Source organism: Stenotrophomonas sp. CFBP8994 (assembly GCF_034044835.1).
GTDB lineage: Bacteria > Pseudomonadota > Gammaproteobacteria > Xanthomonadales > Xanthomonadaceae > Stenotrophomonas > Stenotrophomonas rhizophila_A.
This window is the reverse complement of the sequence record NZ_JAXCWT010000004.1, coordinates 282961-340631: the sequence shown is the minus strand read 5'-3', so window position 1 is coordinate 340631 and position 57671 is coordinate 282961. Positions and strand designations below refer to the sequence as shown.

44 protein-coding genes (1 of these 44 running past the window's edge) are annotated in these 57671 nt (G+C 66.4%); 18 read left to right on the top strand and 26 right to left on the bottom strand.

Features of this window, described 5'->3' with window-relative positions; translation table 11 throughout:
• The 10 genes from SOM39_RS13540 to SOM39_RS13495 form a co-directional block, all read left to right on the top strand.
• A protein-coding gene (locus SOM39_RS13540) for a chemotaxis protein CheA (RefSeq protein ID WP_320458617.1) crosses the window boundary here: on the top strand, positions 1 to 1957 show its 3' portion. It extends 26 nt beyond the left edge of the window; the window shows 1957 of its 1983 coding nt (coding positions 27-1983); its start codon lies off the left edge, out of view; its stop codon occupies positions 1955 to 1957.
• Between the two features lie 588 nt (positions 1958 to 2545).
• Complete coding sequence (locus tag SOM39_RS13535) at positions 2546 to 4780, top strand: methyl-accepting chemotaxis protein (protein ID WP_320458616.1); 2235 nt, start codon at positions 2546 to 2548, stop codon at positions 4778 to 4780.
• A 168-nt stretch (positions 4781 to 4948) separates the two neighbouring features.
• Positions 4949 to 5728 (top strand): flagellar brake protein, encoded by a 780-nt coding sequence (locus SOM39_RS13530; RefSeq protein WP_095363815.1) that lies wholly within the window; start codon positions 4949 to 4951, stop codon positions 5726 to 5728.
• 363 nt (positions 5729 to 6091) lie between these two features.
• The gene (locus SOM39_RS13525; protein ID WP_068851606.1) at positions 6092 to 6583 is read left to right on the top strand and encodes a chemotaxis protein CheW; all 492 of its coding nucleotides are present in this window, start codon (positions 6092 to 6094) and stop codon (positions 6581 to 6583) included.
• 147 nt (positions 6584 to 6730) lie between these two features.
• A complete protein-coding gene (locus SOM39_RS13520) occupies positions 6731 to 7114 on the top strand; it encodes a hypothetical protein (protein WP_068851603.1) in 384 nt (127 codons plus the stop codon).
• 94 nt (positions 7115 to 7208) lie between these two features.
• Entirely contained in the window at positions 7209 to 9575 is a 2367-nt protein-coding gene (locus SOM39_RS13515; RefSeq protein ID WP_320458615.1) for a methyl-accepting chemotaxis protein, read from the top strand.
• 201 nt (positions 9576 to 9776) lie between these two features.
• A complete protein-coding gene (locus tag SOM39_RS13510) occupies positions 9777 to 12044 on the top strand; it encodes a methyl-accepting chemotaxis protein (protein WP_320458614.1) in 2268 nt (755 codons plus the stop codon).
• Positions 12045 to 12097: 53 nt separating this feature from the next.
• A complete protein-coding gene (locus SOM39_RS13505) occupies positions 12098 to 12964 on the top strand; it encodes a CheR family methyltransferase (RefSeq protein ID WP_093536295.1) in 867 nt (288 codons plus the stop codon).
• Entirely contained in the window at positions 12961 to 13557 is a 597-nt protein-coding gene (gene cheD, locus SOM39_RS13500; RefSeq protein ID WP_068851592.1) for a chemoreceptor glutamine deamidase CheD, read from the top strand. The genes SOM39_RS13505 and cheD overlap by 4 nt, the downstream gene beginning before the upstream one ends.
• Positions 13554 to 14621, top strand: coding sequence for a chemotaxis response regulator protein-glutamate methylesterase (locus tag SOM39_RS13495; RefSeq protein ID WP_320458613.1), 1068 nt, complete (start codon positions 13554 to 13556; stop codon positions 14619 to 14621). Before cheD ends, SOM39_RS13495 begins: the two co-directional genes overlap by 4 nt.
• Positions 14622 to 14792: 171 nt before the next feature.
• On the opposite strand, the gene SOM39_RS13490 is transcribed toward SOM39_RS13495, so the two are convergent.
• The 6 genes from SOM39_RS13490 to SOM39_RS13465 all read right to left on the bottom strand — a co-directional run bounded on the left by SOM39_RS13490 (position 14793) and on the right by SOM39_RS13465 (position 21160).
• On the bottom strand, positions 14793 to 15668 hold the full coding sequence (locus tag SOM39_RS13490) for an amidohydrolase family protein (protein WP_320458612.1): 876 nt from the start codon (positions 15666 to 15668) through the stop codon (positions 14793 to 14795).
• Positions 15669 to 15679: 11 nt separating this feature from the next.
• Positions 15680 to 16702 carry an amidohydrolase family protein gene (locus SOM39_RS13485; RefSeq protein ID WP_320458611.1) on the bottom strand — a complete coding sequence of 341 codons (1023 nt, stop codon included), beginning with the start codon at positions 16700 to 16702 and terminating at the stop codon, positions 15680 to 15682.
• A 22-nt stretch (positions 16703 to 16724) separates the two neighbouring features.
• Complete coding sequence (locus tag SOM39_RS13480; RefSeq protein WP_320458610.1) at positions 16725 to 18005, bottom strand: carbohydrate porin; 1281 nt, start codon at positions 18003 to 18005, stop codon at positions 16725 to 16727.
• Positions 18006 to 18084: 79 nt separating this feature from the next.
• Positions 18085 to 19398, bottom strand: a complete 1314-nt coding sequence (gene dctA / locus SOM39_RS13475) for a C4-dicarboxylate transporter DctA (protein ID WP_320458609.1) — start codon at positions 19396 to 19398, stop codon at positions 18085 to 18087.
• A gap of 42 nt (positions 19399 to 19440) precedes the next feature.
• Positions 19441 to 20496: a 4-oxalomesaconate tautomerase gene (locus tag SOM39_RS13470; RefSeq protein WP_320458608.1), complete on the bottom strand. Its 1056-nt coding sequence runs from the start codon at positions 20494 to 20496 to the stop codon at positions 19441 to 19443.
• Positions 20489 to 21160, bottom strand: a complete 672-nt coding sequence (locus SOM39_RS13465) for a 4-carboxy-4-hydroxy-2-oxoadipate aldolase/oxaloacetate decarboxylase (protein WP_320458607.1) — start codon at positions 21158 to 21160, stop codon at positions 20489 to 20491. The genes SOM39_RS13470 and SOM39_RS13465 overlap by 8 nt, the downstream gene beginning before the upstream one ends.
• Positions 21161 to 21261: 101 nt before the next feature.
• Here SOM39_RS13465 and SOM39_RS13460 point away from each other — a divergent pair, with 101 nt between their 5' ends.
• Positions 21262 to 22515 carry a LysR family transcriptional regulator gene (locus SOM39_RS13460; protein ID WP_320458606.1) on the top strand — a complete coding sequence of 418 codons (1254 nt, stop codon included), beginning with the start codon at positions 21262 to 21264 and terminating at the stop codon, positions 22513 to 22515.
• A gap of 441 nt (positions 22516 to 22956) precedes the next feature.
• Here the strand turns inward: SOM39_RS13460 and SOM39_RS13455 are convergent, their stop codons facing one another.
• The 3 genes from SOM39_RS13455 to SOM39_RS13445 all read right to left on the bottom strand — a co-directional run bounded on the left by SOM39_RS13455 (position 22957) and on the right by SOM39_RS13445 (position 24430).
• A complete protein-coding gene (locus tag SOM39_RS13455) occupies positions 22957 to 23490 on the bottom strand; it encodes a hypothetical protein (RefSeq protein ID WP_320458605.1) in 534 nt (177 codons plus the stop codon).
• Positions 23490 to 23849, bottom strand: coding sequence for a hypothetical protein (locus SOM39_RS13450; protein ID WP_320458604.1), 360 nt, complete (start codon positions 23847 to 23849; stop codon positions 23490 to 23492). Before SOM39_RS13450 ends, SOM39_RS13455 begins: the two co-directional genes overlap by 1 nt.
• Before the next feature lie 218 nt (positions 23850 to 24067).
• Positions 24068 to 24430: an energy transducer TonB gene (locus tag SOM39_RS13445; protein ID WP_320458603.1), complete on the bottom strand. Its 363-nt coding sequence runs from the start codon at positions 24428 to 24430 to the stop codon at positions 24068 to 24070.
• Between the two features lie 368 nt (positions 24431 to 24798).
• Between SOM39_RS13445 and SOM39_RS13440 the strand changes: the two genes are divergently transcribed.
• Positions 24799 to 25179, top strand: coding sequence for a hypothetical protein (locus SOM39_RS13440; protein WP_249834223.1), 381 nt, complete (start codon positions 24799 to 24801; stop codon positions 25177 to 25179).
• 209 nt (positions 25180 to 25388) lie between these two features.
• On the opposite strand, the gene acnB is transcribed toward SOM39_RS13440, so the two are convergent.
• From acnB to SOM39_RS13425, 3 genes are all read right to left on the bottom strand, one after another.
• A complete protein-coding gene (gene acnB, locus SOM39_RS13435; protein WP_320458602.1) occupies positions 25389 to 27974 on the bottom strand; it encodes a bifunctional aconitate hydratase 2/2-methylisocitrate dehydratase in 2586 nt (861 codons plus the stop codon).
• A 61-nt stretch (positions 27975 to 28035) separates the two neighbouring features.
• Complete coding sequence (locus tag SOM39_RS13430) at positions 28036 to 28434, bottom strand: type II toxin-antitoxin system VapC family toxin (protein WP_068851562.1); 399 nt, start codon at positions 28432 to 28434, stop codon at positions 28036 to 28038.
• Between the two features lie 7 nt (positions 28435 to 28441).
• Positions 28442 to 28666, bottom strand: a complete 225-nt coding sequence (locus SOM39_RS13425) for an AbrB/MazE/SpoVT family DNA-binding domain-containing protein (protein WP_320458601.1) — start codon at positions 28664 to 28666, stop codon at positions 28442 to 28444.
• A gap of 278 nt (positions 28667 to 28944) precedes the next feature.
• Here SOM39_RS13425 and acnA point away from each other — a divergent pair, with 278 nt between their 5' ends.
• The 5 genes from acnA (at position 28945) to SOM39_RS13400 (ending at position 36369) form a co-directional block, all read left to right on the top strand.
• The gene (gene acnA, locus SOM39_RS13420) at positions 28945 to 31698 is read left to right on the top strand and encodes an aconitate hydratase AcnA (protein ID WP_184123731.1); all 2754 of its coding nucleotides are present in this window, start codon (positions 28945 to 28947) and stop codon (positions 31696 to 31698) included.
• Positions 31699 to 31897: 199 nt separating this feature from the next.
• Positions 31898 to 33574, top strand: coding sequence for a long-chain fatty acid--CoA ligase (locus SOM39_RS13415; protein WP_095363832.1), 1677 nt, complete (start codon positions 31898 to 31900; stop codon positions 33572 to 33574).
• Positions 33575 to 34177: 603 nt separating this feature from the next.
• Positions 34178 to 34666 (top strand): YhfG family protein, encoded by a 489-nt coding sequence (locus tag SOM39_RS13410; protein ID WP_320458600.1) that lies wholly within the window; start codon positions 34178 to 34180, stop codon positions 34664 to 34666.
• A gap of 1 nt (position 34667) precedes the next feature.
• Positions 34668 to 35252: a Fic/DOC family protein gene (locus SOM39_RS13405; RefSeq protein ID WP_320458599.1), complete on the top strand. Its 585-nt coding sequence runs from the start codon at positions 34668 to 34670 to the stop codon at positions 35250 to 35252.
• Between the two features lie 247 nt (positions 35253 to 35499).
• Positions 35500 to 36369 carry a crotonase/enoyl-CoA hydratase family protein gene (locus SOM39_RS13400; protein ID WP_320458598.1) on the top strand — a complete coding sequence of 290 codons (870 nt, stop codon included), beginning with the start codon at positions 35500 to 35502 and terminating at the stop codon, positions 36367 to 36369.
• A 60-nt stretch (positions 36370 to 36429) separates the two neighbouring features.
• Here SOM39_RS13400 and SOM39_RS13395 read toward each other — a convergent pair whose 3' ends face one another.
• The 6 genes from SOM39_RS13395 to SOM39_RS13370 all read right to left on the bottom strand — a co-directional run bounded on the left by SOM39_RS13395 (position 36430) and on the right by SOM39_RS13370 (position 46655).
• Positions 36430 to 38643 carry an ATP-binding protein gene (locus SOM39_RS13395; protein ID WP_320458597.1) on the bottom strand — a complete coding sequence of 738 codons (2214 nt, stop codon included), beginning with the start codon at positions 38641 to 38643 and terminating at the stop codon, positions 36430 to 36432.
• A gap of 1 nt (position 38644) precedes the next feature.
• The gene (locus SOM39_RS13390; protein WP_068851546.1) at positions 38645 to 39784 is read right to left on the bottom strand and encodes a response regulator; all 1140 of its coding nucleotides are present in this window, start codon (positions 39782 to 39784) and stop codon (positions 38645 to 38647) included.
• Between the two features lie 200 nt (positions 39785 to 39984).
• Positions 39985 to 41502 carry a lysine--tRNA ligase gene (gene lysS, locus SOM39_RS13385; protein WP_068851544.1) on the bottom strand — a complete coding sequence of 506 codons (1518 nt, stop codon included), beginning with the start codon at positions 41500 to 41502 and terminating at the stop codon, positions 39985 to 39987.
• A gap of 93 nt (positions 41503 to 41595) precedes the next feature.
• Positions 41596 to 42721 (bottom strand): peptide chain release factor 2 gene (gene prfB, locus SOM39_RS13380; RefSeq protein WP_099047393.1). Its coding sequence is split into 2 segments (ribosomal slippage): positions 41596 to 42645 and positions 42647 to 42721, totalling 1125 coding nucleotides; the frame shifts between segments, so codons are not numbered across the junction.
• Positions 42722 to 42776: 55 nt separating this feature from the next.
• A complete protein-coding gene (locus SOM39_RS13375; RefSeq protein WP_320458596.1) occupies positions 42777 to 43688 on the bottom strand; it encodes a LytTR family DNA-binding domain-containing protein in 912 nt (303 codons plus the stop codon).
• A 45-nt stretch (positions 43689 to 43733) separates the two neighbouring features.
• On the bottom strand, positions 43734 to 46655 hold the full coding sequence (locus tag SOM39_RS13370) for a VIT domain-containing protein (protein ID WP_320458595.1): 2922 nt from the start codon (positions 46653 to 46655) through the stop codon (positions 43734 to 43736).
• Between the two features lie 124 nt (positions 46656 to 46779).
• Here SOM39_RS13370 and SOM39_RS13365 point away from each other — a divergent pair, with 124 nt between their 5' ends.
• On the top strand, positions 46780 to 47829 hold the full coding sequence (locus tag SOM39_RS13365; protein ID WP_320458594.1) for a DUF1176 domain-containing protein: 1050 nt from the start codon (positions 46780 to 46782) through the stop codon (positions 47827 to 47829).
• A gap of 13 nt (positions 47830 to 47842) precedes the next feature.
• Here the strand turns inward: SOM39_RS13365 and SOM39_RS13360 are convergent, their stop codons facing one another.
• From SOM39_RS13360 to dapB, 8 genes are all read right to left on the bottom strand, one after another.
• Positions 47843 to 48151, bottom strand: coding sequence for a hypothetical protein (locus SOM39_RS13360; protein WP_141236255.1), 309 nt, complete (start codon positions 48149 to 48151; stop codon positions 47843 to 47845).
• Positions 48148 to 48696, bottom strand: a complete 549-nt coding sequence (locus SOM39_RS13355; protein ID WP_320458593.1) for a hypothetical protein — start codon at positions 48694 to 48696, stop codon at positions 48148 to 48150. The genes SOM39_RS13360 and SOM39_RS13355 overlap by 4 nt, the downstream gene beginning before the upstream one ends.
• Positions 48697 to 48783: 87 nt before the next feature.
• The gene (gene recJ, locus SOM39_RS13350) at positions 48784 to 50517 is read right to left on the bottom strand and encodes a single-stranded-DNA-specific exonuclease RecJ (protein ID WP_320458592.1); all 1734 of its coding nucleotides are present in this window, start codon (positions 50515 to 50517) and stop codon (positions 48784 to 48786) included.
• An 84-nt stretch (positions 50518 to 50601) separates the two neighbouring features.
• Positions 50602 to 51522 carry a phosphoglycerate mutase gene (locus SOM39_RS13345; RefSeq protein ID WP_217538276.1) on the bottom strand — a complete coding sequence of 307 codons (921 nt, stop codon included), beginning with the start codon at positions 51520 to 51522 and terminating at the stop codon, positions 50602 to 50604.
• A 7-nt stretch (positions 51523 to 51529) separates the two neighbouring features.
• Positions 51530 to 52006, bottom strand: a complete 477-nt coding sequence (gene greA / locus SOM39_RS13340; protein WP_068851523.1) for a transcription elongation factor GreA — start codon at positions 52004 to 52006, stop codon at positions 51530 to 51532.
• Positions 52003 to 55245: a carbamoyl-phosphate synthase large subunit gene (carB, locus tag SOM39_RS13335; RefSeq protein ID WP_320458591.1), complete on the bottom strand. Its 3243-nt coding sequence runs from the start codon at positions 55243 to 55245 to the stop codon at positions 52003 to 52005. Before carB ends, greA begins: the two co-directional genes overlap by 4 nt.
• 68 nt (positions 55246 to 55313) lie before the next feature.
• Positions 55314 to 56444, bottom strand: a complete 1131-nt coding sequence (carA, locus tag SOM39_RS13330) for a glutamine-hydrolyzing carbamoyl-phosphate synthase small subunit (RefSeq protein ID WP_320458590.1) — start codon at positions 56442 to 56444, stop codon at positions 55314 to 55316.
• 226 nt (positions 56445 to 56670) lie between these two features.
• A complete protein-coding gene (gene dapB / locus SOM39_RS13325) occupies positions 56671 to 57399 on the bottom strand; it encodes a 4-hydroxy-tetrahydrodipicolinate reductase (protein ID WP_093536245.1) in 729 nt (242 codons plus the stop codon).
• Between the last annotated feature and the right edge of the window lie 272 nt (positions 57400 to 57671).

Below are 57671 nucleotides of genomic sequence, written 5' to 3'. Positions count from 1 at the left end.
CGCCACCTTCTTCGAGGAAAGCCGCGAGGGCCTGGACGCGATGGAAGCGGGCCTGCTGGCACTGGAATCGGGCCAGCAGGATCCGGAAATCATCAACTCGGTGTTCCGCGCCGCGCACTCCATCAAGGGCGGCGCCGGCACCTTCGGCTTCGACGCCATCGCCGCGCTGACCCACGTGCTGGAAACGCTGCTGGACGAACTGCGCGCCGGCAAGCGCGCGCTGGAAGCGGCGGCCGTGGATGCCATGCTGTCGTCGGTGGACGTGCTGCGCGCCCTGCTGCGCGAAGCCGAACACGGCCAGCCGGCCGATCCGCAGGCGGTGGCCGCCGTCAAGGCACGCCTGGAAGCGGTGCTGTCCGGCCAGGCGCCGAGCGCGGCCGCGCCGGCTGCCGCCAAGGTCGATGACACTCCTGAAGCGTGGCAGATCGGTTTCGTGCCGGCGCCGTCGCTGTTCATGAGCGGCAACGATCCGCTGCGCATCATCCGCGAACTGGAACACCTGGGCTCGCTGCAGGTCGCCGCGCGACTGGAACGCCTGCCCGGCTTCGACCAGCTCGACCCGCTCGAGGCCCACCTGGCATGGGACCTGGGCCTGGTTGGCAAAGTGCCGCGCAGCAAGATCGAAGACACCTTCGCCTGGGTCGTCGACGACTGCGAACTGGACATCCGTCCGGCCGCACCGCCGAGCCTGGCCACCAGCGCCCCCGCCGCCGCGCCAGCTGCCCCCGTGGCCGCCCCGGCAGCGCCTGCCGCCGCAGCCGCGGCCGCACCGGCTGCCACCAGCGAAGCGGAAACCTCCATCCGCGTCGCCGTGGAAAAGGTCGACGCACTCATCAACCTGGTCGGCGAACTGGTCATCACCCAGGCCATGCTCAAGCAGGTCTCGCACGCCCTGGACCCGGTGCATGCCGAGCAGCTGTTCGCCGGCCTGGACCTGCTGGAACGCAACACCCGCGACCTGCAGGAAGCGGTGATCGGGGTGCGCATGCTGCCGGTGGATGCGGTGTTCCGCCGTTTCCCGCGCCTGGTCCGCGACCTCTCCTCGCGCCTGGGCAAGCACGTGCGCCTGCGCACCATTGGCGAAGGCACCGAGCTGGACAAGGGCCTGATCGAAAAGATCGCCGATCCGCTGGTGCACCTGGTGCGCAACTCGATCGACCACGGCCTGGAAATGCCCGACGTCCGCCGCGACGCCGGCAAGGACGAAACCGGCACCATTACCCTGGCGGCATCACACCAGGGCGGTCACATCGTCATCGAAGTCAGCGATGACGGCCGTGGCCTGAACCGCGACAAGATCCTGGCCAAGGCGCTCGAACGCGGCCTGGCCGTGCCGGACAACCCCACCGATGCGCAGGTCTGGGACCTGATCTTCCAGCCTGGCTTCTCCACCGCCGATGCCGTCACGGATCTGTCCGGTCGTGGCGTGGGCATGGACGTGGTCCGCCGCAACATCCAGGCGCTGGGTGGCGAAGTGCAGCTGGAAAGCAGGGCCGGCAATGGCACCCGCGTGCTGATCCGCCTGCCGCTCACCCTGGCCATCCTCGACGGCATGACCGTGGCGGTGGCGGGCGAAACCGTGATCCTGCCGCTGGCGTACGTGCTCGAAGCGCTGCAGCCGCAGCCGGAAGACGTGCGTTCGATGGCCGGCGAAGGCCGTGTGCTGCGCGTGCGTGGCGAGTACCTGCCGATCCTGTCGCTGAGCGAGTATTACGGCTTCGGCCGCCGCACCACCGATGATTCGCTGGTGGTGGTGGTGGAAGGCGATGGCCAGAAGATCGCGCTGGAAGTGGACGAACTGGTCGGCCAGCAGCAGGTGGTGGTCAAGAACATCGAGAACAACTACCGGCGTATCAGCGGTGTGTCCGGTGCGACCATTCTCGGCGACGGCCGCGTTGCGCTGATCGTGGATATCGGTGGCCTGGTGCGCTCGCTGCGGGTGCCGCAGGCGGCGTAAGCGTCCCTGGCTCTGCCGGCTCGAAACGCCCCCGTTTGGTGACGGGGGCGTTTTTCGTTCTGGACGCCTGATGGGTGGCTTCGGTTTGCTCTAAACGTTGGACCCACGACGGCAACCGTTCGGACGTGGGCTTCGGATGCTTGGGCCGCGCTGCGCGCGGTGTCCGGCCGACGGCCGGGGCTACGAATTGTTACGGGCCCATCCAGATCATGATCAATCAACCAGAAGCGGTAGCCCCGGCCGTTGGCCGGATGCTCTTCATTCCGGCGGCATGAACGTTTGATGGAAAACCGTGATGTCGGTCGGACGCGATACGGCTGCGTATCGGTGACCCATTCGCCACCGCATGGCAAACCCATTGGTATCGCTTGCTTTCGCAACCATCGACCGCAACCCGCGCTACTGCGTGGACCGCGAAAAAATGTGACATCGCGCACTCAAGAAACCGCCCCGCGCCGCCGTTATCCGCAATAGCGATGACACATTCATCGCCAGCCTGACGCCCTACCGCTTCGCCGCCTTCGCCCCTTGCCCTTCCGCCCAGCGTTCCCACGGCTGTGCGCCCCTGCCCTGCCCGGAGTTTCCCGCATGAAGTGGTTCCATGATCTGCCCATCAGCCGCAAACTCGCGGTCGGGTTCGCCCTCACCACCCTGATGACGATCGCGCTGGGCGTCTTCGCCCTGGTGCGCCTGAACAGCCTCAACGCCGAACTCGCCGCGATGGCGAGCAACGACATTCCGTCCGTGCAGCACCTGGGCGAAGTCCGCGCGCAGCTGGGTGAGTTCCGCACCTTTGAACTGGCCCAGCTGAGCATGCTGGACCAGCCGGACAAGGTCGCCGACTACAACAAGCGCATGGATGCCACCGCCAAGACCGTGCGCGACGAGCTGGGCGCCTACGCCGCCCTGCCGGCCGGCGAAAAAGAGAAGGGCCTCTACAGCAAGGTTGCCGCCGACCTCGAGGCCTACTTCGCCGCCAACGCCGAGATGCGCGCGGCCGTCGCCGCCGCTGATGGGGTGCTGGCCCAGCAGATCTCCGATGAGAAGTCGCGGCCGGCGCGCCGCAAGATGTTCGACGACCTCAAGGAGCTCGGCGCCTTCAGCAGCGGCCTGATGCAGGCGAAGATCGCCGACGCCAACGCCACCCACCACAGCAGCGTGGTGGCCATCATCACCAGCATCGTGCTGCTGTCGCTGCTCGCCGTGGCGATGGGCGTGGTGATCTCGCGCGCGGTGACCCGGCCCATCCGCCAGGCCATGCAGGCCATCCAGGCGGTCGCCCGTGGCGACCTGACGGTGAACATCGCCTCCAGCACCACCGCCGACGAAGCCGGCCGTATGCTGGCGGCCACCCGCGACATGACCCTGATGCTGCGCCGCTACTCCAGCGAAACCCAGCAGATGGTCGAAATGCATGCCGGCCCGGACATCAGCCACCGCATTCCGGAAGACTTCCCGGGCGTGTACGGCCAGCTGGCCGTGGGCGTGAACACCGTGATCTTCGAGCACCTGGATTCGATCAAGGACGCCATCAACGTGCTCAATCAGTACGCGGCCGGCGACCTGTCGCAGAACGCGCGCCGCCTGCCGGGCACCCGCGCGATCCTGCATGAATCGATGGACGCGGCCAAGGCCAGCCTGCTGGCGATCAACACCCAGATCCAGACCCTGGCCCAGGCTGCGGCCGCCGGCGACTTCAGCCAGCGCGGCGATGCGCTGCGCTTCGACCACGACTTCCGGGTCATGATCGAGCACCTCAACACCATGATGGAAGTCGCCGACGGCAACCTGTCGCAGCTGTCCCACCTGCTGCAGGCCATCGCCAACGGCGATCTCACCGCACGCATGCATGGCCAGTTCCACGGCGTGTTCGCAACCATGCGCGACGATGCCAACACCACCGTGGCGCAGCTGACCCAGATCGTCAGCCGCATCCAGCACGCCTCGGGCAGCATCAGCACCGCCGCCGGCGAAATCGCCTCGGGCAACAACGACCTGTCGCGCCGTACCGAACAGCAGGCCGCCAACCTGGAAGAAACCGCCGCCTCGATGGAGGAACTGACCTCCACCGTGCGCCAGAACGCCGAACACGCCCGCCAGGCCAACCAGCTCGCCATCGGCGCGCACTCGGTGGCCTCGCAGGGCGGCGAAGTGGTCGGCAAGGTGGTCAGCACCATGCACGAGATCGACGCCTCCTCGCGCCGCATCGCCGACATCATCACCGTCATCGACGGCATCGCGTTCCAGACCAACATCCTGGCCCTGAACGCGGCGGTCGAAGCGGCGCGTGCCGGCGAACAGGGCCGCGGCTTCGCCGTGGTCGCCTCCGAAGTGCGCACCCTGGCCCAGCGCTCGGCCAGCGCGGCCAAGGAAATCAAGGGCCTGATCGACGAGTCGGTCGGCAAGGTCGCCGAAGGCTCGGCCCTGGTCAACCAGGCCGGTGCCACCATGGGCGAGATCGTGGCCTCGGTGCAGCGCGTGACCGACATCATGGCCGAGATCTCGGCCGCCTCGCAGGAACAGTCGGCCGGCATCGAGCAGGTCAACCAGACCGTGATGCAGATGGACGAAACCACCCAGCAGAACGCGGCGCTGGTCGAAGAAGCCACCGCCGCCGCCCGCTCGATGGAAGAACAGGCCGGCCACCTCACCGATGCGGTGTCGCTGTTCAAGCTCGAGGGCCAGGCGGCCCCGGTCGTCGCCGCTGCACCGGCCACGCGCCACGCCGCCCCGGCTCGCCCGCGTGCCCCGGCCGCGCCGGTCCGCCGCGCGGCGGTGCGCGAACCCGTACTGGCCAACGAAGGCGACTGGCAGGAGTTCTGATCGTCGCCGCTGCACGCCCCTGACACCACCCCGCTGCGGCGGGGTGGTGCTTTTTGGCCGAACGTACCGCTACACACATTGGCCCTACATTATTGTGAACTGCTGCCGATAAACGGACAGAGACCTGATATCGCACGATATCCGTACCCGCCCAACGCAGCAGAGTCCATGTCCGAAGGCAGCCTTGACCCCCATGACGCATCCCATGCCGCCCATGATGACGGCACGGACGATCGTTACCTGGTCCGCAACCCCCGGCAGATCCGGCAGCTGCTGCAGGCGCTGATCGACCAGCGCTCGCTGATCAACGCGCACCTGGGCGGTCGCGACCAGTCCTTCCCGACCGCGATCCTGGAACTGGACGAAGACGACGACTGGCTGCTGCTCGATGGCAGCCCGTCTGAGCCGGCCAACCGCGCCGCCGAAGACGCCGGCCACCTGCTCTGCTTCGCGCAGCTGGACCGTGTCATGGTCCGCTTCCGGCTGGACCACCTGGAACGCACCGGCGGCCACCGCCACGTCGCCTTCCGCGTACCCTTCCCCACCGAGCTGGTGCACCTGCAGCGCCGCGAACTCTATCGGCTGGAAACCCCGTTCACCGACTCCCCGCACCTGCTGTTCCCGATCAACGAGGACCGCAGCGAAGCCCTGCACCTGCGCGTGGTGGACATCAGCGGCGGCGGCCTGGCCGTGACCGTGCCGGTGGACTGCAACGTCTTCAGCATCCAGAAGCGTTACGACGCCCGCCTGGACATGCCCGAAAGCGGCCCGCTGCAGATCTCGCTGATCGTCTGCAACCAGCTGGCGGTCAAGCTGCCCAGCGGCGTGGAAATGAAGCGCATCGGCATGCGTTTCGATGGCCTCCCGCGCGGCGGCGACAGCGCCATCCAGCGCTACATCTTCCGCATCGACCGCCAGCGCAGCGCCCGCAAGAACGGCGAGAGCTGAAAGCGGCGGCAGGTTCGTCGCGGCTACGGGCCGGCGCCTCATTGAAGGCAAAAGCGGTACCGACCAACGGTCGGTACCTACCGCTTTTTGCTGGCGCACCGACACGGCGTCAAAGGGTTGGCGGGGTGGGTTGGCGGGACCGTAGAGCGCCATGGATGGCGCGAACGAGCCTACACGGACGTACTTGCGGCGTGTCCCGCCAACCCACCCCCGCCAGCCCAAGCCAGGGAAGCCCACAGACCCGACGCTGTTGCTGTTGCTGTTGCTGTTGGCCTTGTGTCTCTAAAGTCGCGACATCCCAGGCCGATATCCAGCGTGACGCCCCGGTTTTCCGACCGCCACGCCCGACCCAGGATTCCTTCCATGAACGACAGCAACCCCAACGCCGCCAGCAGCGGTGGCGAGTACCTCAGCTTCACCCTCGGCGCCGAGCACTACGGCGTGGACATCCTCAAGGTGCAGGAAATCCGCGGCTACGACTCCGTCACCCGCGTGCCCGATGCCCCCGATTACATCAAGGGCGTGATCAACCTGCGCGGCACCATCGTTCCCGTCATCGACCTGCGCCTCAAGCTGCGCCTGGACGAAGCACGCTACGACGCCTTCACCGTCATGATCGTCCTCAACGTCGACAACCGCGTGGTCGGCATCGTCGTGGACAGCGTCTCCGACGTGATCCCGCTCAACGCCGACCAGATCCGCCCCACCCCCGAGTTCGGCGCCGCCGTCGATACCCGCTTCATCTCCGGCATCGGCACCCAGGACGATCGCATGCTGATCCTGCTCGACATCGAAACCCTGCTCGACAGCGCCGACATGGGCCAGCCGGCCGTTGTCGAAGACGCTGCCGCCTGATCCGGCCGCTGCGACAGATCGGAACGACTTTCGTTCAACAAAGTCCTTAAGTTGTGTCGCAACTGGCCGATAGCTGGATTCAGGAACCGGACGCGCGGCTTCGCCACGCCCCGGACCACTTATCCATATCCCCCGGAGAATCTCCCGATGAAGTCCCTGCTTGCTCTGCTTTCGGTCGCTGTCCTCGCCTCGTCCGCCTCGTCCGCTTTCGCCCAGTCGGCTGAAATGATCCCGCCGGAGCTGGCCGCGCGCGCCGTTGGCAAGGATGGCATGGTCTGCGGCAAGGTCGAAAAGGCCCGTTACGCCGAAGGTTCCGAAGGCCAGCCGACCTTCCTGTACATGGGCGGCGCCTTCCCGCGCCACACCTTCTCGGCCCGCATCGCCGGTGAGAACCGCGGCAAGTTCAGCTTCCCGCTGGAAACCCTGGAAGGCAAGACCGTCTGCGTGATCGGCAAGATCGCCCGCGACGCTTCGCGCGCTGAAATCGAAGTCAGCTCGCCGGCCGGCCTGAAGCTCGCCAACATCAAGTAATCGCCACACGCCCTGCCACGCCGGCCCAGGCCGGCGTGGCCGCTGCAACCGGGCGCCACGCCCGGACGCGTCTGCCACCGGAGAGTGCACCACCATGCAATGGATCAACAACCTCAAACTGATGCCGAAGTTGATGCTGACTTTCGGTGTAATCCTGCTGGTGATGCTGCTGCAGGGCGTGGTCGCCTATCGTGGCCTGCACTCCCTCAACAACGTGACCACCGAACTGGCCGGCAACCGGATGGAAAGCATCCGCATGGCCGGCGAAATGCGTGGCATGCTCGGTGAATACCGCAACTCTGCCTACCAGGGCCTGATCCGCGCCAGCGACGACGTCAAGGCCGAAGCCAAGACCCGCGCCGCCGACCTGCGCACCAAGATCGATGCTTCGATCAAGAAGTACCCCGCCCTGATCGACAGCCCGCAGCAGAAGAAGCTGTTCGACGCCTTCGCCAAGGACTGGACCGATTCGCTGGCCTCCTACGATGCCGTCTCCGAAATGCTGGAGCTGGACCTGCCGGACGATGCCGTCGATACCTTCGTCGGCGAAACCCGCGCCAAGCACCTCAAGGCCGCAGCCGCGCTTGAAACGCTGATCGCCGAAGACAACCGCCTTGCCCGCGCCTCGCGCGAAGAGGCCGAAAGCACCTACGCCACCTCTGCCACCCTGACCATCATCGCCCTGCTCGGCGGTGCCGCCATGGGCCTGGTGCTGGTGTACCTGTTTGCCCGCTCGCTGGTCGGCAGCGTCCGTGGCGCCGTCTCGGTCGCCAACGAAGTGGCCGGTGGCAAGCTCGACGGCCATATCGACGTCACCCGCAAGGACGAAGTCGGCGACCTCATGCAGGCCATGCAGCGCATGCAGCGCGACCTGCGCGACCGCACCGAAACCGAACAGGCCGTGGCCCGCGAGAACCTGCGCATCCGTACCGCGCTGGATTACAGCTCCACTGGCGTGTACCTGACCGACAACAACCTCAACATCGTCTACGCCAACCGTGCGCTGGAGCAGACCCTGTCCCAGTACCAGGACGACCTGCGCCGCAACCTGCCGGACTTCGACGCCTCCGTTTCGCTGGTCGGCCGCCCGCTGACCGTGCTCGAACACCGCGGCGAAATGGACGCCAGCCTGCTGGCCAACCTCAAGCAGCACGGCGTGGCGCGCCGCGCCATGCAGTTCGGCGATGCCCAGTTCGCCCAGGTCGTGTCCACCATCCGCAACGAAGACGGCGAGAGCGTCGGCCACGTGGTCGAATGGCGTGACCGCACCCCCGAAGCGCTGGTGGAAGCCGAAGTGGCGCGCGTCATCGCCCAAGCGGCCGCCGGCGACCTGTCGGGCCGCATCAGCGCCGAAGGCAAGGATGGCTTCTTCCTGCAGCTGGCCCAGCAGATCAACGGCCTGCTCGACGCCAACGCCTCCAGCATCGAACAGATCTCCGGCCTGCTCACCGCGCTGTCGCAGGGCGATCTGACCGTGCGCATGCACGGCGACTTCGAAGGCGTGTTCGCCACCATGCGCGATGACGCCAACGCCACCGCCGAACAGCTCAGCGGTATCGTCACCCGCATCAAGCAGTCCAGCCAGGCCATCAGCTCGGCCGCCAGCGAAATCGCCACCGGCAACAGCGACCTGTCGCGCCGTACCGAACAGCAGGCCGCCAACCTGGAAGAAACCGCCGCCTCGATGGAGGAACTGACCTCCACCGTGCGCCAGAACGCCGAGCACGCCCGCCAGGCCAACCAGCTCGCCATCGGCGCACACACCGTCGCCTCGCAGGGCGGTGAAGTGGTGGGCCAGGTAGTGACCACCATGAGCGCGATCCAGACCTCGTCCAAGAAGATCGCCGAGATCATCTCGGTCATCGACGGCATCGCCTTCCAGACCAACATCCTGGCGCTGAACGCCGCGGTCGAAGCGGCCCGTGCCGGCGAACAGGGCCGCGGCTTCGCCGTGGTGGCCTCCGAAGTGCGCACCCTGGCCCAGCGTTCGGCCGGTGCGGCCAAGGAGATCAAGGGCCTGATCGACGACTCGGTCGGCAAGGTCAACGACGGTTCGGCCCTGGTGCACAAGGCCGGCGCCACCATGGGCGAAATCGTCGCCTCGGTGCAGCGCGTGACCGACATCATGGCCGAGATTTCCGCTGCCTCGCAGGAACAGTCTGCCGGCATCGAACAGGTCAACCAGACCGTGGTGCAGATGGACGAAACCACCCAGCAGAATGCCGCGCTGGTGGAAGAAGCCACGGCCGCTGCCCGCTCGATGGAAGAACAGGCCGGCCAGCTCAGCGACGCCGTGTCGATCTTCCGTCTCGACGAGCAGGACGTGGTGGCTGCCGCACCGGTGTTCGCACCGGCACCGCGCGCCGTGAGCCGCCCGGCCACCGCCCCGACACCGTCGCGCAAGCCGGCCAGCCGCGCGGTAGCCGCCGAGCTCGCCGAAGGCGACTGGCAGGAGTTCTAAGCCGCACCGCGCAGCAGCGCAGCGCTGGAAAACGCAGGCCCCGATGCCCCGGCATCGGGGCCTTTCCATGTCTGAAGCTGAATGCGCTCAGCTCACGCACCTCAATAGCTGCGGTTTTCTGCCGATAACAGCATTGCCACGACACGTTCGTCGATGTCGGCCCCCACGCAGTACGCCCCCGTTCGAAAAGACCCCACGCCCATGAATCTTTCCAGCCGCTTCTCCAACCTGTCCGTCCGGGGCAAGTTGAACCTGCTCACCGCCCTGATCGCCGTCGGCGTAATCGCCCTGGCCATCATTGCCGCGCGTATGCAGTACCTCGATCTGGCCGAGACGCGCAAAGAAGGCCTGAAGACCCAGGTCGAACTGACCTACGGCATTTTTGACCACTACAAGCGCCTGGCCGGCACCGGCGAGCTGACCGAAGAAGCGGCCAAGGCGGCCGCGCTGCAGGCACTGAACAGCATGCGCGCCGACGGCGACAGCGCGTACTACAACGTCCTGGCGACCGATTACACCCTGCTCATGCACCCCTTCGCCCCGGCGCGGGTCGGCAAGGTGCAGAAGGACTACACCTCCAAGGATGGCGTGCCGATCTACCTGCAGCAGGTGGACATGGCCAAGACCGGCGGTGGCTTCACCTACTATTCCACCACCAAGCCGGGCGCCGGCGACGACCTGATTGAAAAGGCCACGTACGCCGGCATGTACGCGCCGTGGCAGTGGGTGGTCACCAGTGGCGTCTACATGGACGACGTGCAGACCGATGCGCTGGCATTCACCGGCGTCATGGCCGCCACCGGTGGCGCGCTGGTGCTGATCGTGCTGGCCCTGAGCTGGCTGATCGGTAATCGCATCACCGGTCCGCTGCGCCAGGCCACCGGCGTGGCCGAGAGCATCGCCGGCGGCAAGCTCGACAGCCGCATCGGCCCGCAGGCCCAGGACGAACCGGGCCGCCTGCTGGAAAGCATGGGCCGCATGCAGCAGCAGCTGCACGCCGTGATCGGCGCGCAGCGCGAAATGGCCAGCCAGCACGACGCCGGCCAGACCGGCTACCGCATGGACGAAACCGCCTTCCCGGGTGAGTACGGCCGGATGGTGCACGAAACCAACACCCTGGTCGGCGCCCACGTGCAGACCATGCAGGATGTGCTGGCCGTGATGCAGCGTTACGCCGTGGGCGACCTGAGCGCCGACATCGTCCGCTACCCGGGCGAAAAGGCCGCCATCAGCACCACCGTGGACACCGTCAAGCACAACCTGGCCAGCATCAACGCCGAGATCAAGCGCCTGGGCGCTGCCGCGGCCGCGGGTGACTTCAGCCAGCGTGGCGATGCCGCCCGCTTCGACCACGATTTCGGCCAGATGATCGCCAGCCTCAACGCGATGATGCAGGTCAGCGACGACAACCTCGGCAAGCTCTCGCAGCTGCTGTCGGCCATCGCCGAAGGCGACCTCACCGCACGCATGCAGGGCGAATTCCAGGGCGTGTTCGCAACCATGCGCGACGATGCCAATGCCACCGTGGCCCAGCTGACCCAGATCGTCGGCCAGATCCAGGAAGCGGCGGGCAACATCAACCTGGCCGCAGGCGAAATCGCCACCGGCAACAGCGACCTGTCGCGCCGTACCGAACAGCAGGCCGCCAACCTGGAAGAAACCGCCGCCTCGATGGAGGAACTGACCTCCACCGTGCGCCAGAACGCCGAACACGCCCGCCAGGCCAACCAGCTGGCGATCGGTGCGCACAGCGTGGCCTCGCAGGGCGGCGACGTGGTCGGCCAGGTGGTCACCACCATGAGCGCGATCGAAGCCAGCTCCAAGCGCATTGCCGAAATCATCTCGGTCATCGACGGCATCGCCTTCCAGACCAACATCCTGGCATTGAACGCCGCCGTGGAAGCGGCCCGTGCCGGCGAACAGGGCCGCGGTTTCGCCGTGGTCGCCTCCGAAGTGCGCACCCTGGCCCAGCGCTCGGCCGGTGCAGCCAAGGAGATCAAGGGGTTGATCGACGAATCCGTGTCCAGCGTGGCCGACGGTTCGGCACTGGTGCACAAGGCCGGCAGCACCATGGGCGAGATCGTCGCCTCGGTGCAGCGCGTCACCGACATCATGGCCGAAATCTCGGCCGCCTCGCAGGAGCAGTCTGCCGGCATCGAGCAGGTCAACCAGACCGTCGTGCAGATGGACGAAACCACCCAGCAGAACGCTGCACTGGTGGAAGAAGCCACTGCGGCTGCCCGCGCGATGGAAGAACAGGCCACCCAGCTGGCCGACGCGGTGTCGATCTTCCGCCTCGACAACCAGGTGGCGGCGGCCGTCAGCGCGGTGACCGCCCGCATCGCCGCACCGGCCCCGCTGCGCAGCGTGAAGCCGGCTTCACCGGCCAAGCCCAGCCCGGTGAAGCCGGCCCCGGCCGCGCGTGCACCGCGCACCACCGCCGATGACGGCAACTGGCAAGAGTTCTGAGCGCCGGCGGCGGCCGCGCGGCCGCCGCCTCCCTCCTTCGATCGAGTTCGCCCGTGACCACGCCTACCGCACCTGCTTCCGCTGCCTCCTCGACCGGACGCGAATTCGAGTTCGCCGACCGCGACTTCCGCCGCATCTGCGACCTGATCTACCAGCGCGTCGGCATCTCGCTGGCGCCGGCCAAGCGTGACATGGTGTACGGCCGGCTGTCCCGGCGGCTGCGTGCGCTCGGCCTGCGCAGCTTCCAGGAGTACCTGGACCAGCTGGAGAACCAGGGGGGCGATGAGTGGCAGGCGTTCACCAACGCGCTGACCACCAACCTCACTGCGTTCTTCCGTGAGCCGCACCACTTCGAGAAGCTCGACACCGAACTGCGCGCACGGGCTGGAAATGGCACCCTGCAGCTGTGGTCGTGCGCCGCCTCCACCGGCGAAGAGCCCTACTCCATGGCCATCACCGCCTGCGAGGCGTTCGGCACGCTGAAGCCGCCGGTGCGCATCCTGGCGACCGATGTGGACACCCAGGTGCTGGCCACCGCCAGTCGCGGCGTGTACGCCATCGATCGCGTGTCCGGTCTGGATCCGGCCATCAAGAAGCGCTACTTCCAGCGCGGCAGCGGCCCCAATGAAGGCCAGTGCCGCGTGCATCCGGCGCTGCGCGAGCTGATCGACTTCCGCCCACTCAACCTGCTGGCTCCGCGTTACGACGTCGGCGGCCCGTTCGACGCCCTGTTCTGCCGGAACGTCATGATCTATTTCGACAAGCCCACCCAGCGCGGCATCCTGTCACGGCTGATCCAGCACATGGGCGACGATGGCCTGCTCTACACCGGCCACTCGGAGAACTACCTGCACGCCGCCGACCTGATCCAGCCGTGCGGGCGCACCCTGTACAAGCGCGCGCCCGGAGCCCCGGCATGAACCTGGCCGCCCGTCCTGATGACGTGATGCGCTACTTCGACAGCCGCTTCAAGGTCACCGCCGCCAAGCTGCTGCCGACCCAGTACCTGGTGGTCGACGACGAGACCGCGCTGACCACCACGCTGGGTTCCTGCGTGGCCGCGTGCCTGCGCGACCCGGTGTTGAAGATCGGTGGCATGAACCACTTCCTGCTGCCCGAAGGCAATGTCGGCGATGGTGCTCCGGCGCGCTACGGAAGCTATGCCATGGAACTGCTGATCAACGACCTGCTCAAGCGCGGCGCGCACCGCAAGCGCCTGGAAGCCAAGGTGTTCGGCGGCGCCAACGTGCTCAAGGGCTTCACCAGCAACCCGGTGGGCACCCGCAACGCCGAATTCGTGCGCCAGTACCTGCAGGCCGAACATATCCCGGTGCTCGCCGAGGACCTGTGCGGCATCCACCCGCGCAAGGTGTGGTTCTTCGCCGACACCGGCCGCGTGGTGGTGCAGCGCCTGCCGCACGCGCACGAGGCCGAAGTGGCCGCGACCGAATCGGCCGTGCGTGCCCGCCTGTCCAAGGCCCCGGTCACCGGTGGCGTGGAGCTGTTCGAATGATCAACGGTTCACCCTGCAGGGTTCTGATCGTCGACGATTCGGCGGTGGTGCGGCAGATGCTGAGCGAGATCCTCGCCAGCGACCCGGCCATCGAAGTGGTCGGCACGGCGGCCGATCCGTTGCTGGCCCGCGAGAAGATCAAGCGCCTGGCCCCGGACGTGATCACGCTGGATGTGGAAATGCCGCGCATGGATGGGCTGGCGTTCCTGGAAAACCTGATGCGCCTGCACCCGTTGCCGGTGGTGATGATCTCCTCGCTCACCGAGCGCGGCGCCGACACCACCCTGCAGGCGCTGGCGCTGGGCGCGGTGGATTTCATCTCCAAGCCCAAGTTCGACGTGGCGCGTGGCCTGCAGGGCTATGCCGAAGAGATCATCGGCAAGGTCAAGATGGCGGCGCGCTCGCGCGTGCGCACCCTGGCCCGCCCGAGCACCCCGCGCATCACCCTGGACGCCGTGCCGCCCTCGCCCGCACGTTCGATCCAGTTCCGTACCACCGACCGGCTGATCGCCATCGGCGCCTCGGCCGGCGGTACCGAAGCGCTGCGGGTGGTGCTCGAAGGCCTGCCGGCCGATGCCCCGGCGGTGGTGCTCACCCAGCACCTGCCCGCCACCTTCAGCACCGCCTTTGCCGAACGCCTGGACCGCCATTCGGCGATGTCCGTACGCGAAGCCAGCGATGGCGAGGCCGTGCTGCCGGGCCATGCTTACCTGCCGCCCGGCGGCAAGCACCTGCGGGTGATCCGTGACGGTGCGCGCTGGCGCTGCCGGGTGGATGACGGCCCGGCGGTAAACCGGCACAAGCCGGCGGTGGACGTGCTGTTCCGTTCGGTGGCAGAAAGCGCCGGTGCCAACGCCATCGGCGCGATCCTCACCGGCATGGGCGACGACGGCGCGCGTGGGCTGCTGGAACTGAAGAACGCCGGTGCGCCCACCCTGGTGCAGGACGAAGCCACCAGCGTGGTCTGGGGCATGCCCGGCGCCGCCTTCAAGCTCGGTGCCACCGAGGAGCAGGTCCCGCTGGAGCGGATCGCTGAACGCCTGATGGCGCTGGCGCGGGGATAACACCCTTACGCTGGGCGTCGCCGCACGACCAACGGTCGTGCGCTACCTGCCTCGACCTGGCCGCACGACCAACGGTCGTGCGCTACCGGGTCCGACCTGGCCGCACGACCAACGGTCGCTGCCGAACCCGACCTGGTAGGTCACGACCGTTGGTCGTGACGCTCTCAACCGTCACGCCCAATACAACCGCATCGGATTGTCCACCAGCAGCTTCTGCTGCTGGTCGGCGCTGACCGCAATCCGTGGAATGAAATCCACCAGCTTGCCGTCATCGGGCATGTGCGATTTCAGGTTCGGGTGCGGCCAGTCCGTGCCCCACAACACCCGGTCCGGGAACTGCTCCACCAGGTGCCGTGCGAACGGCACCACATCGTCATACGTGGGCGGCCCGGACCGCGACAGCCGCTCCGGGCAGCTCACCTTGCTCCACACATTCGGGTGCTCGCGCATCAACCGCACGAAACGCTGGAACTCCGGCCCGTCCACCGCCTGGGTCACGTCCGGCCGGCCCATGTGGTCCACCACCACCGTGGTCGGCAGCGAGGTGAAGAAATTCCAGCGCTCGGCCAGGTCGGAGGCCTCGAAGTACACGACAACATGCCAACCCAGCGGCGCGATCCGTTCAATGATGGCGTGGTAGTACGCATCCGGCTTCGGATCCACCAGCCGCTTCACGAAATTGAAGCGCACCCCGCGCACACCCGCCTCATGCAGCTCGCGCAGTTCCTCATCGGTGACCGTATCGCGCACCGTGGCCACGCCGCGCGCGCGGCCGTCGGCACTGCGCAGCGCATCCACCAGTGCCCGGTTGTCGGCACCGTGGCAGGTTGCCTGCACGATCACGTTGCGCTCGAAGCCCAGGTGATCTCGCAGCGCGAACAGCTGCGCCTTACCCGCATCGCAGGGCGTGTACTTGCGCTCGGGCGCATACGGGAACTGGTCCCCCGGGCCGAACACGTGGCAATGCGCATCCACCGCGCCGGGCGGCGGCACGAACACCGGCCGGCTCGGGTCCGGACAGAAATCCAGCCAATCGGGATCCTTCACGAAATCCGCCATTACAGCCCCCTCGCCTTCAGCTGCGCGTCCAGCCGCGGGTACACCCGACGCGCGTTGCCCGACAGCACCTTGCTGCGGTCCGCTGCCGACAGCCCCAGCGCTTCCACATAGCGCAGGGTGTCGTCGAAGTACTGCCCGGTTTCCGGATCGATGCCGCGCACCGCGCCGACCATTTCCGAGCCGAACAGGAGGTTGTCGATGTCGATCACCTTGAACAGCAGGTCAATACCCGGCTGATGGTAAACGCAGGTGTCGAAGAACACATTCTTCATCACATGCTCGTTCAGCGGCGGCTTGCCCAGCATGTCGGCCAGCCCGCGGAAACGACCCCAGTGGTAGGGCACCGCGCCGCCGCCGTGCGGAATGATGAAGCGTAGTTCCGGGAAGTCACGGAACAGGTCGCCCTGCAGGAACTGCATGAACGCGGTGGTGTCGGCATTGAGGTAGTGCGCGCCGGTGGCGTGGAAATTGGCATTGCAGCTGCCCGACACATGCACCATGGCCGGCACGTCCAGCTCCACCATCTTCTCGAAGAACGGGTACCAGGCCCGGTCGGTCAGTGGCAGCCCGTTCCAGTGGCCCCCGGAAGGGTCCGGATTGAGGTTGCAGCCGACAAAGCCCAGCTCGTTGACGCACCGCTCCAGCTCGGCGATCGAGTTGGCGATGGGCACGCCGGGCGACTGCGGCAGCTGGCACACGCCGATGAAGGTCTCCGGGTACAGCGCCACCACCCGCGCGATCAGGTCGTTGCAGCGCCGGGTCCATTCCGCGCTCACCGCCTCGTCGCCGATGTGGTGGGCCATGGTGCTGGCACGCGGCGAGAAGATCGTCATGTCCGCGCCGCGCTCGCGCAGCAGGCGCAGCTGGTTGCCTTCCACGCTCTCGCGCAGTTCGTCGTCGCTGATCACCGGGTACACCGGCGCCGGCAGCGTGGGGTCGTTGAAGTGGGCCACCTGCGCCTTGCGGAACGCATCGTGGCTGGCGGGAGCGGTCGTGTAGTGACCGTGGCAATCGATGATCATGTGGGGCCTCGTGGGGGAGGAATCACCAGCCGAACAGCTGGGCGAAGTGGATATCCACGCGCAGCCCGACGATCAGCGCGTCGGGAATGTCGGTGGTGCGGGTCGGCGCGTAGATCGGGTCCGGGTTGATCACGTACTGCAGGTTGGGCATCAGCCGGATGCCCTTGTGCACCGCCCAGCCATAGCTCAGCTCGGCGATGATCTCGTCGGCATTGGGCGCACCGCTGCCGCCGTTGCGTGCGCGGCGGTCGCGCAGGAACGCGATCTGCTCATCGCTGAAGTGGGTGTTGGACACGAACATCGCCAGGGTGTCCTGGTCGCGTCCGGCGAAGGTGCCGGTCTTGACGAAGCCGACGGCGGCGAACTCGTCCACTGGCGCTTCATTGCCGGTGTTGACGTAGGCGCGGGCGAACAGCGCCAGGTTGCGCTTGCCCTCCCCGCGCCACACGGTCTGGTCGGCCATCGCGTACCAACCCGCGCGTGCGCCCTCCTGCATCGCCGTCGGCTTGCCGGTCAGCGCGGCGGAGTCGCCGTTGGCGTCGAAATAGGAGCTCTTGCCGCCATCGGTGTTGCGGTACATGCCCACTCGGTAGGTGCGCGGCAGCCGGTCATTGGCGAAGCTGGTCTGGTAGCCGGCCTCATAGGCCGTGATGGTGCCGGTGCCCTCGCCCACCGAGAAGTCCAGGCCGTTCTTGCCGGCCTTGTTCAGCTCGTTGTTGTAGTCGAATGCGCCGCCCTGCACGTACCAGCGATCATTCACGTCGTAGCGCAGGATGCCGGCCCACGACGAATTCGGGAAGGCGGTAATGCCCAGGTCGGTGATCGCACCATAGGGGGTGAGGCACATCGCGTTGCTCATGAACACGCAGTTGAGCGAGGAGTTGTTGAAGTAGCTGTTCACCGGCGCGCGGCCGGCGGTGATGCTCAGCCCGTTGTCGAAGCGGTGGCGCACGGTCAGCCGGGTCAGGCGGCCCCCGGCGACCGGCCGCCAGGTCTGCTGCGCGCTGATCGAGTTGCCGATCTTCTCGCGCGCCAGGTTGCGCCCGGCGAACCAGGCCCACTGCGCGTCCACATCGGTGTTGTGCATGCCGAACAGTTCGTCCAGATCGAACTTCGACTGGGCCATGATCCAGTACGAGCCTTCGGTGCCCTGCTCCACCCCGCCCACGGGGTTGGAGGCAACGTTGCCGACGAAATCCAGGGTCAGGTCGACGCCCTTGGGCACGGTGCCCTCGGCGGCGGCCGGTGCGGCCAGCGCAGCGCTCAGCAGCAGCGCCAGCGGAGTGTGACGGAGGATGGACATGAAATCTCCCTCCCCGCTGCCGTGGGCAGCGGGTTCAATGCATTCGGGGGGGCGCCGCGGGCAGCCCGCGGCGCGTCGGTCAGGCTTCGCGCACGCCGAGATGGCGCAGGCGGGCGCGGCGGGTGCCGATCTGTTCGGCCATCACCTTCTCGTCCAGCTTGCCTTCCCACTTGGCGATCACCAGCACCGCGATCGCGTTGCCGACCAGGTTCACGAAGGTCAGGCCTTCGGCCAGGATGCGGTGGATGCCCAGGATCAGCGCGATGCTGGCCACCGGAATCGTCCCGGTGGTGCCCAGTGTCGCCGCCAGCACCACGAACGCCGCACCGGCCACGCCGGCGGCGCCCTTGGAAGTCAGCAGGAGTACCGCAATCAGCCCCAGCTGGTGCCACACGGTCAACTCGGTGTTGGTCGCCTGGGCCAGGAACAGCGCCACCGTGGTCAGGTACAGACAGGTGCCATCGAGGTTGAACGAGTAGCCGGCCGGAATCACGAAACCCACCACGCCCTCCTCGCAACCCAGCTTCTTCATCTTCTCGATCAGGCGCGGCAGCACCGTTTCGGTGGAGGTGGTGGCCGCCACGATCACGATTTCATCGCGCAGATACGCCAGCAGCCGCCACAGGCTCGCGCCGGTCCACCAGCACACCGCGCCGAGCACGAACACCGTGAATGCCGCGCAGACCACGAAGAACTCGATGATCAGCTCACCCAGCGACAGCAGCGACCCCGCGCCGAACTGGCCCACGGTGAAGGCGATGGCACCGAACGCACCGATCGGAGCGAAATACATGACGTAGCCGATGATCTTGAACAGCACCGACGACGTGCCTTCGATGACCTTCATCACCGGCGCGCCGCGCTCACCGACCGAGGCCAGCGCCACGCCGAACAGCACCGCCACGAACAGCACCTGCAGCACGTGCGCCTCGGTGAACGCGCTCACAAGCGTATTCGGGATGATCGCCATGATGTAGGACACGATCGAGTGGTCGTGCGCGGTATGCACATACCCCTGGATGCTGGCCATGTCGATGGTGGCCGGGTCGATGTTCATGCCGGCGCCGGGCTGCCAGAGATCCACCGCGACCAGCCCGACGATCAGCGCCAGGATGGTGATCACCTCGAAATAGATCAGCGATTTCAGCGCGAGCCGGCCCACGCTGCGCATGTCGCGCATGCCGGCGATACCGTGCACCACCGTCACGAAGATGATCGGGCCGATCATCATGCGGATCAGCTTGATGAAGGCATCGCCGAACGGCTTCATCGCCGAACCCCAGTCCGGCTGCAGCCAACCCAGCACGACGCCGATGATGGTGCCGGCCAGCACCTGGAACCACAACTGGCCAAAGACGCCGAAGCGGCCCTGCCGCTTCTCAACAACAGTCATAACAACCCTCCCAGGTCATAAGAATAGAGACGTCGTGCGTATTCAGTCGAACAGCACGCCGTCGAACAGCTTTCGGGCTGTGCGCAGGATGGCCGCCGCGGCCACCTGCCCGTCTGCATCGCGTTCCAGCACGCAGCCGGTGCTGCCGCTGGGGTGTTCGATGTCCAGCTGCTGGCGGCTGCCGTCGGGTACCACCGCCAAGGCGCTCGCAGGGGAACCTGGCAGCAGGCAGGCCGTGGCCACGGTGACCGCGCCCAACACCCCGATGGAGGCGTGGCAGCGGTGAGGTATGAACGAACGCACGCAGATCGCGCCACCGTCGCGCGGGGCAGCCACCAACATCATCTTGGGCACCGACTGCGCGCTGACATCGCCCAGGTTCATCAACGGCCCGGCCTGCAGGCGGATCGCCTCCAGCCGCGCCTTCAACGTGTCGTCGGCATCCAGCGTGGCGCGGTCTTCGTACCCGCTCACGCCCACATCGCTGGCGCGCAGCACCACGCACGGCATGCCGTTGTCGATCAGGGTGAGCTCCACCCCGTCGATCACATCCACCGCGTTGCCGGTCGGCAGCAACGCGCCGCAGCTGGAACCGGCGATGTCGGCGAAGGTCAGCGGAATTGGCGCCGCCGTGCCCGGCACACCGTCAATCCGCGCCGTGCCGTCGTAGCGCACCTGGCCGCCGGGGGTCTGTACCTTGGCGATGGCTACCTTGCCGGTGTTCACCATGAAGATGCGCACGTCGGTGTTCTCGCCAGCAGGCTGCACCAGCCCGCGTTCAAGGGCAAACGGCCCGACCCCGGCGAGCAGGTTGCCGCAGTTCTGTGCATCGCTCACCACGGCCTGGTCGACGAACACCTGCAGGAACAGGTAGTCCACGTCCGCGCCGGGGTGGCGCGAGGGCGACACCACCGCGACCTTGGAGGTCAGCGGATCGGCGCCGCCCATGCCATCGATCTGGCGTGGGTCCGGCGAGCCGTACGCGCGCAGCAGGAACGCGTCGCGCGCGGCCGCATCGGCCGGCAGGTCGGTGGCCAGGAAGTAGCCGCCCTTGGAGGTGCCACCGCGCATCCACATCGCCGGCACGCCGTTACTCATAGCGCAGGCCCTTGGCCGCCAGGCGTTCGCGCATCGCGTAGATGTCCAGACCCAGCTCGCCCTTGGCCAGGCGTTCGCGCTTCTCCGCCTCGCGCGCCTCGCGCGCCTGCGATTCGGCGGCGACACGTGCCGCGTCGGCACGCGGCACCATACACACGCCGTCATCGTCGGCGATCACCACGTCGCCGGGGTGGACCAGCGCGCCGCCGCACACCACCGGCACGTTGACCGATCCCAGCGTCTCCTTGACCGTACCCTGCGCGTGGATCGCCCGGCTCCAGACCGGGAAGCCCATTGCGGTCAGGTCGCGCACATCGCGTACGCCGGCATCAATCACCAGCCCGCGGCAGCCACGCACCTGCGCCGAGGTGGCCAGCAGGTCGCCGAAGTAGCCGTCGGTACAGTCGCTGGTCGGCGCCACCACCAGCACATCGCCTTCGCGCAGCTGCTCGATGGCCACATGCATCATCCAGTTGTCGCCGGGGGGCACCGACACGGTGATGGCGCTGCCGGCAATGCGGGCGCCGCTGAAGATCGGGCGCAGCCGCGGGTGCAGCAGGCCACTGCGGCCCTGCGCCTCATGTGCGGTGGCCACGCCTGCCTGGGCCAGGGCCTGGAGTGCGCCGGCAGCGGCGCGTTCGACACGGGTGACGACGCGGAACATCCATCCATCCTTCTATGACGATGATGAAGTCTTGTCCGCCAGCGCCCACCCACTCAAGATCGATTTCCGCAACAGCCATTGGGTTTGGTTATAGTTGATCCATGAACCGGCCCTTTGAGCTGAACCTGAAGCATCTGCATGCACTGGTCGCCGTGCACCACCACGGCGGCATCAGCGCCGCTGCGCCGCACGTGAATCTCTCCCAGCCGGCGTTGACCCAGGCCATTGCCCGTCTGGAAACCCAGCTGGATGCAACCCTGTTCGACCGCCAGCCGGGTGGGATGGCGCCCACCGAAGCGGCAGAGCTGCTGGTGCCCCGCATCGAGCGCGCACTGGGGTACATCGCCGACGGCGTGCGGGTGGCTCGGCGTGCACAGCGCCTGCCTGCGTTGCCTGCCGTTGAGCGACGCGTCACGCTCGGCCAATTGCGCGCACTCGTGGCGGTGGATGACGCCGGCAGCTTCACCCTGGCCGCAGCGCGTGCCGGCATCTCACAGCCAGCGATCTACCGCGCCGTGCATGAGCTGGGTACCGCCATCGAAACCCCGCTGACCGAACGCCACGGCAAGACCGTGCAGACCACTCCGGCCGCTACCCGCATGCTGCGGCTGGTGCGGCTGGCGCTGTCCGAACTGGCAGCGGGCCTGGACGAAGTGGCCCTGCTGCGCTCCGAACAGGGCGGCAAGGTAACGCTCGGGGTGATGCCGCTGGCCCGCGCGATCCTGCTGCCGCAGGTGCTGGCGCGCTTTGCCCGCGCCCACCCGGGTGCATCGGTCAATGTGATCGAAGGGCCTTATGCGGAACTGCTGGGCGATCTACGCGCCGGCAGCCTGGACCTGTTGATCGGCGCGATGCGTGACTCCCTGCCCGTACGCGACGTCGCGCAGGAGGGCCTGTTCGACGATGACCCGGTAATCGTCGCGCGCAGCGGGCACCCGCTGGCCGGCAGCGACCCGCTCGACTTCGACCGGCTGCTGGCGTTCCCGTGGGTGATCGCCGCCACCGGCGCGCCGGTGCGCGCCCGTTGGGAACGCATGTTCCGCCAGCATGGCCATGAACCGCCGCGCCTGCGCATCGAATGCGGCTCGGTGCTGATCACCCGCGGCCTGCTGCTGGAAGACGACTGGCTCACCCTGATGTCACGCGACCAGTTCGTGATCGAACGCCGCGCGGGGCTGCTCAGCGAAATCGGCAGCGCCGGCGACGACCTGCGCCGCCGCATCGGCCTCACCACCCGCGCCGACTGGCACCCCACCCGCCTGCAGCAGGCGTTCGTTGAAACCTTCCGCGCCGTCTGCGCCGAACGCAGCAACGACGGCGACAACGCGTGGCCGTTCCGCTATCCGACACCCTGAAGACTGCCCCGGCGGTAGGGTCGGTTCCCAAACGACCGCCAATAACGGCTCAACGCCCGGTAACGCATGACCTAAGAACGAAAACGGCTCTCCGTTCCGACGCCATGAACACCGACCCGACGGCTTCGGACACATGTCAGCACCGGTGATCTCATCCCCGCCGCATTTCCGTGGCTTCGGATGCTTGCGCCGCGCTTCGCGCGGTCGCCGACCAACGGTCGGCGCTACGAATTGCTGGCGAACGCGATAAGACACGGATACATCACCAACGGGCAACCAAGCATCAGCCTGGGCTGGCGGCGATTCGTCCCGGCAAACAAAAACCCCCGGTTCTCACCGGGGGTTTTCGTTCAACACATCAGCCGATCAGCCAAATGCACCAACCGCCTTGGCCGCGTCTGGGCGTTGTTCGATCTGGTCGACCGTCGGACGCAACACAACTCAGTCTTCGGGAAGACGGGGAGGATTGCCTGGCACCTCCTGCTCCCAATAATGCCTGCCCACTACCTCGATCGTTCCAAGCGCTTTGAATCCACCTTTACCGCTTGAGTATCGCCCGGCAACGGTCACAGGCAATCCTCGCGAAGCCACTCTGTCAAAGCGCTCCTTCTCCGAGGGAGGCAGCCTCAACCAGATCCCGCCTCTTCCACCGGAATACAGATACATATCCTTTGAGGCAAAGAGATAAGGCATCTCCTCAAGATAAGCAACGTATCCTGTGATCTGGACATAACTCCCCGTCAATTTCTCCGCGTCCTGCGACCACAGCCGCTGAAAAAGCACCTCGCATACGCGAATGACAGACCCGTCATCCGAGCGCTCGACGATAGCCGAGCATCTGGAATCCGCCTGAGGATAGGCTGTCGAGGGGACGAACTGAGCCGCAAGCAAGACGAAGATCGAGCTCAAAGCTGCGCAACGGAACTGACCTCGGCTATTGGCTTCACTTTGTTCCAGGCCAAGCAACCAGCCCATCAGTCGTCCTCCAGGACCTTGGAAATTCTGGAGATGTACACATCCGAGAACGAGCCCACGCAAGCACCATTCACCGCGCCCTCCGTGTACTTACCTTGAATCATCACAAAGTAAACACCGGCAGCCAGGCCGGCGGTCGAATCTTCATAGGTAGCACCACGACGGTCAACGTCGACACATCCTATGAAATCGATGCGACGCAGCGCATCCACTGCAGGGCCGATGACATCTCTGGGCCCACCTTCATGGAGAAGATATCCAAAGGTTGCCACTGCCTTGCCATCGTAGGACGCCGAATTTGCCAGCAAGGCGTGGATGGGTACTTGACAGTACTGCACACCCTTGTAAGCACCGCTCATCGCCTGGCATCTACCGCCTTGACGCTCGGCCGCGCTGGTCGAGATGGAGCACGTCAGCCCCACAGCGGCAAGGATCGCAAGACTAAATGTCCTTCTCATACAATCCAAGTGACAGCTCCATGGGCACATGAATCGATCAACCCCCAGCAGTTGTTGGGATGAGACCCTACCGTTTTGTGGCGGCAGGATTTGACACGGCAGACCGCAGCACCTGCGCGCTACGGCGATTCAGATGAGGGGGAAACGAAAACAAGCGCGAACGGTGTTGCAGCTTCGTTAGAAGGAACCTCGAATCTGTACTTCTTCAAGGTTTCCCTTGCTGCAACATCCAGCGACCTGTTTTCGGAGCTTCTATCAATTCTGACATCTATGGGGCGCCCGCTCCCATCGATCTGGAATCCAATCCTGACACAGGCGTCGGGGTACTTTGAGCCAAGAGGATCCCTTGGCACCTTGAACGGCTGCTGGTAGACAACAAGCGCCTCTGTGTTCTCTACAACCTTGTCCCAGCCCCCCGACCTGCAATCGCACCCAGATGCCGCGGCAGTCGCCATCATCAAGTAGGCAGTAATGTCGATCATCTTGATTCCCTCCAACCAGGGGGTCTGGCACCGGAAGTCCAGAGTAATGGGTTCTCAGTGGCATTCCCAAGTATCGCTTGCGGTAGGGTTGGTTCCCAAACGACCGCCGATAACGGCTCAACGCTCGGTAACGCATGACCTTAAACGAACTCGGCTTCGGCACATTCGCTCCGTTACAGGTCCACGCCCCAATGAACCGATCCCCACCCCGGCGGTCGATCAGGATGCGACCCTACCGGCGGGTTCCAGTGTCGGTTGCGTCGTCGGCTGTCTGGTATCCCGCTTCCTGGGACATCTGTGATCACCGTTGCTGCCTGCCGCCCCTCCCTGTGCTGAGATGCACGTTCAATGCTAAGGAAGGAAATGCCATGGAAAGGCGCTTGCCATCGACCTTGAAGCTCCTGTTGTCCACACTTCTTTGCTGCCTGCCCTGCAGCATCAACGCTAGCGGCAGCCTCTTCTACTTCGAGGCCTCTCAGGGGGCATTCCATTTCTCGCTGGAGATGACCGGCCGGGAGGACGTCGGCTACATCCAGATCAGCTCCAGTGACTTCAGGGGCTACATGCCCCATCGCAAGTACTACGTGGAGTTCAACCGCGCGCAGAAGCGGGCCTACGTGCGACCGCGCAAGCGAGATGGGCTGCCGTGGTTCGAGGTAGATGTAGTGGGCAACAAGGGAATGCTGCTCTACGAGGGCAGGCGCGCTGAGGGTACCGCCAACTGGACGCCCGAGGCGTGGGACAACTGAAACGATCGCTTCGCGTCGCTGATTTCTTCGGGGCCACGTTATCGCGGTGCCAGATGCTTGAGCCGCGCGTTGCGCGGTTGCCACGCACGGCGTAGCAATACGAATCGCTGGCTGACGGTATGAGACCCGGATACATCACCCACGGGCGACCAAACAAAAACCCCCGGCTCTCACCGGGGGTTTTCCTTCAACACATCAGCCGATCAGGCTCAGGCGGCAACCGTCTTGGCCACGTCCTGGTAGTCCTCGATCTGGTCGAAGTTCATGTAGCGGTAGATGTCCTTGCTGCTGGCATCCAGCACGCCGATGTCGGCCATGTACTCTTCCTTGGTCGGGATGCGACCCAGACGCGAGCAGATCGCGGCCAGTTCGGCCGAACCCAGGTACACGTTGGAGTTGCGGCCCAGGCGGTTCGGGAAGTTGCGGGTCGAGGTCGAGAACACCGTCGCGCCCTCACGCACCTGTGCCTGGTTGCCCATGCACAGCGAGCAGCCCGGCATTTCCATGCGTGCGCCGGCGGTGCCGAAGGTGCCGTAGTGGCCTTCCTTGGTCAGCTCCGAGGCATCCATCTTGGTCGGCGGAGCGACCCACAGCTTGGTCGGAATGTCGCGCTTGCCTTCCAGCAGCTTGGCGGCCGCACGGAAGTGACCGATATTGGTCATGCACGAACCGATGAACACTTCATCGATGGCCGCACCTGCCACGTCCGACAGCGTCTTGACGTCGTCCGGATCGTTCGGGCACGCCACGATCGGCTCGTGGATGTCGGCCAGGTCGATCTCGATGACGGCGGCGTACTCGGCGTCGGAATCCGGCTCGAGCAACTCCGGGTTGGCCAGCCACGCTTCCATCTTCTCGATGCGGCGCGCCAGCGAACGGGCGTCCTGGTAACCCTCGGCGATCATCCACTTCAGCAGCGTGATGTTGCTGGTGAGGTATTCGATGATCGGCTCCTTGCTCAGGTGCACCGAGCAGCCTGCAGCCGAACGTTCGGCCGAGGCATCGGACAGTTCGAACGCCTGTTCGACCTTCAGGTCCGGCAGCCCTTCGATTTCCAGGATGCGGCCGGAGAAGATGTTCTTCTTGCCCGCCTTGGCGACGGTCAGCAGGCCCGACTTGATCGCGTACAGCGGAATCGCGTTGACCAGGTCACGCAGGGTCACGCCCGGCTGCATCTTGCCCTTGAAGCGCACCAGCACCGATTCGGGCATGTCCAGCGGCATCACGCCGGTTGCCGCGGCAAAGGCGACCAGGCCCGAGCCGGCCGGGAACGAGATGCCCACCGGGAAACGGGTGTGCGAATCGCCACCGGTGCCGACGGTGTCGGGCAGCAGCATGCGGTTGAGCCAGCTGTGGATCACGCCGTCGCCCGGGCGCAGCGAGATGCCGCCACGGGTGGAGATGAACTCCGGCAGCGTGTGGTGGGTCTTGACGTCCACCGGCTTCGGGTACGCGGCGGTGTGGCAGAACGACTGCATCACCAGGTCGGCCGAGAAGCCCAGGCAGGCCAGGTCCTTCAGCTCGTCACGGGTCATCGGGCCGGTGGTGTCCTGCGAGCCCACCGAGGTCATCTTCGGTTCGCAGTAGGTGCCCGGGCGCATGCCCTGGCCTTCCGGCAGGCCACAGGCGCGGCCGACCATCTTCTGTGCCAGCGAGAAGCCCTTGCCGGTGTCCGGCGGGTCCATCGGCAGGCGGAACAGGTCGGTCGGAGCCAGGCCCAGCGCTTCGCGCGCCTTGGCGGTCAGGCCACGACCGATGATCAGCGGAATGCGGCCACCGGCGCGCACTTCGTCGAACAGCACGTCGGACTTCACCTGGAACTCGGCGATGACCTGGCCGTCCTTCAGCGCCTTGCCGTCGTAGGGACGCAGCTCGACCACGTCGCCCATGTTCATCTGCGACACGTCCAGCTCGATCGGCAGCGCGCCGGCGTCTTCCATGGTGTTGTAGAAGATCGGGGCGATCTTCGAACCCAGGCACACGCCGCCGAAACGCTTGTTCGGAATGAACGGAATGTCCTCACCGGTGAACCACAGCACCGAGTTGGTGGCCGACTTGCGGCTCGAACCGGTACCGACCACGTCGCCCACGTAGGCCACCAGGTGGCCCTTGTCCTTCAGCGATTCGATGAACTTGACCGGGCCGCGCTTGCCGTCTTCTTCCGGCTCGATGCCATCGCGCTTGTTCTTCAGCATCGCCAGGGCGTGCAGCGGGATGTCCGGGCGGGTGGTCGCGTCGGGGGCCGGCGACAGGTCGTCAGTGTTGGTTTCGCCGGTCACCTTGAGCACGGTGATGGTCAGGCTCTGCGGCACTTCCGGGCGGCTGGTGAACCACTCGGCATCGGCCCAGCTCTGCAGCACGCCCTGGGCGTTCGCGTTGCCGGCCTTGGCCTTTTCCTGCACGTCGTGGAAGGCATCGAACACCAACAGGGTGTTCTTCAGCGCGGTGGCGGCGATCGCGCCGACCACGGCGTCGTCCAGCAGCTGCACCAGCGGCGCGACGTTGTAGCCGCCCAGCATGGTGCCCAGCAGTTCGGTGGCGCGCTCGCGCGAAATCAGCGCGTTGGTTTCGCTGCCGAAGGCGATGGCGGCCAGGTACGAGGCCTTGACCTTGGCGGCGTCATCGACGCCGGCCGGCACGCGGTGGGTGAGCAGGTCGAGCAGGAACTCGGCCTCGCCCGCCGGCGGGTTCTTCAGCAGCTCGATGACGTCGGCCGTCTGCTGGGCGCTCAGCGGCAGCGGCGGGATGCCAAGCGCGGCGCGCTCGGCTACGTGGTGGCGGTAGGCTTCCAACATGACAACTCCCGGGAAATTCTTTGAAAAGACTTCGGTTGAATACGGCGGTTGAGTTACGGGCTCAGGCTTGCGGCACGATCAGCTTCAGGCCCTTGAAGTAGTCGCGGTAAAATTTGTCGTTCCAGGTGATCAGGCCGTCGCACTGCAGCAGTGCGTGCGCGCCGACCATGAAATCGTCGATGCCACGCCTGCCGGTACCGCGCTGGCGGTGGCGGCGGTGCATCTCGCCGGCGCGCAGCGCCGACTTGGCTTCCAGCGGGCTGAAGTGGATGCCCATCTCTTCCAGCGCTTCCTGCACTTCGGCACCGCCGCGCAGCGCGGCGCAGATCTCGGCCAGCACCACCCCGCAGATCACCACGCGCCCGCCGACCAGGCTCTGGCGCAGGCAGGCTTCCACCGCATCTGCCTGGGGGCCGTTGCTGAGCAGTTCGATCAGGACCGGAGAATCGACGGCAATCATGCGCGGCTCATGCTTCGTCGCGCACCACACGCACGGCCGACTCGGCCGACTCGAAGCCATCCAGCGCGAACTTGCCGCGGGCACGGGAAATGGCGTCATCCACGCTCTTGCGCAGGATGATGCGGCTGCCATCGAGCTCCACCTTCAACTGGGTGCCCTTGGTCAGGCCGAGCGCATCGCGGACCGCCTTGGGCAAGGTGATCTGTCCGCGTTCTGCAACGGTGGCTTCCATCGGTAGGACCTCCAAAGTATGCACAAATTATACATACTTACCTGGGCATACTTCCACTGCGGCGCGGTTCAGCCAGCCAAGTCCCTTGCCGCGCAAAGGATCCGCCTTATCGATGACATCGGCGATACATATTTCTATGTAGCCTGAGACACCTGCCACCGACCATGCCCGACTGAATCGTTCATACTCAGTCCGACGGCCGGGCCATCGGAACACCGGCAACCGCAAGCAGGCCCCCACGGGCCACTGCAAGCCATCCGCAAGAGGAGTCACCCCGCATGAGCGATTCGTTCTCCACCCGCAGCCAACTGGACGTCGGCGGCACCACCTACGACTACTTCAGCCTGCCCAAGCTCGGACAGCAGTTCGACATTTCCCACCTGCCCTATTCGATGAAGATCCTGCTGGAGAACCTGCTCCGGCATGAGGACGGCGGGGTCACCGTCGGCAAGGACCACATCGAAGCGGTGGCGCGCTGGGATCCCAAGGCCGAGCCGGACATCGAAATCGCCTTCATGCCCGCCCGCGTGGTCCTGCAGGACTTCACCGGCGTGCCCTGCGTGGTCGACCTTGCCGCGATGCGCGATGCGGTGGTCAAGCTGGGCGGCCGCCCGGAGCAGATCAACCCGCAGATCCCCTCCGAACTGGTCATCGACCACTCGGTGCAGGTCGACGTGTTCGGCACCCCCGATGCGCTGGATCTCAACGGCAAGATCGAATTCCAGCGCAACCAGGAGCGCTACGGCTTCCTGCGCTGGGGCCAGAAGGCGTTCGACAACTTCAAGGTGGTGCCGCCCAACACCGGCATCGTCCACCAGGTGAACCTGGAAAACCTCGCCCGCGTCGTGATGACCGCCGACAAGGGCGGCAAGCAGGTGGCCTATCCGGACACCGTCTTCGGCACCGACAGCCACACCACCATGATCAATGGCATCGGCGTGCTGGGCTGGGGCGTGGGCGGCATCGAGGCCGAGGCGGCCATGCTCGGCCAGCCCTCCTCCATGCTGATCCCGCAGGTCGTCGGCTTCAAGCTCACCGGGCGCCTGCCCGAAGGCGCCACCGCCACCGACCTGGTGCTCACCGTCACCCAGATGCTGCGCAAGCACGGCGTGGTGGGCAAGTTCGTCGAGTTCTTCGGCGAAGGCCTGCAGCACCTGCCGCTGGCCGACCGCGCCACCATCGGCAACATGGCGCCGGAGTACGGCGCCACCTGCGGCATCTTCCCGATCGACAACGAATCGCTGACCTACCTGCGCCTGTCCGGCCGCAGCGAGGAACAGATCGCGCTGGTGGAAGCTTATGCCAAGGCCCAGGGCCTCTGGCACGACGCCAACACCGCCCACGCCAGCTACAGCGCCACGCTGGAACTGGACATGGGCGAGGTCAAGCCGTCGTTGGCCGGCCCCAAGCGCCCGCAGGACCGCGTGCTGCTGGAAGACGTCAAGCAGAACTACCGCGATAACCTGGGCGGGCTGACCACCAACCGCGACAAGCGCAACGAAGAGATCTCCACGTTCGTCAACGAAGGCGGCGGCGCCGCGGTCGGCAACGAGCAGCTGGCCAAGGGCTATGCCGATGTCGAGCATGACGGCACCCGCTACCGGCTCAAGGACGGCGCGGTGGTCATCGCCGCCATCACCTCCTGCACCAACACCTCCAACCCGGCGGTGATGATCGGCGCCGGCCTGCTGGCCCGCAACGCGGCCGCCAGGGGACTGGACCGCAAGCCGTGGGTGAAGACCTCGCTCGGCCCAGGCTCGCGCGTGGTCACCGACTACCTTGAGAAGGCCGGCGTGCTTACCGAGCTGGAAAAGGTCGGCTTCTACGTGGTCGGCTACGGCTGCACCACCTGCATCGGCAATTCCGGCCCGCTGCCCACCGAAGTCAGTGCCGCCATCGCCAGCGGCGACCTGGTGGTCACCTCGGTGCTGTCGGGCAACCGCAACTTCGAGGGCCGCGTGCACCCCGAAGTGAAGATGAACTACCTGGCCAGCCCGCCGCTGGTGGTGGCCTACGCCATTGCCGGCACCACCGACATCGACCTCACCACCGAACCGCTGGGCACCGGCAGCGATGGCCAGCCGGTGTACCTGCGCGACATCTGGCCGAGCAACAAGGAAATCGGTGATGTCATCGCCGCCACCATCGGCCCGGAGATGTTCAAGCAGAACTATGCCGACGTGTTCAAGGGCGACAGCCGCTGGAACACCATCCAGTCGCCCGATGGCGACCTGTACGAATGGGACGGCGGCTCCACCTACATCAAGAACCCGCCCTACTTCGACGGCATGACCATGCAGGTCGGCCACATCGAGGACGTGCACGGGGCGCGGGTGATGGGCCTGTTCGGCGATTCGATCACCACCGACCACATCTCCCCGGCCGGCAACATCAAGAAGGATTCGCCCGCAGGCCGCTTCCTGCAGGAGCGCGGCGTGCAGCCGGCCGACTTCAACAGCTATGGCAGCCGCCGCGGCAACGACGATGTGATGGTGCGCGGTACCTTCGCCAACATCCGCATCAAGAACCTGATGTTCGGCGGCGAGGAAGGCGGCAACACCCTGTACTTCCCCAAGGCGGGCGGCGAGCCGCAGAAGCTGGCCATCTATGACGCGGCCATGAAGTACAAGGCCGAGGGCGTGCCGCTGGTGGTCTTCGCCGGCAAGGAGTACGGCACTGGCTCCTCGCGCGACTGGGCTGCCAAGGGCACCAACCTGCTGGGCGTGAAGGCGGTGATCGCAGAAAGCTTCGAGCGCATCCACCGCTCCAACCTGGTCGGCATGGGCGTGCTGCCGCTGCAGTTCCAGGCCGGCGAGAACGCCCAGAGCCTGGGCCTGGACGGCTCGGAAACGGTCGACATCACCGGCCTGGCCGATGGGGCCAGCAAGACCGCCACCGTGACCGCCACCAAGGCCGACGGCACCGCCAAGACCTTCCAGGCCCACGTGATGCTGCTGACTCCCAAGGAAGTGGAGTACTTCAAGCACGGCGGCCTGCTGCAGTACGTGCTGCGCCAGCTCGCAGCCGCCTGACCCCAGCCTGCTCCCCGAGGCGCCGGCCCCTGGCCGGCCCTCCCCGGAACCCCGCGCCACGCGGGGCTTCCGGCGGCCGCCACGGCCGATTTTCACGAATCCTTCGCGTTTTCCATTCGGCCCGGTATGCTGCCGGGGACCGAATCGACGGATACTCTCCGTCAGCATCACACCATCAACGTTTCCTGGAGGGGGAATAATGAGTCTGGAACGTCCCTGGCTGCAGAGCTATCCCAACGGCGTACCCGCCGAAATCGACGTCAACGAGTTCCATTCGGTGTCGGCCGTGTTCGATGCGTCGGTGGCCAAGTTCCGCGACCGTCCCGCCTACTCCAGCTTCGGCAAGGTCCTCACCTACGGTGAAACCGACGCCCTGGTCGAGCAGTTCGCCGCCTACCTGCTGGGCGAGCTGAAGCTCAAGAAGGGCGACCGCGTCGCCCTGATGATGCCCAACTGCCTGCAGTACCCGGTGGCCACCTTCGGCGTGCTGCGCGCCGGCCTGACCGTGGTCAACGTCAACCCGCTGTACACCGCCCGCGAGCTCAAGCACCAGCTGGTCGATTCCGGCGCCGCCGTTTTGGTGGTGGTGGACAACTTCGGCGACACGGTGCAGCAGGTCATCGCCGATACGCCGATCAAGCAGGTCATCACCACCGGCCTGGGCGACATGCTCGGCCTGAAGGGCGTGGTGGTGAACTTCGTGCTGAAGTACATCAAGAAGATGGTGCCCAACTACACCCTGCGCGGCGCGATCCGCTTCAACCAGGCGCTGAAGCTGGGCAGCGGCCACACCCTGCCGAAGGTGGAGCTGGACCACGACGACGTGGCCTTCCTGCAGTACACCGGCGGCACCACCGGCGTGGCCAAGGGCGCCATGCTGACCAACCGCAACCTGGTGGCCAACATGCAGCAGGCCTCGGCGTGGATCTCCGCGTCGGGCATCGAAATGGGCAAGGAGTGGATCATCACCGCCCTGCCGCTGTACCACATCTTCGCGTTGACGGCGAACGGCCTGGTCTTCATGAAGTTCGGCGGCTGCAACCACCTGATCACCAACCCGCGCGACATGAAGGGCTTCGTCAAGGAGCTCAAGGCCACCCGCTTCACCGCCATCACCGGCGTCAACACTCTGTTCAACGGCCTGCTCAACACCCCCGGCTTCGACGAGGTGGATTTCTCCTCGCTGAAGGTCACCCTGGGTGGCGGCATGGCGGTGCAGCGTGCCGTGGCCGAGCGCTGGAAGAAGGTCACCGGCGTGACCCTGGTCGAGGCCTACGGCCTGACCGAGACCTCGCCGGCGGCCTGCATCAACCCGCTGAACCTGGCCGAGTACAACGGCGCGATCGGCCTGCCGATCCCGTCCACCGACGCCTGCGTGAAGGACGACAACGGCGTCACCCTCGCTCCGGGCGACGTCGGCGAGCTGTGCATCCGTGGCCCGCAGGTAATGAAGGGTTACTGGCAGCGCCCGGAAGAAACCGCCAAGGCGATCGACGCCGACGGCTGGCTGCACACCGGCGACATGGCGCGCATGGACGAGCACGGTTTCTTCTACATCGTGGACCGCAAGAAGGACATGATCCTGGTGTCCGGCTTCAACGTGTACCCGAACGAAGTCGAAGACGTCATCGCGATGATGCCCGGCGTGCTGGAAGTCGCCGCAGTCGGCGTGCCGGATGAAAAGTCCGGCGAGATCGTCAAGGTGGTCATCGTCAAGAAGGACCCGAACCTGACTGCCGAAATGGTCAAGGAACACGCCCGCGCCAACCTGACCGGCTACAAGCACCCGCGCATCGTCGAGTTCCGCAAGGAACTGCCGAAAACCAACGTCGGCAAGATCCTGCGCCGCGAACTGCGCGACGCACCTGCCGCGTAACTGCCGACATCAAGCAATTCCGGAACGCCCGCCTAGCGGGCGTTCTGCTTTCTTCCTACCGCGCTCACTGATACCCCAACTCACCCGTCACCCGCGTGCAAGCAGGGTCCGTATCCACATGGAACGACTCGGCGCCACCTGCAGGCCGCTGGGCGCTCCTCTCCGCCAGCAAACGGACAGAGAAGCCGCGCCCCGAACCTCCAACGTCTTCAGCATCAATCGCGTATACGGTGGCATCCCACCCGCGTGTTCGCTTCACGTAATCACGAACAGTCTCCAGGCACTGCTCCGGTATCGCTGGCGTCGCCCGCACCCCGTCACCCCCGGCAAGCGCTTGCGCCACCGGCAGGTTGAGCAACACCATTACAATCATCCACCTCAGTGCGCTCATCGCATCCTCCAACCATTGGAGCCAGGGCCGCTCGTCCCGACTTGAGCGCTGACCGGCGTCGCTTGGGGGATCCTAGCATCGCCCGCTGGAGTGCCAATGGAAAGCGTCGACCGGGGCCTGGCGGTATAATTGGATTCGTGAACGCACCCAGCCGGCAGCCTACTGCTGGCTGCGGCTGAAAAAGCTGCCACTTCCGAGCAGGACCCGCGCAGATGCATCGAACTGCTTCCACATCTCTCACCATCGCAGACATCCTGTCAGTCGCGACCCCGTCAGAGTTGAGAATGCTTGGGCACTTCAATGTGCTGAAAACGTCACTCAGCGCATTGCTTGGCCTGACAATCGCGCCGCGCAGCTGGCAGACGCTCTACCGCTTCGTTGGAGAGCTCCAGGCGGTCATTCAAAGTGATCCGTCCATTTGCTCCCCTGGTCCGCATCCCGTCTCCGAGGCGGCAAGAACCAAGCTGTCGACCGTCCTGATGAGCGTAACGTCGGTCCGGATCCCCGCCGCGGATCCGGAGGCAGCCCTGTCGCACGCTGTTGCAACGCTTGTGGCTGCCGCCCGCGACCCTGCCGCTATGTACCAGGCCACGCGCACACGCAACTTTCATCACAGCTCCCGGCTCGAGGGCATAGACATGCGCAGGTCGAAGCCGGCGGAATCCCTGCAGACTGTCCTCAACAGGTATCGAAAGCGCTGAGATGGACCTGTATGACGATGTGGACGACAAGTACTGCATTGGCGACTCAGGCGTCTTGAAGAACAAGCTGGGCATTACCCGGATGGACATTCTGGAAGCGGCCGAGCGCGACATCACGGCCGTCACGCATAGAAGCATCCAATACTCGCCCCCGCCGTACAGCCTGCAGTCTCTTCAGGACATTCATCGAGCGCTGTTCGCCGACCTGTATGACTGGGCCGGCGAAGTAAGGAATGTCGATATTTCCAAGGGCAGCACGCGCTTCTGTACCCATGGCCGGATCGGAGCCGAGGCGCGACGTTGCTTTGATGCCATGGCCGAGGACGGATGGCTGCGGGGACTTGGTCGCGATGCCCTCTGCAGCAAACTGGCCGAGCATTATTGCGAACTCAATATGATTCACCCATTTCGCGAAGGAAACGGGCGCGTCCAACGCATTCTGTTCGAGCAGCTGGCGCTGAGTGCGGGTCATTCGCTGGATTGGTCGACCATAGACCCTGGGGAATGGATCCAGGCGAATCTGGACGGCGTTCGAGTCGATTACCGGGCCATGCAGGCGATCTTCGAGCAGATCATCCCCGGATAACAGTTTCATCAAATTCCTATGCTGACCCGTCAGCGTGCCCCCCTTCCGCGCGGCGCGATGTGAATCGCCCGATTCCCTTGCGGCATAAGGCTGAACGAGATTCTGGACGGTATTCCGGAAGCCGCTGGACATTATGCAGGGCGTTTGCATTCCGGCCCGGGTTGGCGGTGTAGGATCGCGGCGTGTGGACCCGTCCGGCCTGCCGCCCACCGTCCTCCCTGCAGGCCAACCCGCCGAGGTAATCCCCATGCAATCCATCGAAAAGCTTCCGTATTCCCGCGGCTATGCGACCATCCGCACCGAATCGACCCCCGACAACGCCGCCCACTGGCTCTTCATGCACGCCGATGCCGCCACCGGCATCCGTCCCTGCTGCCGCAAGGACATGCTGGACGAGATGTGGAGCGTGATGAGCCAGATCACCCTGTCTCCTGCTGAGCGCAACAGCGGCAAGCTGCGCCACTTCGTGCTCGCCTCCGACGCCACCGCCTACAACCTGGGCGGCGACCTGGCCCTGTTCGCCCAGCTGATCCGCGAAGGCAACCGCGACCGCCTGCTGGCCTATGCCCAGCGTTGCGTTGAAGGTGTGCACCACCTGCATACCGGCTTCGGCGGTGACGTGCGTTCCATCGCCGTGATCCAGGGCGATGCACTCGGTGGCGGGCTGGAAATGGCGCTGGCCTGCCACACCATCATCGCCGAGGAAGGCTGCGGCATGGGGCTGCCCGAAGTACTGTTCGGGCTGTTCCCGGGCATGGGCGCGTACTCGTTCCTGTGCCGCCGCTTGGCCCCGCAGCTGGCCGAGAAGATCATCCTCGAAGGCCGCGTCTACTCGTCCGAAGAAATGTACGCCATGGGCGTGGTCGACGTGCTGGTGCCCAAGGGACAGGGCATCAAGGCCGCCGAAGACCTGATCCGCCAGCAGCAGCGCACCCCGCGCACCTACCTGGCGATGAACGCTGCACGCAACCTGGCCCAGGCGGTGGGCTATGACGAACTGCTGGAAATCACCAAGATCTGGGTGGATTCGGCACTGGCCCTGGAAGACAAGTCGCTGCGCACCATGGATCGGTTGATCAAGGCGCAGACCCGTCGTGCCCAGTCCGATGCCGCGTAACTGCGCCATCGCAAGCAGGGGGTTCCAGTAAAAAAGCCCGGTTGGAGCCGGGCTTTTTTTTCAACGCATGTCGATGCCACCGTCGTCCGTGGACGAGGCACCCGGACGCCTGCGCTCTTCCAGCGCCTGTTTGCCTTCCTTCACCGCCGTGCGGATCAGCTTCATCCGCTCGCGCCATTCGCTCTTGAGCTGCCAGTCGGCCATGTGCATCACCTCGCCGGCACGGTAAGCCACCCGCACCAGGCCCAGGTTGCTGGCCACGCCCTTGATGGCGTGCGCCTGCTCGCGCAGGTGTACCCAGTCGCCCCGCTCGCCCGCTTCCATGGCCACGCCCACGCACTGCGTGGCGTCGGCCAGGCACTGGCGGATGAACTCCTGCTCGAAGCCATCGCCCATGCCCAGCGCGGCCAGTTCATCGAGCACGCCGGTATCGAGCACGCCCACGGCCACCGGCGTGGACGGCACCACGGCGGTGCGGGCTTTCAGCCCATCGTTGGCGGCGATCTCGGCCAGGGTGTCCAGCAGCTTCACCGGCACCACCGGCTTGCCGAAGAAGGTGTGCGCGCCGGCCTGGGTGCACTGCTGGATCGACTCGGGGGTGACGTCGGCGCTGAGCACCAGCACCGGCGTGCGCGGGGCGCCACCGGCCTGCAGCACGCGCAGCTCCTTGAGCATGTCCAGCCCGCTCATGCCTGGCATGTGCAGGTCGACGATGGCTACGTCGTAATCGCTTTCGGCCATCGCATCGAGCACCGCTTCGCCGCCATTGACGCACACCACCTTGTGCCCGGCCTTCTGCAGCAGCCGCTGCAGCACCAGCCGGTTGGCCTGGTGGTCGTCGGCCACCAGCACCTTCATGCTGCGCACGCGAGCGCGGTGGCGCAGGAACGGGTCGGCGAAAGCGATTACATTGTCCTGCGCGCTCTGCAGGCCATTGCCGAGCACGGCCGGGGTGAACTCGCCGGCCACCACCGGTGGCAATGCGAACGGCAGTTCGAACCAGAAGCAGCTGCCCTGCGGCGGGTTCTCGGCATAGCCGATCCGTCCCCCCATGGCTTCCACCAGCCCACGCGAGATCGAGGTACCCAGCCCGCTGCCTTCGTGGCGGCGGCCCAGGCTGACATCGGCCTGCTCGAAGGCCTGGAACAGGCGCGAACGCATTTCCGGGCCCACGCCAATGCCGGTGTCGAGGATGTCGAAGCGCAACCGGACCTGGCCGTGGCCCTCCTCGCCTACCTGCGACACCCGGATCTCGATCCTGCCGTGCTCGGTGAACTTCACCGCATTGCCGGCCAGGTTGAGCAGGATCTGGCGCAGGTGACCGAGGTCGCCGCGCAGCAGGCGCGGCACGCCAGCGGCGACCTTGACCTGGTAATCCAGGTGCTTCAAACGCGCCTGCGGCATCAGGATCAGGCCGATCGACTGCACCACGTCGTCCAGCGAGAAGTCCTCGGCCACCACCCGCAGCTTGCCCGCTTCGATGGCCGAGATGTCCAGCACCTCCTCCACCAGCGCCAGCAGGCTGCGCGAGGACGCCTGGATGGTATTGACGCACTCACGCTGCTCTTCATCCAGCGTCGTGGTCGCCAGCACCTCGGTCATGCCTGACAGGCCATTGAGCGGCGTGCGGAACTCGTGGCTCATGTTGGCCAGGAAACGGCTCTTGGCCTCGCTGGCGCGGCGCGCTTCGTCCATCGCATGGGTCAACTGGCGCAGCAGGCTGGCGAAGTACAGCGGCACTGCCGCCAGGCCCAGCCACAGGCCGAAGCCCAGCCGCGCATTGGCCTGCCAGTAGCCGGTGGCGAGCACGGTCACCCCGAAACTGACCAGCGCCATGCCCACGGCGGCGTACAGGTACTTGTTGCCGTAGCGCATGCCGTTGCCCACCGTGACCCACATCACCACGATGTAGACCCACGACAGCGGCTCGCCCATCTGCACCATGCCGGCAGCAATCAGCCCGTAATCGGCCAGCATGCCGGCCACCCGGCGCGGGTCCGAACGACCGGGTCGCGCCAGCAGCCACGAAAACAGCAGAACCGACAGGGTCAGCCCGGTCAGCACGATGCCCAGCACCACCTGGTACTGGTGGTGCGGCAGGTCATTGCGCACCCCCGGCATCAGCACGTAGCCCAGGATCAGCACGATCAGGACGATGCGTACGATCGCCTGGCCATGCTCGCTGTCAGGGCGGTTGCCCAGCTGGTGCCTGAGGAGCGCCAGGCCAGGGAGCGCGCCAAGCCGCTGCTTCAACACCTGGAACAGACCGGCCATGTCACATCCCCGGGCGGGAGGACGCAACAGAATGCTGCGCGCAGATGTCGTCCAGCTGCACGCGGCCGCGCAGCAGTGCGTCCACGCAGCGCGGGTCGAACAGGCGCCCGCGTTGTGCGTACAGATAGGCCAGGGTGGCTTCCATCGTCCATGCTTCCTTGTATGGGCGCGGCGAGATCAGGGCATCGAAGACATCGGCAACGGCCACGATCCGCGCTTCCAGCGGGATGGCTTCACCGACCAGACCGTCGGGATACCCGCTGCCGTCGTAACGTTCGTGGTGGCGCAGCGCGATCAACGCGCCGACCTGGATGAACCGGTTCTGGCTGCCACTGAGCAGCTCGTAACCGATACGCGGGTGCCGGCGCATGATGGCCAGCTCCTCGTCGTTGAGTTTGCCCTGCTTGAGCAGCACGGCATCGGGAATGGCGATCTTGCCCATGTCGTGCAGGGGCGCGGCCATCTCGATCAGTTTGACTTCTTCTTCCGGCAGCCCGAGCTGCTCTGCGATCAGCCCGGCCACGTGCGCCATACGCTCGAGGTAGGCACTGGTGCCGGCATCACGGAACTCGATCGCGCGGGCCAGCCGCGACAGCGTCTCGCGCTCGCGTTCCTCGACCTCGTGCATGCTGGCCAGCAGCCGCTGTTCCAGCGACAGCGCGCGTTGCTTCACGTTTTCCGACTGCTGCCGCAGCTGCAGCAGGTTGTAGCAGCGCGCGCGCAGCTCGCGCGGGCGGATCGGCTTGACCAGGAAGTCGATGACCCCCGCTTCCAGCGCGGCCTGGCGGATCGGCTCATCGCCGACCACGGTGATCAGGATCACCGGAATGTCGCGGTGCTTGGGCAGGCGGCGGAAACGCCGGGCGAATTCCAGCCCGTCCATTTCCGGCATGCGATAGTCGAGCAGCAGCAGGTCCACCCCGTGCGATTCACACCAGGCAAGCGCCGTCAGCGGGTCGCCGAAATCATGCACGCTCAGTTCCGGCGCGATGTCCTCGATGACATGCCGCAGCATCGTGCGCGCGGACGTCTGATCGTCAACGATGACAATATTCAAGGCTGTTTCCGTCGTCTTCCTGGACCACACTGGCACATGCTGCGGTAAGGATACCCCGCCGCTCTGCATACCGGCACCTTGCATGGAACCACCTCCGGTCACGATTCCCCAGTTCATGATCGTGGTCACAGTGTGATGCGCGTGTCACGCATGCCCCGTCCCACCTCATGCTCCATGGCCGGCGCGGATTGCGCCATCTAGGGCCACGGGGAAACCATACGCGTCCGGCCACCGCAGCGGAAGCCCGACGGGACGGCCCCTGCGGGGCCATCCGGACCTACGTCTCAGTTTTCGGGACGCATGTAGGGGAACAGCAGCACGTCGCGGATCGAGCTGCTGCCGGTCAGCAGCATCACCAGGCGGTCGATGCCGATGCCCAGACCGCCGGTCGGGGCCATACCGTACTCCAGCGCACGGATGTAATCGGCGTCGTAATGCATTGCCTCGTCATCGCCGCCTTCCTTGGCCGTCACCTGGGCCTGGAAGCGGGCCGCTTGGTCTTCCGGGTCGTTCAGCTCGGAGAAGCCGTTGGCCAGTTCCTTGCCGTTGATGAACAGCTCGAAGCGGTCGGTGTAGCCGGGCTGGTCGTCGTTGGCGCGGGCCAGCGGCGAGACCTCGACCGGGTGGTCGGTGATGAAGGTCGGCTGCACCAGGGTGTGCTCGACCGTGGCTTCGAAGATCTCCAGCAGCAGCTTGCCCCAGCCGTAGGACGGCTTGACCCGGATCTTCAGGCGCTCGCAATGGCGCAGCAGTGCCTCGCGGTCGGTGCAGTCGGCCAGGCTGATTTCCGGGTTGTGGTGGCGCACCGCCTCGTCCATCCGCCAGCGGCGGAACGCCGGGGCCAGGTCGATGGTGGCGCCGTCCCACTCTACCGTGGTGGTGCCCAGCACCTTGCTGGCCACGTCACGGATCACGCCTTCGGTCAGGTCCATCACTTCGTTGTACGTGGCGTAGGCCTCGTACAGCTCCATCATGGTGAATTCCGGGTTGTGCCGGGTGCTGACGCCTTCGTTGCGGAAGTTGCGGTTGATCTCGTACACGCGCTCCAGGCCGCCCACGACCAGGCGCTTGAGGTACAGCTCCGGGGCCACGCGCAGGTACAGGTCCAGGTCCAGCGCGTTGTGGTGGGTGGTGAACGGCTTGGCCGTGGCGCCGCCGGGGATGTAATGCATCATCGGCGTTTCGACTTCCAGGAAGTCGCGGTTGTCCAACCACGCGCGCATGGCGCGGATGATCCGCGAGCGCTTGATGAACACCTCGCGCGACTCCGGGGTCACGATCAGGTCCACGTAGCGCTGGCGGTAGCGCTGCTCGACGTCGGCCAGGCCGTGCCACTTGTCCGGCAACGGGCGCAGCGACTTGGTCAGCAGGCGGATGCTGGTGGCCTTCACCGACAGCTCACCGGTCTTGGTCCGGGTCAGCCCGCCTTCCACGGCAATGATGTCGCCCACATCCCAGCCCTTGAAGGCGGTGTAGGCATCGCCCAGCGTGCTGCCCTGCAGGAACAGCTGGATGCGGCCGGATTCGTCCTGGATCTGGGCGAAGCTGGCCTTGCCCATGACCCGCTTGGCCATCAGCCGGCCGGCCATCTTCACCGTGCGGTCGGTGGCTTCCAGCGCTTCGGCGGTCCACTGCTCGGCATCGGCGAACTCGCCCTGCAGGGTGCCGGCGAAATCCTCACGGCGGAAATCGTTCGGGTAGGCGATGCCCTGCCCGCGCAGCGCGGTCAGTTTCGCGCGGCGCTCGGCGATGAGGCTGTTCTCGTCGACGGGGGGCTGCGGCGCGGGGATCTGATCGTTCATGGCGTGGGTCTATGTCTGGGGGATATGGACGGGAAATACGAAACCCGGGGTGCCGGGATGGAGCGGATCGGGCCGCACGTGGCGGCCCGACCGTCAGGCGTCGAGGCGTTTGGAACCGACTTCCAGGCCCGACTTCAGGCTGGCTTCGACGAATTCGTCGAGGTCGCCATCGAGCACCTTCTGCGTGTCCGAACGTTCGATGCCGGTACGCAGGTCCTTGATGCGGCTCTGGTCCAGCACGTAGTTGCGGATCTGGCTGCCCCAGCCGATGTCCGACTTGGTCGCTTCCACCGCATCGCGCTCGGCGTTGCGCTTCTGGATTTCCAGCTCGTACAGCTTGGCGGCCAGCATCTTCATCGCGTTGTCGCGGTTCTGGTGCTGGCTGCGGCCGGTCTGGCAGGCCACGACCGTATTGGTCGGGATGTGCGTGATGCGCACCGCCGATTCGGTCTTGTTGACGTGCTGGCCACCGGCGCCGGACGAACGGTACACGTCGGTACGCAGGTCGGCCGGGTTGATGTCGATTTCAATGTTGTTGTCGACTTCCGGCGACACGAACACCGAGGTGAAGCTGGTGTGGCGGCGGTTGTCCGAATCGAACGGCGACTTGCGCACCAGGCGGTGCACGCCGGTTTCGGTCTTCAGCCAGCCGTAGGCATAGTCGCCTTCCACGCGCAGCGTGGCCGACTTGATGCCGGCAACATCGCCACCGGACACTTCCATCAGTTCGGTCTTCCAGCCGCGCGATTCGCACCAGCGCAGGTACATGCGCAGCAGGATTTCGGCCCAGTCCTGGGCTTCGGTACCACCGGCACCGGCCTGGATGTCGACGAAGGCCGGGGCGTTGTCCATCTTGCCGGAGAACATGCGCTGGAATTCCAGCTGTTCCACGTGCTTCTGGTACTTGTCCAGGTCGGCGACCACGGCCAGGGCGGTGTCTTCGTCCTGTTCGCTTTCAGCCAGCTCCAGCAGTTCGCCGGATTCGGTCAGGCCATCAAGGATGGTGGCGATGCCGCCCACGGTCTTTTCCAGGCTGGAGCGCTCGCGGCCCAGGGTCTGGGCATATTCGGCGTTGTTCCAGATATCGGGGTTTTCCAGTTCCCGGGTTACTTCTTCCAGACGCTCTTTCTTGGCGTCGTAGTCAAAGATACCCCCTGAGCGAGAGCACGCGATCGGTGAGATCGGTGATTCGCTGGCGCACGGGATTGAGCTCGATCATATCGGCGGTAATGAAGGCTTGGGACAAGACCGGAATTGTAGCCCAGAGCGCTTGTTCATGTTGCTGTCGGCGTCGCTGCAGGGTCGGCCGGCGCGGGCCCCTGCCCCAGCGCGGCGCGCAGCACCGGCAGCTGGCGGCGGCTGCACGGCAGCGTGCTGCCATCTTTCAGGTGGGCCCGGGCCTCCCCGCTGTCCAGCGGCTCGATCGAGACCAGGAAGCCCAGGTTGAGCACGTAGCTGCGGTGGATGCGCACGAACCGGGCCGGGTCGAGCTGCGCCTCCAGCGCCGCCATCGTGCTGCGCAGCGGGTACTCATGGCCGCGCACGTGCAGGTTCATGTAGTTGCCGGCGGCCTGGGCGTACTCGATGTCGGCGGTGGCCACCAGGAAATCCCGGCCCAGTTTGCGCACCAGGAAACGCTGGGGCCGCTCTACCGGCTCTTCCGGCGGGGCATCATCGGGCGCGGCCAGCAGGTGCGCCTCGCCCTGCCGGCGGCGGCCGAACCAGCTGAAGAAGTGCTCCAGCGCCACGAAACTGAAGAAGGCGCGCACGTCCTTGAGATACTCATACAGGAGCCGGGTCGGCCAGGCCGAGCCGTCGACGTAGTGCTCGCCCACGCTGGCATAGGCCAGGTGGCGCAGCAGCATCATCCCGGCCACGTGCAGCAGCGACCAGCCCACGCTGGCCAGCAGGTACAGCGGCAGCCGCCGCTTCCAGGTATCGGCATGCAGCGGCCAGCGCTGGCAGCCCCACCACAGCAGCGGCAGGGTCAGCAGGATCATGCCGGCGCTGCTCAACTCCCAGGTCATCGGCTCCCACAGCGCCAGCACTTCGCCCCGGCGCTGGGCGTCCATCACCTCGACCACGGCATTGGCCACGCCGCTGCCGAGCAGGATGGCGGCCCAGACCAGCAGGCGGCTGGTGGGCCGCCAGCGCGGGGAACTTCGGTGTGGCACGTTCGGGTCCATGCAGCGGGCGCCGGGGAATCAGCGCCCGATTCTACGGGCTGCGGCTCAGCGCACGTCGAACTCGCCCACCAGCACGGTGTCGGCACTGTCCTTCAGGCGCAGGGTCACCTGCTGGTCCTGTTGGCGGCGGCTGCCCCAGTGCGTGCTCAGGCGCAGGGTCAGCGTGGTGGCCCCGGTAACCAGCTGCTCGCGGCTGCCGAAGTAGTTCGCCTCCACCTTGTAGCGGCCGGGCTTGGCCTGGCGCAGCGAGAACTGTTCCGGACCGTAGCCGCCGGTGAAGTCGCGCGACATCTGTCCGCCCTGGAAGGTCAGCCGGTTGCCGTAGTACGCGCGCTCGCCATTGGGGTCGGTCACCCACAGGTCCATGTCGCTGTTGTCGCTGTCCCAGCTGAGCACCACGCGCAGATCCAGCGGCATCGGGCGGCGCAGGCGCGGGTCCACTGCGCGTGCATCCACCCCGGTGCGCGCCACCAGCGTGGTCAGCTCGTCCAGCGCGATCAGCGAGATGCCGTCGAAGCGCTCGTCCCACGGACGCACCACCACCTCATTGAACGCGGCCAGCGCCGCCTGCGGCTGGTTGTCGGCTTCCAGCGCCAAGGCCAGGTCCCGGAAGCTCTGCGGCTCTTCCTCGCCCAGCGCCAGCACGTCACGGAACACCGGTACCGCCAGCGCCGGTGCCTTGGCCTGCATCAACCGGTAGCCCAGCACGCGCAACACGTGGCGGTTCTCCAGCTGCATCTCGGCCAGGTTGGACAGCACCCGCAGCGCCAGGTCGCGCTGGCCGTGGGCGAACAGCATGTCGGCCACGTCCAGATAGAAGGCACTGCTGTCAGCGTGCTGTTCGCGTTCCTGCAGGTACAGCGCGTACACCGCCTCCGGGCGTGCCGCGCGCAACCGGCGTGCGTAGGCCGAGTCCGGTGCCCAGGCGGCGACCGTGATGCGCAGGCCGCCCTGGTTTGCCCGGTCATCGGCATCGCCTTCCACCGCCATATCGGCTGCAGCATCGGCCTGCGTGCGCCGGGCGGCGGTGAGCTCCACGCGATCCAGCGTAGTGGACGCGGCCTCCGCCCGCTCGCGCTGCGCGCTTTCGGCCGCCACCATCATGGCCGGGGCGGGCGGTGCCGGCGCGGCAGCCGGCATCGGCGCCATCAACTGCTTGCTCGACGCCGCCGCCGGAGGTGCGCCTTTCGGCCAGGCCCGGTTCCACCATTGCTCGCGTTCGGCGAACTGCCGGGCCAGCGTGTCCAGGCGCGCGCGGCGGGCGCTGGCCTCGTCATCCAGCTTCACCGCGTGCAGCCGGTCGTAGTCCCGCTGCAACGGTGCAGCCGGCCGGATGCCGTAGCGCAGGTAGTCGTCCAGCGTTTCCAGCACCAGCAGCGAGGTATCGGCGCCCACCAGCCCGAAGCGCTGCGACAGTGCCTGGATGGCGGCACGGTTGCCTGCGGGGTCTGCGGCCAGCTCGCGACGGCGCGCGTCCGCCCAGGCATGGGCGACCAGTGCACCTCCAGTATCGCGCGCCTGCGCCAATGGCACCGTCAGCGTCTGCCGGCCACCGCCCGCAGCCGGCACCTGCAGCCGCAGCACGCCGTTCGCGTGCTGCATGCGGGCCAGCACGCGCACCCAGCCCTGGCCAGCGCGTTCGGCATCCACGATCAGGTCGTTCAGCCCGTCGCCTTCGGCCTGCACGTTGCCCGGGTTGTCCCGCAGCAGGCGCGCTGCCATCGATTCCACATCATGGCTGCCGTTCAACACCAGCAGCTGGCCCTGCCCTGCACGGGCCCACGCACGCAGCCGGTCGCTGTCGGTGCGCGCACCGGCGCCACTGAGCGCATACAGGCGCTGGTTCGCACGCAATGCGGGGCGCTCGCGCTTGCCGTAGTTGGCCAGCCCGTCGCTGACCAGCAGGTACTCGTCGATATCGGGCTGCGCGGTCCAATCGCCCAGCGCACTGGCACCGTCGTAGGGCAACGCCTCCAGGTAGCGGCGCAGCGCGCTCCAGTCGCCGTTGCGGATCGCGAAACGACGGGCCGGCTCGGCGCGATCGCGCAGCACGGTCAGCTGTACCTCGCCATTGCCGATGGCGGCGAAGTAGCGCTGAAGCAGGGCCAGTTCCGCAGCCGTGTCGCGATGGCGGGCCGAGCCGGACGCATCCCACAGCAAGCCGACGCGATGCGGCAGGGTGCGGTCGCGGGTCTGCACCGGCACAGGCACCTGCACCATCACATAGTGGTCGCCATCGAAGTCACCCCGCACCGCATCCAAGCCGCGCGGCAGCGGCAGGGTCCAGCCCAGCTGATCCGGCAACTGCCTGCCGCTGCCCTGCCACTGGGCGCGCCAGGCGCCGTCGCGCAGGGCCAGGGCCAGCGTCGGCGGTCCGTGCGTCACCGGTACGCCGGTGGCGACCGCGTCCAGCTGCAGCTGCACCGCGTTGGCCTGGCCCACGAACTGCAGCGGCAGCGTCCAGCGCAGGCCCTCCCTGTCCACCGGCAGGGCCTCACGCACGGTCAGCGCGACCCGGCGCGTGCCCAGCGCTGGAATGGGGTAGATGCGCAGGCGGAACTGGTTGCCGGCGGTCTGCTCCAGCAGGCCCGGGTCAACCCGGCGCCGCTCGATTGCCTCGAACACCTGCCGTCCCTGCGCCTTGGGCACGGGCACCGCATCGCGCAGCACGCCGTCGATATCCAGCGCGAACGCGGTCACCTGCTGGCCCTCGGCCAACGGGAATTCCAGCGCCCCCTCCAGCACGCGCCGGTTCGGGTTGCGGAACACCAGTTCGATACGGGTCTCGGCCAGACCCGCCGCCACATGGCTGTCGATGCGCGCCTGCTCCAGCTGCACCGGCTGTTCCGCACCGGCCACCTTCAGCAGCGGCTCGACCACGCGCTGCGCTGCCGCCGTCTGCACACCCGCTCCCCCGCCCACCCACAGCAACAACCCCAAGCCGATACCGCGCAGCACGCTGTCCATGTGACGCTCCTGATCCGATGACGAAGGGTTGAACGCACCAGCACCGGAAACGGGGTTGGACAGCACGCCCCCTGCTGGTCCACGATCCCTCCCCCATGGAATGTTGCAGAAGAAGGATGTCCGCATGCGCCTGTCCCTGATCCCCCTGCTGATTGCCGGCCTGCTCCCGGTCGCACACGCTGCACCGGCCGGCGCGATCACCCCCGGCGTGGCATTCAGCCATGAGGACTGGACCTTGGCCTGCGACAACACCCGCACCTGCCGGGCTGCCGGGTACCAGAACGAGGACGCCGGCGGCGATCCGGTCTCCGTGCTGCTCACCAGGCGTGGCGGGCCGGACCAGCCGATCGGGGCCGAGCTGATGCTGGGCGAGTACGAGGAAAGCGACCTGCCGGCCACTGTCACCCTGCGCATCAACGGCACCGCGCTGGGCACCGTGGCGGACAACACCCGCTTCTCTACGGCGCAGGTAACGGCACTGCTCAAGGCCCTGGTGAAGGACAGCAGCATCGAGCTGATCGGCGACAACGGCCGCCAATGGACCCTCTCCGACCGTGGCGCATCGGCGGTGCTGCTGAAGATGGACGAATTCCAGGGTCGGCTCGGCACGCCGGGCGCGATCCTGCGCAAAGGCAGCCGGGCCGAAGCCAGCGTGCCCGCTTCACTGCCGGTACCGGTGGTGACCCTGCCCCGGCGCGTGGCCACCCGCCCGGCCGACGAAGCCCTGGCGAACGCCCCGGCGCTTCGTGCCGCACTGGCCGCCGCGACCTCGCAGGACGACTGCGAATCACTGCACCCCACCGAGGGCACCTATGCGGACGAAGGCCCCCAGGCAATCGCGGTCAAGCGCCTGGACAACCGCCGGCTGCTGGTGTCCATGACCTGCTGGCGCGGTGCCTACAACGCGGGCAGCGGCTACTGGGTGGTCAACGACCACGCACCTTACCAACCCGCTTACATCACCAACCTGGGCGTGGACGACGACGTGCTGACCATCTCGGCCTCGCACAAGGGCCGCGGCCTGGGCGACTGCTGGTCCAGCGCCAGCTGGGCGTGGAACGGCACCACATACGTCAAGACATCAGACAGCACCACCGGCCTGTGCCGCCTGGTCGCCGCAGGCGGTGCCTGGGACCTGCCCACGCTGGTAACCGAGGTGAAGGAGGCTCCCTGAGCCGCCCGCAGGGTCAGAACGGGAACACGGTCGAGGTTGCCTGCGCGGCATTGAACAGGCGCTGCAGCAGCAGGTAATCGCCCTCTGCACTGTCGTTGGTGACAAAGCGATGGGCCTGCTGATCCATGCCGCCTCGATAGAAGACCATGAACTGGTTGGCTTCCAGATTCCGGTTGAAGTCGTGCCGAACCGTCATGCTGAACTCCGGTGTGCCCACCGAGACATCGTCACCCTCCGCATCGAACAGCCACGCCAGTTCGCCAGCCTCCGTCTTGAGGAGGACCTTTTCCAGGAACGTCAATAGACCGGTCGGCAGCATCATTCTTCAACTCCTCTTCGTTCCAGCGTCTCCACGCTTGACTTGATCCTGACCAGATAATCGCTGAGCGTGTGGCGGGCCTCCCGGCTCATCGTCGCGCTTGTCGTGTTATGGATTGCCTTCAAGATGATCATTTCCGCATCGTTCAACAGGGGCGTGAGCGAAGGGTGCTGGGTGAGGTCCTTCGCGTAACGCGCATCCAGCCGCGCCAGGAAGCGGCGCGCCATCTGCAGCGCCCTCAAGGCCGCACTATAGTCTTTTCGCTGAACTTTCGAGCTCACGTCATCTATCAAAGAGATGACTTCGATAGCTAGAACCTTTGCTTGCTGGTGTGCGGCACGCGCAAAGGCCTTCCTTACTGCCTTTCCAGCGGTTCCGGCATGCACGATCTCCCCGATGGCAACAACCAGCGCCACCAATGTCGCGCCTCCGCACCAGTAATTGAAGACGTTGATGCTGTCGGAATTGCCCCACTCCCCCTTCAGATGGACGAGCGATGCGCAGACCAACAGCGTGGCAACCAGGTAGGTCCAGCGAACATGCGACATGTCTTTCGCCACTCCCCAAGCCAACATGGCGGGCAATGGCGTGACACTACGTGTCTCGATCCGGCGCCACAGTAGGCGCAGTCCCAATCACGCGTCGGCGCAGTGCTCGATGATCAGCTGGATCGCACCGCCGCCGCGGTAGTCGTCGCTGACCAGGCGATAGGCGATGTGCACGTTGTTGGCCGGCGCGTTGCCGCGCCAGCCACTGAAGTGGATGGCGTTGATCGGCTCGGCGCGGCCGGGCACGCGCAGGCTGAGCTTGAGATGCTTTTCCTTCAGCACCTGCCAGCGCGCCACCTGGAAGTGGCCATCGAACAGCGGCTCCGGGAAGCCCTGCCCCCACGGGCCGGCCAGGCGCAACGCTTCGGCGTGCTGGAAATCCAGCTCGGCCGGGGCAAGTTCGCCATCGCTCATCAGCAACTGCTGCAACGCAGCCGGATCCATGCTGGCTTCGACCACGGCGACGAAGGCGTGCTGGAACTCCTGCAGCCGTGCGTGCGGAAGGCTCAGGCCGGCCGCCATCGCGTGGCCGCCGAACTTGTCGATCAGTCCAGGGTGGCCCGCGTTGACCAGCGCCAGCGCGTCACGGATGTGGAAACCGGCAATCGACCGCGCCGACCCCCGCAGCGAATCACTGCCGGGTTCGGCGGGCGCAAACGCAATCACGGGCCGGTGCAGGCGATCCTTCATCTTCGATGCCACCAGGCCCACCACGCCCGGGTGCCATTCGGCATCGAACAGGCAGGCCGCAATCGGGCGCTCGCCTTCGGCGGTCAGCACCGCGCGGGAGACCGCGAGCTCGGCATCATCGGTCATCAGCTGCTGCACGGCACGCCGCTCGGCGTTGATCTGCTCCAGCGTCTGCGCGATCTCGCGGGCCTGGCTGCGGTCTTCGGTGAGCAGCAGTTCGATGCCCAGCGCCATGTCTTCCAGCCGGCCGGCCGCGTTCAGGCGTGGGCCAAGGGCGAAGCCGATATCGGTGGCACTCAGCCGCGCGGCATCGCGGCCACTGGCCTCGATCAGCGCCTGCAGCCCGACGCAGCCGTGGCCGGCGCGCAGCCGGCGCAGTCCCGCCGACACCAGTGCCCGGTTGTTGGCATCCAGGGCGACCAGGTCCGCCACGGTGCCGACCGCGACCAGGTCCAGCAGGGTCAGCAGATCCGGTTCGGCACCCGCGGCGAACGCACCCTGCACCCGCAGGTGTCGGCGCAGGGCCATCAACACATAGAAGATCACGCCGACACCGGCCAGCGCCTTGCTCGGGAACGCATCACCATTGATGTTGGGATCGACGATCGCATCGGCCGGTGGAAGCTGTTCGCCCGGCAGGTGGTGGTCGGTGACCAGCACCTTCCAACCGAGCGCCTTGGCCGCGGAAACGCCTGCATGGCAGGCAATGCCGTGATCGACCGTCACCAGCAGGCCGGGCTGCAGCGGCGCCAGCTCGGCCACCAGCGACGGCGACAAGCCGTAGCCGTGCAGCATGCGGTTGGGTACCGCATGCACGACGTCGCGTGCGCCGAGCATGCGCAGGCCGCGCACGCCGACCGCGCAGGCGGTGGCGCCATCACAATCGAAATCGCCCACGACAAGGATGCGCTCATCGGCCGCAATCGCCGTGGCCAGCAGGTCCACGGCGGCCTGCATGCTGCCCATCAGTTCCGGCGCGTGCAGCTGGGCCAGCTTCGGCTGCGCCTGCGCCGCATCGGTAACCCCGCGCGCCGCGTACAGGCGCTGCAGCAGCGGCAGCATGTCGCCCGGCCACTCACCGAGGGCGGCAACGGGACGACGTTGGATCTGGAGCGAATCAGGAGAAGTCAAAGCGGGCTCGATAAACAGCGCGAACGCCGATGGCGACCATGATACGCGCGGTCAATCCACAAGGCAGGCGCTACGGGCGACCGATCACGCTTCGTGAAGTTGGACCGGTTTCTTCCAGAACCGCCAGCGCTGGCCCTTGTCCAGTTCGAACCTGGCGCCATCCTCGAAATCCAGCACCAGCCGACGCAGTTCGCCGCGCTGCAATGCCGACAACAGCGGCCGGATCGCATCGTTTCCCAGCTGTTCCAGCGAACGCAGCTGGCGCAGGTCCACCAGCGCATCCACCTGCTGGTCGCCATCGGCCTGCACGCCGGCCGCCTTGGCCAAGGCCTGCAGCAGCGCATCGCGGCTGCGGACCTGCGCGTGGGCGGTACGCACCGCCCCGGGCAGCTCACCGCCACCCCAGAACCACAGCGAATTGACCGCCCGCTTGCCGGCTGACAGGCGCTGCACGTTCCACGGGTGCTGGTGCAGCACCACCTGGGCTTCAGTCAACAACGCCCGCCAGCGCCGCCCGGCGTCGCCTTCGGGCAGGTGCGCGAACAGGTCATCACCCAGCACGTCATCGGGCGCGGCGAACGCCGGCAGCGTGGTGCCTGGCGGCAAGCGCAGGTACCAGCGCGACGGCGTCGGCGCATCCAGGGTGAACCCATATCCGGCAAACAGCGGCTGCAGCGCCGGCAGCAACGCCGCCACGTCGTCGGCCTCAAGCCGCAGCGTGTCGCCGTGGCCCATCATCCGTGCGCCGTGCATGTCCGGCACCACGTTGGCCGGGTCCGCCCGCAGCCACACGCCATCGTGGGCATCGCCCACATCCAGCTGCCGGGTCAGTGCCGCCACCGGCCAATCGGCCGGCTGCAGCTGGAAATGCCGCTGCAGCTGGGCGCGCTCGCCGGCATCGACCCGGCTGCGCTCGGCACGGCCGAGCGCCTTGGCCACGTCATCAGGCAACGCCGCCGCCGGGAAGCGGCTGCGCGCCGGCAGCAACAGGGTTGCCGTGGCCATGGTCAGGTCAGTCCAGATACTCGACGCTGACGATTTCGTACTCGCGTTGCCCGGCCGGGGCGTCGATCACGATGCTGTCGCCCTCGTTCTTGCCGATCATGGCACGCGCCACCGGCGAGGAAATCGCGATCAGGCCGAGTTTGATGTCGGCCTCCAGGTCGCCCACGATCTGGTAGCGCTTCTCTTCATCGCTTTCCACATCGGCCAGCTTGACGGTAGCGCCGAACACGACCTTGCTGCCGGCATTGAGCTTGGTGATGTCGATGATCTCGGCATGCGACAGCTCGCCTTCCAGCTGCTTGATGCGGCCTTCGATGAAGCCCTGCTCTTCGCGCGCGGCGTGGTACTCGGCGTTCTCCTTGAGATCGCCGTGCTCACGTGCCTCGGCAATGGCCGCGATGACCTTGGGGCGCTTGACCGACTTCAGCTGGTCAAGCTCTTCGCGCAGACGCTGCGCGCCCTTCAGGGTAATCGGTGCTCTCATGCGTTCAACTCCTTGTGCAGCTCCTGCAGCGACCAGACCGGGCCGGTACCGCGGAATTCCAGTGATTGCACCAGCGCCTTGGCGCCGGCAATGGTGGTCGAATAGGTGACGCGGTGCTGCAGCGCCTCGCGACGGATCGAGAACGAGTCGTTGATCGCCGCACGCCCTTCGGTCGTGTTGACGATATACACGATCTCGCCGTTCTTGATCGAATCGACGATGTGCGGGCGGCCTTCAACGACCTTGTTGACGATCTCGCACTGCATGCCGTGCTCCTGCAGCCACGCCGCGGTGCCGCGGGTGGCGACCAGGCTGTAACCGCGCTCAAGCAGTGCCTGTGCGACCGGCAGCACGCGCTTCTTGTCCGGGTCGCGGACCGACACGAAGGCCTTGCCCAGCGGCGGCGCCTTGATGCCGCCGGCTTCCTGCGCACGCGCGAAGGCGGCGCTGAAGCTGCGGCCCACGCCCATCACCTCACCGGTGGAACGCATTTCCGGCCCGAGGATCGGATCGACGCCCTGGAACTTGGCGAACGGGAAGATCGCTTCCTTGACCGAGTAGTAGTCCGGCACGATTTCCTTGGTCGCGCCCTGCTCGGCCAGGGTCTTGCCGGCCATGCAGCGCGCGGCGATCTTGGCCAGCGGCATGCCGGTGGCCTTGGACACGAACGGCACGGTGCGCGAGGCACGCGGGTTCACTTCCAGCAGGTACACGATGTCCTCGCCGTTCTCGCCGGCCTGGATCGCGAACTGGGTGTTCATCAGGCCGACCACGTTCAGGGCCTTGGCCAGCTCCACCACCTGGCGGCGCAGCTCGGCCTGGGTCTCGGCCGACAGCGAGTACGGCGGCAGCGAGCAGGACGAATCGCCCGAATGCACGCCGGCTTCTTCGATGTGCTCCATCACGCCGCCGATCAGCACGTTGCCGTCCTTGTCGGCAATGATGTCCACGTCCACTTCCACGGCGTTGTCCAGGAAGCGGTCCAGCAGCACCGGCGAATCGTTGGAAACCTTGACCGCATCGCGCACGTAGCGCGCCAGGTCGGACTCACCGTAGACGATTTCCATCGCACGGCCGCCCAGCACGTAGCTCGGGCGCACCACCAGCGGGTAGCCGATCTCGCGGGCCAGCAGCAGGGCTTCCTGGTCGTTGCGGGCGATGCGGTTCGGCGGCTGCTTCAGGCCCAGCTTTTCCACCAGCTGCTGGAAGCGCTCGCGGTCTTCGGCCAGGTCGATGGAATCGGGCGAGGTGCCGATCACCGGCACGCCATTGGCTTCCAGCGCGCGCGCCAGCTTCAGCGGGGTCTGGCCGCCGTACTGCACGATCACGCCCTTGGGCTGTTCCAGCTCGACGATTTCCAGCACGTCTTCCAGCGTCAGCGGCTCGAAGTACAGGCGGTCGGAGGTGTCATAGTCGGTCGAGACGGTTTCCGGGTTGCAGTTCACCATGATGGTTTCGTAACCGTCATCGCGCAGCGCCAGTGCCGCGTGCACGCAGCAGTAGTCGAACTCGATGCCCTGGCCGATGCGGTTCGGACCGCCGCCCAGGATCATGATCTTGTCGCGGTTGCTCGGCGCCGCTTCGCACTCGTCCTCGTAGGTCGAATACAGGTAGGCGGTGCTGGTGGAGAACTCGGCGGCGCAGGAATCCACGCGCTTGTACACCGGGCGCACCTTGAGCGCACGGCGCAGTGCGCGCACGCCCGCTTCATTGGTGCCGGTCAGCTCGGCCAGGCGCGCATCGGAGAAACCGGCGCGCTTGAGCTTGCGCAGGCGAGCGGCATCGAGTGCGTCCAGGCCATCGGCGGCCAGCTGGGTCTCAGCCTGGATGATCTCTTCGATCTGGTCCAGGAACCACGGGTCGATGTGCGACAGCGCGAACACGTCTTCCACGCTGAAGCCGGCGCGGAATGCATCACCCACGAAGAACAGGCGCTCCGGGCCCGGGGCCTTGAGCTCGCGCTTCAGGGTGGTGATGTCGTCTTCGTTGGCCAGGTCCAGGCCGGTCGGGTCGAGGCCGATCTTGCCGGTTTCCAGGCCACGCAGGGCCTTCTGCAGCGATTCCTGGAAGGTGCGGCCCATCGCCATCACCTCGCCCACCGACTTCATCTGGGTGGTCAGGCGGGCATCGGCAGCCGGGAACTTCTCGAAGGCGAAGCGCGGAATCTTGGTGACGACGTAATCGATCGACGGTTCGAACGAGGCCGGGGTCAGGCCGCCGGTGATTTCGTTCTTCAGTTCGTCCAGCGTGTAACCGACCGCCAGCTTGGCGGCGACCTTGGCGATCGGGAAGCCGGTGGCCTTGGAGGCCAGCGCCGACGAACGCGACACGCGCGGGTTCATTTCGATGACGACGACGCGGCCGGTGGTCGGGCTGATGCCGAACTGCACGTTCGAACCGCCGGTATCCACGCCGATCTTGCGCAGCACGGCGATGGAGGCATCGCGCAGGCGCTGGTACTCCTTGTCGGTCAGGGTCTGGGCCGGGGCGACGGTGATCGAGTCACCGGTGTGCACGCCCATCGGGTCCAGGTTTTCGATGGAGCAGACGATGATGCAGTTGTCGGCGGTGTCGCGCACCACCTCCATCTCGAATTCCTTCCAGCCCAGCACCGATTCTTCCACCAGCACTTCGGTGGTCGGCGACAGTTCCAGGCCGCGGGTCACGATATCGACCAGCTCTTCGCGGTTGTAGGCGATGCCGCCACCGCTGCCGCCCAGGGTGAAGCTGGGGCGGATGATGGTCGGGTAGCCGACGCGGGTCTGGATCTCGATGGCTTCTTCCAGCGTGTGGGCCACGGCCGCGCTCGGGCACTCCAGACCGATCTCGCCCATGGCCACGCGGAACAGCTCGCGGTCTTCGGCCATGCGGATCGCTTCGCGCTTGGCGCCGATCAGTTCGACGTTGTACTTCTCCAGCACGCCGTTGTCGGCCAGGTCCAGCGCGCAGTTCAGCGCGGTCTGGCCACCCATGGTCGGCAGCAGTGCGTCGGGCTTTTCCTTGGCGATGATCTTTTCGACCGTCTGCCAGTTGATCGGCTCGATGTAGACGGCGTCGGCCATCTCCGGGTCGGTCATGATGGTGGCCGGATTGCTGTTGACCAGCACCACGCGGTACCCCTCGTCACGCAGGGCCTTGCAGGCCTGGGCGCCGGAGTAATCGAACTCGCAGGCCTGGCCGATGACGATCGGGCCGGCACCGATGATGAGGATGGTCTTTAGGTCAGTGCGCTTGGGCATTGTCTTCTCTAAGTCAGTACAGCGTGTCAGGGGTCGCAGCGCCGCGCCGAAGGCAGCGGCGTCTCGAATCAGGCCTTGGCCTGCGCCATCAGGGTGATGAAGCGGTCGAACAGCGGGCTGACGTCGTGTGGGCCCGGCGAGGCTTCGGGGTGGCCCTGGAAGGAGAACGCCGGCACGTCGGTGCGGGCGATGCCCTGGTTGGTGCCGTCGAACAGCGAGCGGTGGGTCACGCGCAGGGTGGCGGGCAGCGTGGCTTCATCCACCGCGAAGCCGTGGTTCTGCGAGGTGATCATCACGCGGCCGTCGTCCAGGTCCTGCACCGGGTGGTTGGCACCGTGGTGGCCGTGGCCCATCTTGACGGTCTTGGCGCCGGAGGCCAGCGCCAGCAGCTGGTGGCCCAGGCAGATGCCGAACACCGGCACCTTCCTGTCCAGGAACACCTTGATCGCTTCGATGGCGTAGTCGCACGGTTCCGGGTCGCCCGGGCCGTTGGACAGGAACACGCCATCGGGATTCATCGCCAGCACTTCGGCAGCCGGGGTCTGGGCCGGTACCACGGTGATGTCGCAGCCGCGCTCGGCGAGCATGCGCAGGATGTTGAGCTTGGCGCCGAAGTCATAGGCCACCACCTTGTACTGCGGGGCGGCGCTGAGGAACGTGTTGGAATCCAGGTCGAGCTGGCCCTCGTTCCAGCTGTAGGCCTTGTCGGTGCTGGTCACCTTGGCCAGGTCCATGCCCTTCAGGCCGGGGAACTTGCGTGCCGCTTCCAGGGCGATGTCGACGTTGATGTCGTCACCGGCCATCAGCGCGCCGTTCTGCGCGCCGCGCTCGCGCAGGATGCGGGTGAGCTTGCGGGTGTCGATGCCGGAAATGGCGACCACCCCACGCTGCAGCAGCCAGTCCTGCAGCGAGACCTGGCTGCGCCAGTTGCTGGGACGGCGCGGCACGTCGCGCACGATCAGGCCCGCCGACCACACTTTGTGGGCTTCGTCGTCCTGGTCGGTAAGGCCGGTATTGCCGATATGCGGGTAGGTCAGCGTGACCATCTGCCGGGCGTAGGAGGGATCAGTCAGCACTTCCTGGTAACCGGTCATGGCGGTGTTGAACACCACCTCACCGACGGACAGGCCGGGCGCGCCTACGGATTCGCCCTCGAATACGGTGCCGTCTTCGAGGACGAGGATTGCGGCTTGGGTCACGGGAATCTCACTTTGGCTACCGAGGGGTCACCGAAGTCACGCCACGCTTCACGGAAAAGCGGTTGCAAAAAAGCGCGGACTGCGGTGCGGGACCGGTCCGGCTGTCGTGATTCGGCGAGCGGGAATTGTAAAGGCAACCCCCCTCCAACGCCAGCGTTTGCTTGCAATGGGCAGCGTACGGGAGCGTCCGGCCACCCTGGGGTTCAGGCCTGGCCGGTGTACGCGTTCAGGTTGCGCTGGCGGCGAGCAGGTCGCGCACGCGGTAGCTGGCGGGGGCGCGCCCGTTCAGCTGCACGGCGGCGAACAGGGCGCCACGGGCGAAGATGTCGCGGTTGGTGGCGCGGTGGGTCAGTTCGATGCGCTCGCCGAGGCCGGTGAACTGGACGAGGTGTTCGCCGACGATGTCGCCAGCGCGCAGGCTGGCGTAGTGCGGCTGGGCGCCGCCCTTCTGGGCGGCGGCGCCGAGGGTGAGTGCGGTACCGGACGGGGCGTCCTGTTTGTGGACGTGATGGGATTCGACGATGTCGCAGTCCCAGCCGGCCAGGGCGGCGGCGGCACGTTCGACGAGTTCATCGAGCACGGCCACGCCGAGGCTGAAGTTGGAGGCCCACACGAGCGGGATCCGGGTTGCGGCCTGGATCAGGGCCTGGCGCTGGGTTTCGCTGATGCCGGTGGTGCCGGAAACGAGGCCTGCGCCGCGCTCGACACACAGGGCCAGCACGGGATCAAAGCCTTCAGGCAGGCTGAAGTCGATGGCGACGTCGAACTGGGGCGCGCCGTGGAGTTCACTGGCGGCGAAATGCGGGACGCCGTCGACCACGCGCTGGGCGGGCGAGCGGCGGGTAACGGCGGCAACGACCTGCAGGTCGTTGCGTTCGGCAGCCAGGCGCAGCAGGGCCTGGCCCATGCGGCCGGACGCACCGTGGATGAGCAAACGGATCGGGGGAGTAGTCATGCCCGCAGGCTAGCGAAAGGGTTTGGATTGGGCAATCGCCAACATCAACGTCAACATCAACTTCAACATCAAGGTCAACTGCGTCGGCTCTGCGTTGCCGTCTGGCTGGGCGGGTCCGGGGCAGGCCCGCGGGGGACGCCGTGAACCCATCCTTGGGGGCTTGGTCGCCGCTTGCACGTGTGCGCTGCCCTGCGCACACGGCAAGACCGGGGTTGGGCTCCTGCCCAACCCGTCGGGCGCATGCGCCCGACCCATGCGGCTCACCCCCCCGC

Excerpts from the sequence above, each read along its gene's own strand:
- SOM39_RS13535 (WP_320458616.1), top strand. The coding sequence starts at position 2,546 with ATGAAGTGGTTCCATGATCTGCCCATCAGCCGCAAACTCGCGGTCGGG.
- SOM39_RS13530 (WP_095363815.1), top strand. The coding sequence starts at position 4,949 with ATGTCCGAAGGCAGCCTTGACCCCCATGACGCATCCCATGCCGCCCAT.
- SOM39_RS13525 (WP_068851606.1), top strand. The coding sequence starts at position 6,092 with ATGAACGACAGCAACCCCAACGCCGCCAGCAGCGGTGGCGAGTACCTC.
- SOM39_RS13520 (WP_068851603.1), top strand. The coding sequence starts at position 6,731 with ATGAAGTCCCTGCTTGCTCTGCTTTCGGTCGCTGTCCTCGCCTCGTCC.
- SOM39_RS13515 (WP_320458615.1), top strand. The coding sequence starts at position 7,209 with ATGCAATGGATCAACAACCTCAAACTGATGCCGAAGTTGATGCTGACT.
- SOM39_RS13510 (WP_320458614.1), top strand. The coding sequence starts at position 9,777 with ATGAATCTTTCCAGCCGCTTCTCCAACCTGTCCGTCCGGGGCAAGTTG.
- cheD (WP_068851592.1), top strand. The coding sequence starts at position 12,961 with ATGAACCTGGCCGCCCGTCCTGATGACGTGATGCGCTACTTCGACAGC.
- SOM39_RS13495 (WP_320458613.1), top strand. The coding sequence starts at position 13,554 with ATGATCAACGGTTCACCCTGCAGGGTTCTGATCGTCGACGATTCGGCG.
- SOM39_RS13485 (WP_320458611.1), bottom strand. The coding sequence starts at position 16,702 with ATGATCATCGATTGCCACGGTCACTACACGACCGCTCCCGCCAGCCAC.
- SOM39_RS13480 (WP_320458610.1), bottom strand. The coding sequence starts at position 18,005 with ATGTCCATCCTCCGTCACACTCCGCTGGCGCTGCTGCTGAGCGCTGCG.
- dctA (WP_320458609.1), bottom strand. The coding sequence starts at position 19,398 with ATGACTGTTGTTGAGAAGCGGCAGGGCCGCTTCGGCGTCTTTGGCCAG.
- SOM39_RS13470 (WP_320458608.1), bottom strand. The coding sequence starts at position 20,496 with ATGAGTAACGGCGTGCCGGCGATGTGGATGCGCGGTGGCACCTCCAAG.
- SOM39_RS13465 (WP_320458607.1), bottom strand. The coding sequence starts at position 21,160 with ATGTTCCGCGTCGTCACCCGTGTCGAACGCGCCGCTGCCGGCGCACTC.
- SOM39_RS13460 (WP_320458606.1), top strand. The coding sequence starts at position 21,262 with ATGAACCGGCCCTTTGAGCTGAACCTGAAGCATCTGCATGCACTGGTC.
- SOM39_RS13455 (WP_320458605.1), bottom strand. The coding sequence starts at position 23,490 with ATGGGCTGGTTGCTTGGCCTGGAACAAAGTGAAGCCAATAGCCGAGGT.
- SOM39_RS13450 (WP_320458604.1), bottom strand. The coding sequence starts at position 23,849 with ATGAGCGGTGCTTACAAGGGTGTGCAGTACTGTCAAGTACCCATCCAC.
- SOM39_RS13445 (WP_320458603.1), bottom strand. The coding sequence starts at position 24,430 with ATGATCGACATTACTGCCTACTTGATGATGGCGACTGCCGCGGCATCT.
- SOM39_RS13440 (WP_249834223.1), top strand. The coding sequence starts at position 24,799 with ATGGAAAGGCGCTTGCCATCGACCTTGAAGCTCCTGTTGTCCACACTT.
- acnB (WP_320458602.1), bottom strand. The coding sequence starts at position 27,974 with ATGTTGGAAGCCTACCGCCACCACGTAGCCGAGCGCGCCGCGCTTGGC.
- SOM39_RS13430 (WP_068851562.1), bottom strand. The coding sequence starts at position 28,434 with ATGATTGCCGTCGATTCTCCGGTCCTGATCGAACTGCTCAGCAACGGC.
- SOM39_RS13425 (WP_320458601.1), bottom strand. The coding sequence starts at position 28,666 with ATGGAAGCCACCGTTGCAGAACGCGGACAGATCACCTTGCCCAAGGCG.
- acnA (WP_184123731.1), top strand. The coding sequence starts at position 28,945 with ATGAGCGATTCGTTCTCCACCCGCAGCCAACTGGACGTCGGCGGCACC.
- SOM39_RS13415 (WP_095363832.1), top strand. The coding sequence starts at position 31,898 with ATGAGTCTGGAACGTCCCTGGCTGCAGAGCTATCCCAACGGCGTACCC.
- SOM39_RS13410 (WP_320458600.1), top strand. The coding sequence starts at position 34,178 with ATGCATCGAACTGCTTCCACATCTCTCACCATCGCAGACATCCTGTCA.
- SOM39_RS13405 (WP_320458599.1), top strand. The coding sequence starts at position 34,668 with ATGGACCTGTATGACGATGTGGACGACAAGTACTGCATTGGCGACTCA.
- SOM39_RS13400 (WP_320458598.1), top strand. The coding sequence starts at position 35,500 with ATGCAATCCATCGAAAAGCTTCCGTATTCCCGCGGCTATGCGACCATC.
- SOM39_RS13395 (WP_320458597.1), bottom strand. The coding sequence starts at position 38,643 with ATGGCCGGTCTGTTCCAGGTGTTGAAGCAGCGGCTTGGCGCGCTCCCT.
- SOM39_RS13390 (WP_068851546.1), bottom strand. The coding sequence starts at position 39,784 with ATGCAAGGTGCCGGTATGCAGAGCGGCGGGGTATCCTTACCGCAGCAT.
- lysS (WP_068851544.1), bottom strand. The coding sequence starts at position 41,502 with ATGAACGATCAGATCCCCGCGCCGCAGCCCCCCGTCGACGAGAACAGC.
- SOM39_RS13375 (WP_320458596.1), bottom strand. The coding sequence starts at position 43,688 with ATGGACCCGAACGTGCCACACCGAAGTTCCCCGCGCTGGCGGCCCACC.
- SOM39_RS13370 (WP_320458595.1), bottom strand. The coding sequence starts at position 46,655 with ATGGACAGCGTGCTGCGCGGTATCGGCTTGGGGTTGTTGCTGTGGGTG.
- SOM39_RS13365 (WP_320458594.1), top strand. The coding sequence starts at position 46,780 with ATGCGCCTGTCCCTGATCCCCCTGCTGATTGCCGGCCTGCTCCCGGTC.
- SOM39_RS13360 (WP_141236255.1), bottom strand. The coding sequence starts at position 48,151 with ATGATGCTGCCGACCGGTCTATTGACGTTCCTGGAAAAGGTCCTCCTC.
- SOM39_RS13355 (WP_320458593.1), bottom strand. The coding sequence starts at position 48,696 with ATGTCGCATGTTCGCTGGACCTACCTGGTTGCCACGCTGTTGGTCTGC.
- SOM39_RS13345 (WP_217538276.1), bottom strand. The coding sequence starts at position 51,522 with ATGGCCACGGCAACCCTGTTGCTGCCGGCGCGCAGCCGCTTCCCGGCG.
- greA (WP_068851523.1), bottom strand. The coding sequence starts at position 52,006 with ATGAGAGCACCGATTACCCTGAAGGGCGCGCAGCGTCTGCGCGAAGAG.
- carB (WP_320458591.1), bottom strand. The coding sequence starts at position 55,245 with ATGCCCAAGCGCACTGACCTAAAGACCATCCTCATCATCGGTGCCGGC.
- dapB (WP_093536245.1), bottom strand. The coding sequence starts at position 57,399 with ATGACTACTCCCCCGATCCGTTTGCTCATCCACGGTGCGTCCGGCCGC.